At 53.1% G+C, this 57,671-nt stretch carries 53 protein-coding genes (2 of these 53 running past the window's edge); 23 read left to right on the top strand and 30 right to left on the bottom strand.

Going from position 1 to position 57,671, the window contains the following annotated elements; genetic code table 11:
* The 5 genes from LF95_RS19380 to LF95_RS19360 all read right to left on the bottom strand — a co-directional run.
* A protein-coding gene (locus LF95_RS19380) for a TRAP transporter substrate-binding protein (RefSeq protein ID WP_073956842.1) crosses the window boundary here: on the bottom strand, positions 1-553 show its 5' portion. 431 nt of this gene lie to the left of the window's left edge; the window shows 553 of its 984 coding nt (coding positions 1-553); its start codon is at positions 551-553; its stop codon lies off the left edge, out of view.
* A gap of 19 nt (positions 554-572) precedes the next feature.
* Positions 573-1,913, bottom strand: coding sequence for a TRAP transporter large permease (locus LF95_RS19375; RefSeq protein ID WP_073956841.1), 1,341 nt, complete (start codon positions 1,911-1,913; stop codon positions 573-575).
* A 28-nt stretch (positions 1,914-1,941) separates the two neighbouring features.
* Positions 1,942-2,457 carry a TRAP transporter small permease subunit gene (locus tag LF95_RS19370; protein WP_083607826.1) on the bottom strand — a complete coding sequence of 172 codons (516 nt, stop codon included), beginning with the start codon at positions 2,455-2,457 and terminating at the stop codon, positions 1,942-1,944.
* Positions 2,454-3,191, bottom strand: a complete 738-nt coding sequence (locus tag LF95_RS19365; RefSeq protein WP_073956840.1) for an HpcH/HpaI aldolase family protein — start codon at positions 3,189-3,191, stop codon at positions 2,454-2,456. Before LF95_RS19365 ends, LF95_RS19370 begins: the two co-directional genes overlap by 4 nt.
* An 87-nt stretch (positions 3,192-3,278) precedes the next feature.
* Positions 3,279-4,100, bottom strand: coding sequence for a carbon-nitrogen hydrolase family protein (locus LF95_RS19360; protein WP_073956839.1), 822 nt, complete (start codon positions 4,098-4,100; stop codon positions 3,279-3,281).
* Positions 4,101-4,228: 128 nt separating this feature from the next.
* Here LF95_RS19360 and LF95_RS19355 point away from each other — a divergent pair, with 128 nt between their 5' ends.
* A complete protein-coding gene (locus tag LF95_RS19355; protein ID WP_073956838.1) occupies positions 4,229-4,906 on the top strand; it encodes a GntR family transcriptional regulator in 678 nt (225 codons plus the stop codon).
* Positions 4,907-5,350: 444 nt separating this feature from the next.
* On the opposite strand, the gene rbsK is transcribed toward LF95_RS19355, so the two are convergent.
* The 7 genes from rbsK to deoC form a co-directional block, all read right to left on the bottom strand.
* Positions 5,351-6,277 carry a ribokinase gene (gene rbsK / locus LF95_RS19345; RefSeq protein ID WP_073956836.1) on the bottom strand — a complete coding sequence of 309 codons (927 nt, stop codon included), beginning with the start codon at positions 6,275-6,277 and terminating at the stop codon, positions 5,351-5,353.
* A 15-nt stretch (positions 6,278-6,292) separates the two neighbouring features.
* A complete protein-coding gene (locus LF95_RS19340; RefSeq protein WP_073956835.1) occupies positions 6,293-7,378 on the bottom strand; it encodes an aldose 1-epimerase family protein in 1,086 nt (361 codons plus the stop codon).
* Positions 7,379-7,391: 13 nt separating this feature from the next.
* Positions 7,392-8,384 carry an ABC transporter permease gene (locus LF95_RS19335; protein ID WP_073956954.1) on the bottom strand — a complete coding sequence of 331 codons (993 nt, stop codon included), beginning with the start codon at positions 8,382-8,384 and terminating at the stop codon, positions 7,392-7,394.
* A gap of 10 nt (positions 8,385-8,394) precedes the next feature.
* Complete coding sequence (locus LF95_RS19330) at positions 8,395-9,372, bottom strand: ABC transporter permease (RefSeq protein WP_073956834.1); 978 nt, start codon at positions 9,370-9,372, stop codon at positions 8,395-8,397.
* An 11-nt stretch (positions 9,373-9,383) separates the two neighbouring features.
* Complete coding sequence (locus tag LF95_RS19325) at positions 9,384-10,886, bottom strand: sugar ABC transporter ATP-binding protein (protein ID WP_073956833.1); 1,503 nt, start codon at positions 10,884-10,886, stop codon at positions 9,384-9,386.
* An 86-nt stretch (positions 10,887-10,972) separates the two neighbouring features.
* The gene (locus LF95_RS19320; RefSeq protein WP_073956953.1) at positions 10,973-12,019 is read right to left on the bottom strand and encodes an autoinducer 2 ABC transporter substrate-binding protein; all 1,047 of its coding nucleotides are present in this window, start codon (positions 12,017-12,019) and stop codon (positions 10,973-10,975) included.
* A gap of 143 nt (positions 12,020-12,162) precedes the next feature.
* Positions 12,163-12,831, bottom strand: a complete 669-nt coding sequence (deoC, locus tag LF95_RS19315) for a deoxyribose-phosphate aldolase (protein WP_073956832.1) — start codon at positions 12,829-12,831, stop codon at positions 12,163-12,165.
* Positions 12,832-13,115: 284 nt separating this feature from the next.
* Between deoC and LF95_RS19310 the strand changes: the two genes are divergently transcribed.
* From LF95_RS19310 to LF95_RS19295, 5 genes are all read left to right on the top strand, one after another.
* Positions 13,116-13,874 carry a DeoR/GlpR family DNA-binding transcription regulator gene (locus LF95_RS19310; RefSeq protein ID WP_073956831.1) on the top strand — a complete coding sequence of 253 codons (759 nt, stop codon included), beginning with the start codon at positions 13,116-13,118 and terminating at the stop codon, positions 13,872-13,874.
* A gap of 187 nt (positions 13,875-14,061) precedes the next feature.
* Positions 14,062-14,664 carry a hypothetical protein gene (locus LF95_RS19305; RefSeq protein ID WP_073956830.1) on the top strand — a complete coding sequence of 201 codons (603 nt, stop codon included), beginning with the start codon at positions 14,062-14,064 and terminating at the stop codon, positions 14,662-14,664.
* A gap of 522 nt (positions 14,665-15,186) precedes the next feature.
* Complete coding sequence (locus LF95_RS22865; RefSeq protein WP_143182112.1) at positions 15,187-15,519, top strand: hypothetical protein; 333 nt, start codon at positions 15,187-15,189, stop codon at positions 15,517-15,519.
* 50 nt (positions 15,520-15,569) lie between these two features.
* The gene (locus tag LF95_RS19300) at positions 15,570-16,844 is read left to right on the top strand and encodes an aromatic ring-hydroxylating oxygenase subunit alpha (protein WP_073956829.1); all 1,275 of its coding nucleotides are present in this window, start codon (positions 15,570-15,572) and stop codon (positions 16,842-16,844) included.
* A gap of 44 nt (positions 16,845-16,888) precedes the next feature.
* Entirely contained in the window at positions 16,889-17,977 is a 1,089-nt protein-coding gene (locus tag LF95_RS19295) for an FAD-binding oxidoreductase (protein ID WP_073956828.1), read from the top strand.
* Positions 17,978-17,991: 14 nt separating this feature from the next.
* Here the strand turns inward: LF95_RS19295 and LF95_RS19290 are convergent, their stop codons facing one another.
* The gene (locus LF95_RS19290) at positions 17,992-19,047 is read right to left on the bottom strand and encodes a GlxA family transcriptional regulator (protein WP_083607825.1); all 1,056 of its coding nucleotides are present in this window, start codon (positions 19,045-19,047) and stop codon (positions 17,992-17,994) included.
* A gap of 257 nt (positions 19,048-19,304) precedes the next feature.
* Between LF95_RS19290 and purU the strand changes: the two genes are divergently transcribed.
* Both purU and LF95_RS19280 read left to right on the top strand, forming a co-directional pair.
* On the top strand, positions 19,305-20,162 hold the full coding sequence (purU, locus tag LF95_RS19285; RefSeq protein WP_073956827.1) for a formyltetrahydrofolate deformylase: 858 nt from the start codon (positions 19,305-19,307) through the stop codon (positions 20,160-20,162).
* A gap of 56 nt (positions 20,163-20,218) precedes the next feature.
* Positions 20,219-22,780 (top strand): GcvT family protein, encoded by a 2,562-nt coding sequence (locus LF95_RS19280; RefSeq protein WP_073956826.1) that lies wholly within the window; start codon positions 20,219-20,221, stop codon positions 22,778-22,780.
* A 59-nt stretch (positions 22,781-22,839) separates the two neighbouring features.
* Here LF95_RS19280 and LF95_RS19275 read toward each other — a convergent pair whose 3' ends face one another.
* Genes LF95_RS19275 through LF95_RS19260 form a run of 4 tightly spaced genes read right to left on the bottom strand, consistent with a single transcriptional unit; the run spans position 22,840 to position 27,964 of the window.
* Positions 22,840-23,388: a sarcosine oxidase subunit gamma gene (locus LF95_RS19275; RefSeq protein WP_073956825.1), complete on the bottom strand. Its 549-nt coding sequence runs from the start codon at positions 23,386-23,388 to the stop codon at positions 22,840-22,842.
* Between the two features lie 15 nt (positions 23,389-23,403).
* The gene (locus tag LF95_RS19270; RefSeq protein WP_073956824.1) at positions 23,404-26,397 is read right to left on the bottom strand and encodes a sarcosine oxidase subunit alpha; all 2,994 of its coding nucleotides are present in this window, start codon (positions 26,395-26,397) and stop codon (positions 23,404-23,406) included.
* The gene (locus tag LF95_RS19265; RefSeq protein ID WP_073956823.1) at positions 26,394-26,699 is read right to left on the bottom strand and encodes a sarcosine oxidase subunit delta; all 306 of its coding nucleotides are present in this window, start codon (positions 26,697-26,699) and stop codon (positions 26,394-26,396) included. Before LF95_RS19265 ends, LF95_RS19270 begins: the two co-directional genes overlap by 4 nt.
* 11 nt (positions 26,700-26,710) lie before the next feature.
* Positions 26,711-27,964: a sarcosine oxidase subunit beta family protein gene (locus LF95_RS19260; protein WP_073956951.1), complete on the bottom strand. Its 1,254-nt coding sequence runs from the start codon at positions 27,962-27,964 to the stop codon at positions 26,711-26,713.
* Between the two features lie 380 nt (positions 27,965-28,344).
* Between LF95_RS19260 and LF95_RS19255 the strand changes: the two genes are divergently transcribed.
* From LF95_RS19255 to LF95_RS19215, 9 genes are all read left to right on the top strand, one after another.
* Positions 28,345-29,895: an ABC transporter substrate-binding protein gene (locus LF95_RS19255; protein ID WP_073956822.1), complete on the top strand. Its 1,551-nt coding sequence runs from the start codon at positions 28,345-28,347 to the stop codon at positions 29,893-29,895.
* 105 nt (positions 29,896-30,000) lie between these two features.
* A complete protein-coding gene (locus LF95_RS19250) occupies positions 30,001-30,945 on the top strand; it encodes an ABC transporter permease (protein WP_073956821.1) in 945 nt (314 codons plus the stop codon).
* Positions 30,942-31,757 carry an ABC transporter permease gene (locus LF95_RS19245; RefSeq protein WP_073956820.1) on the top strand — a complete coding sequence of 272 codons (816 nt, stop codon included), beginning with the start codon at positions 30,942-30,944 and terminating at the stop codon, positions 31,755-31,757. The genes LF95_RS19250 and LF95_RS19245 overlap by 4 nt, the downstream gene beginning before the upstream one ends.
* Positions 31,757-33,424: a dipeptide ABC transporter ATP-binding protein gene (locus LF95_RS19240; protein ID WP_073956819.1), complete on the top strand. Its 1,668-nt coding sequence runs from the start codon at positions 31,757-31,759 to the stop codon at positions 33,422-33,424. Before LF95_RS19245 ends, LF95_RS19240 begins: the two co-directional genes overlap by 1 nt.
* A complete protein-coding gene (locus LF95_RS19235) occupies positions 33,421-34,959 on the top strand; it encodes a serine hydrolase domain-containing protein (protein WP_073956818.1) in 1,539 nt (512 codons plus the stop codon). Before LF95_RS19240 ends, LF95_RS19235 begins: the two co-directional genes overlap by 4 nt.
* Complete coding sequence (locus LF95_RS19230) at positions 34,956-35,768, top strand: creatininase family protein (protein ID WP_073956817.1); 813 nt, start codon at positions 34,956-34,958, stop codon at positions 35,766-35,768. Before LF95_RS19235 ends, LF95_RS19230 begins: the two co-directional genes overlap by 4 nt.
* The gene (locus LF95_RS19225) at positions 35,765-36,466 is read left to right on the top strand and encodes an RraA family protein (RefSeq protein ID WP_073956816.1); all 702 of its coding nucleotides are present in this window, start codon (positions 35,765-35,767) and stop codon (positions 36,464-36,466) included. Before LF95_RS19230 ends, LF95_RS19225 begins: the two co-directional genes overlap by 4 nt.
* Positions 36,463-37,359, top strand: coding sequence for an N-formylglutamate amidohydrolase (locus LF95_RS19220; RefSeq protein WP_073956815.1), 897 nt, complete (start codon positions 36,463-36,465; stop codon positions 37,357-37,359). The genes LF95_RS19225 and LF95_RS19220 overlap by 4 nt, the downstream gene beginning before the upstream one ends.
* Positions 37,359-38,174 carry an alpha/beta hydrolase family protein gene (locus LF95_RS19215; RefSeq protein WP_073956814.1) on the top strand — a complete coding sequence of 272 codons (816 nt, stop codon included), beginning with the start codon at positions 37,359-37,361 and terminating at the stop codon, positions 38,172-38,174. The genes LF95_RS19220 and LF95_RS19215 overlap by 1 nt, the downstream gene beginning before the upstream one ends.
* 4 nt (positions 38,175-38,178) lie before the next feature.
* Here LF95_RS19215 and LF95_RS19210 read toward each other — a convergent pair whose 3' ends face one another.
* The 9 genes from LF95_RS19210 to LF95_RS19170 all read right to left on the bottom strand — a co-directional run bounded on the left by LF95_RS19210 (position 38,179) and on the right by LF95_RS19170 (position 49,115).
* On the bottom strand, positions 38,179-39,081 hold the full coding sequence (locus LF95_RS19210; RefSeq protein WP_073956813.1) for a GntR family transcriptional regulator: 903 nt from the start codon (positions 39,079-39,081) through the stop codon (positions 38,179-38,181).
* A 129-nt stretch (positions 39,082-39,210) separates the two neighbouring features.
* Positions 39,211-40,512, bottom strand: a complete 1,302-nt coding sequence (locus tag LF95_RS19205) for a mechanosensitive ion channel family protein (protein WP_073956812.1) — start codon at positions 40,510-40,512, stop codon at positions 39,211-39,213.
* A 191-nt stretch (positions 40,513-40,703) separates the two neighbouring features.
* Positions 40,704-42,089 (bottom strand): M20 family metallopeptidase, encoded by a 1,386-nt coding sequence (locus LF95_RS19200; RefSeq protein ID WP_073956811.1) that lies wholly within the window; start codon positions 42,087-42,089, stop codon positions 40,704-40,706.
* An 18-nt stretch (positions 42,090-42,107) separates the two neighbouring features.
* Positions 42,108-43,679, bottom strand: a complete 1,572-nt coding sequence (locus LF95_RS19195) for a gamma-glutamyltransferase family protein (protein ID WP_073956810.1) — start codon at positions 43,677-43,679, stop codon at positions 42,108-42,110.
* A gap of 83 nt (positions 43,680-43,762) precedes the next feature.
* Positions 43,763-44,722: an ABC transporter ATP-binding protein gene (locus tag LF95_RS19190; protein WP_073956809.1), complete on the bottom strand. Its 960-nt coding sequence runs from the start codon at positions 44,720-44,722 to the stop codon at positions 43,763-43,765.
* The gene (locus tag LF95_RS19185) at positions 44,719-45,726 is read right to left on the bottom strand and encodes an ABC transporter ATP-binding protein (protein ID WP_073956808.1); all 1,008 of its coding nucleotides are present in this window, start codon (positions 45,724-45,726) and stop codon (positions 44,719-44,721) included. The genes LF95_RS19190 and LF95_RS19185 overlap by 4 nt, the downstream gene beginning before the upstream one ends.
* 15 nt (positions 45,727-45,741) lie before the next feature.
* Positions 45,742-46,641, bottom strand: a complete 900-nt coding sequence (locus tag LF95_RS19180) for an ABC transporter permease (RefSeq protein WP_073956807.1) — start codon at positions 46,639-46,641, stop codon at positions 45,742-45,744.
* Positions 46,642-46,644: 3 nt separating this feature from the next.
* Positions 46,645-47,562, bottom strand: a complete 918-nt coding sequence (locus LF95_RS19175) for an ABC transporter permease (protein WP_073956806.1) — start codon at positions 47,560-47,562, stop codon at positions 46,645-46,647.
* A gap of 32 nt (positions 47,563-47,594) precedes the next feature.
* Complete coding sequence (locus tag LF95_RS19170; RefSeq protein ID WP_073956805.1) at positions 47,595-49,115, bottom strand: ABC transporter substrate-binding protein; 1,521 nt, start codon at positions 49,113-49,115, stop codon at positions 47,595-47,597.
* Between the two features lie 166 nt (positions 49,116-49,281).
* Here LF95_RS19170 and LF95_RS19165 point away from each other — a divergent pair, with 166 nt between their 5' ends.
* The 3 genes from LF95_RS19165 (at position 49,282) to LF95_RS19155 (ending at position 51,133) form a co-directional block, all read left to right on the top strand.
* Positions 49,282-50,061: an IclR family transcriptional regulator gene (locus LF95_RS19165; protein WP_073956804.1), complete on the top strand. Its 780-nt coding sequence runs from the start codon at positions 49,282-49,284 to the stop codon at positions 50,059-50,061.
* Positions 50,062-50,152: 91 nt separating this feature from the next.
* Positions 50,153-50,386 carry a hypothetical protein gene (locus LF95_RS19160; protein ID WP_143182111.1) on the top strand — a complete coding sequence of 78 codons (234 nt, stop codon included), beginning with the start codon at positions 50,153-50,155 and terminating at the stop codon, positions 50,384-50,386.
* A 6-nt stretch (positions 50,387-50,392) separates the two neighbouring features.
* Entirely contained in the window at positions 50,393-51,133 is a 741-nt protein-coding gene (locus LF95_RS19155; protein ID WP_073956802.1) for a hypothetical protein, read from the top strand.
* Positions 51,134-51,145: 12 nt separating this feature from the next.
* Here LF95_RS19155 and LF95_RS19150 read toward each other — a convergent pair whose 3' ends face one another.
* Both LF95_RS19150 and LF95_RS19145 read right to left on the bottom strand, forming a co-directional pair.
* Positions 51,146-51,559 (bottom strand): DUF3830 family protein, encoded by a 414-nt coding sequence (locus tag LF95_RS19150; protein WP_073956801.1) that lies wholly within the window; start codon positions 51,557-51,559, stop codon positions 51,146-51,148.
* A 52-nt stretch (positions 51,560-51,611) separates the two neighbouring features.
* Complete coding sequence (locus LF95_RS19145; RefSeq protein ID WP_143182110.1) at positions 51,612-52,061, bottom strand: hypothetical protein; 450 nt, start codon at positions 52,059-52,061, stop codon at positions 51,612-51,614.
* Positions 52,062-52,741: 680 nt separating this feature from the next.
* Between LF95_RS19145 and LF95_RS19140 the strand changes: the two genes are divergently transcribed.
* Together LF95_RS19140 and LF95_RS19135 are read left to right on the top strand one after the other, a co-directional pair.
* On the top strand, positions 52,742-53,875 hold the full coding sequence (locus LF95_RS19140) for a type III PLP-dependent enzyme (RefSeq protein ID WP_073956799.1): 1,134 nt from the start codon (positions 52,742-52,744) through the stop codon (positions 53,873-53,875).
* 11 nt (positions 53,876-53,886) lie between these two features.
* Positions 53,887-54,393, top strand: a complete 507-nt coding sequence (locus tag LF95_RS19135; RefSeq protein ID WP_073956798.1) for a GNAT family N-acetyltransferase — start codon at positions 53,887-53,889, stop codon at positions 54,391-54,393.
* A 106-nt stretch (positions 54,394-54,499) separates the two neighbouring features.
* Here the strand turns inward: LF95_RS19135 and LF95_RS19130 are convergent, their stop codons facing one another.
* Entirely contained in the window at positions 54,500-56,086 is a 1,587-nt protein-coding gene (locus LF95_RS19130; protein WP_083607823.1) for a YbaY family lipoprotein, read from the bottom strand.
* A 187-nt stretch (positions 56,087-56,273) separates the two neighbouring features.
* Positions 56,274-57,161, bottom strand: a complete 888-nt coding sequence (locus tag LF95_RS19125) for an SMP-30/gluconolactonase/LRE family protein (RefSeq protein WP_073956797.1) — start codon at positions 57,159-57,161, stop codon at positions 56,274-56,276.
* Positions 57,162-57,480: 319 nt separating this feature from the next.
* Here LF95_RS19125 and LF95_RS19120 point away from each other — a divergent pair, with 319 nt between their 5' ends.
* On the top strand, positions 57,481-57,671 hold the start of the coding sequence (locus tag LF95_RS19120) for an ABC transporter ATP-binding protein (RefSeq protein WP_083607822.1). Its footprint extends 586 nt past the window's final position; the window shows 191 of its 777 coding nt (coding positions 1-191); it begins with the start codon at positions 57,481-57,483; the stop codon falls past the right edge of the window.

The raw sequence follows: 57,671 nt of genomic DNA, 5'->3' as shown, positions 1-57,671 counted from the left end.
AGGGCGACGCACCCAGCGCATCAAGGACGCGCGTCCCCGTGGCATCGTAGGTGCGAATACGCAGATTTTTCAGGTCCGCCTTGGATTTGATCTCCTTTTCCGCCCAAATGCCTGATGGATCAATCCAGCCTGCATGAATCAGCTTTTGATCATATTTTTCAAAAACCTGCTCGTAATAAGGCCGCGCGATAGTCCAGAGCTTCCGAACATCATCGAAATCCTTGGCAACAAACGGCAACGAACTTAGCAAGAAAATCGGGTCAACACCGGCAAGCGTCCCGCTTACTGTTGTCGCAATCGGCAACGCTCCATCGGCAACTGCAAACAGGTGGTCTTTTTCACGGAACCCCAAAGATGCGCCAGAATGAATGGTAATTTCAATTTTACCCCCCGAGAGTTCCTTAAGCCGATCGGCAAAAAAAACATCGGTTTTGGTATTGATCGAATTAGGGCCGTATTCAGTGGACTGGTCCCAGTTATACTCGGCGGCCTGTGCCGTTCCGAAGCATAAAGGTACAAGGGCAACTGCCGCAACCAGCATGGATTTAAACATTTTAGAAGCCTCCATTTTTTTAATTGAAGAGTGTATTTGGCAAGTACATGACAATTTCCGGGACGAAGTAGAAAACAGCCACACACAGACACATCAGCATGCAAAACGGCAGGGCATAAAGCGCCATGCGCGAAATCGGCACACCAGAAATTGAGTGGATAATCATAAGGTTAAAGCCAACTGGCGGCGTAATCTGCCCCACCTCGACCATGATGACGAGGTAAATACCAAACCAGATCGGGTCGATGCCAAGCCCCTGAACAATCGAGAACAGGATCGGCAAGGTCATGACAATGATGGAAACACCATCCAGAATCATGCCCAGGAATAAAAAGAAGACAGATGTCAGCAGAATAAATTCACCTGCCGACATGTCTGATCCAACAATGAAATTGGCCAGTTCGGACGGGATGTGCAGATAACCCAGCGCCGTTGAAATCAGAGATGCCGCAATCACAACCGTAAAAATCATGATACTGGTGTGAAGAGTGCTCATCAGCGAGGATTGAAAAACCTCCCAGGACAAAGCACCGGTTACAGCCGTCAGCACCAGCACACAGACCATCCCGATACCGGCCGCTTCTGATGGTGTTGCAAGCCCGGTATAAATCGAACCCAACACCAGACCGACAATCAGCATGATCGGTGCCAGATCCTGGAAACTGTTCCATAGCGTATAGCGTTCATCGCTGTGCGCTGTGGTAACAACTTCGCGGTATTGCGGTGATGCAGGGGCATTTTGATCGCCAGAGATCAGGCAGCGAATGCCAACATAAGCCGAAAATACCAAGGCTATAAAAACACCCGGCAAAATCCCCGCGGCAAACAGACGGTCAATCGGCACCTCGGCCAACACGCCATAAACAATCATGACAATAGAAGGCGGAATTAAAAGACCCAGGCTGCCAGACCCGGCAAGCGACCCCAAAACCAGACTTTCGCGATAATTTTTGTTGGCGAGCTCGGTAATGGTAATGCGGCCTACAGTCGCGGTTGTCGCCGCACTCGACCCGCAAATGGCCGAAAACAACGTACAGCCAAATACGTTTGAGTGGATTAATCCCCCCGGCAGCCGCCCGACGATAGGCGCGAGCCCCCGAAAAATGCGCATTGAAATATCGGTTTTAAGGATAAGTTCCCCAATCCAGATAAACAACGGAATGGCAGATAATTCCCACGAACCAGCACTGCGCAGAATGATCGAGCCAAAAATATTCATGACCCGGTCAAGCGGCATATCGCCCAAAAACATCAACGATCCTGCCGCAACCAGAATAAGGCCGACATAAATCCAGATACCTGACGCAAGAACCAGCAAGATGGCGGCAAGTATAACCGCAGCAGATGTTAACGGGTCCAATTTAACCTCACCTGAAGCATTGGCTTTTTTAAGCCTTTAGTGATTTTTCAGCATGGCGCAGCACATTGATCGCCAAACGCAGAATATAAAAGCCAAGGCCGATAATAATCAGCGATTGCGGTATCCACAGCGGGGTTTCGGCAAAACTGGAACTGGTAATGCCGAACCGCAAATTCCGGGTAAAAATGTTATAAAGCGCACCAAACAACAGCAAACACGCGGCCATTGCCGCCAGGTTGGCGAACGCATCAGCGATTTCGCGGCCACGAGGGCCAAGAACATTTTTCAGAATGTTCACACGAATAAGCCGGTCCTCGGTGTGACTTGCGGCAAGGGCGAGAAAAATCATCGCCCCCAACGCATACCCAACAAATTCTTCCAACACGAAAGTCGAGGTGTCAAAAAAAGCCCTAAGCACAATTTCGACAATTATATGAACCAACATATAAACAATCAGTGCTGCGGAAACCCAGGACAGCCAACGCCCGACCCGGGTCATTGCACCATCAATACGCCCCATAAAAGACGTGCGCTTTTCGGTCATTTTTTCGCTATCTCGTTCATATCGTTCATTGCCGTTTTCAAGCCGTGGAAAAGGGCACCATGCTCCATGATCAGAACGGAATAAGCAGCACCATTTTCATGGGCGAATGCCTTTTCCTCGGGGCTCCATGCAGGCAATGCCCAAACCTTGCCACTGGCCTTTGCCGCAGCGGCAACTTTTGCGAGATCTTCAAAATCGCCCGGCTTTCGTGCATAAGCCCCGCGGTCCCGACGCAGTGACAAGTCAGACGGTCCGACAAAAACGCCGTCAACTGTAGGCAAGGACAAAATGCCTTCGATTTCTTCAATCGCACCATGATCTTCAATCATGGGATAGCACCGGGTTTTACTATCCTGCGTGGCCACCCATTCGTCGGTAAAACCGGTGTAAGAGGACGTCCGCCCCCCGGCAAAACTGCGATCACCCAGCGGAGGGAACTTAGCAAAAGCACAAATTTCCTCTGCATGGGCCTTGCTGAGAATGTGCGGGATAACAACGGCATCTGCGCCAAAATCAAGCGCCTGCTGGATCGGCCCGCGTTCTGGCCCCAATACCTTGGCAAGCACTTCAAAACCAATGGCTTTCAAAAACGGAATCAAACGTTCAAGGTCCTGCAAATCGAACGAACCATGTTCAATATCAAGAATAACAAACTCATACCCGGCGAGACGGGCCATTTCGGCGGCCGCGAAACTGGGCGAGGACATCCAGAAACCGTATTTGGAAACGTTCATTACAGGACCTTTATCTATCGTATCGTGGTGACGTGAGAGGGTTTGAAAAACGTAACCGGACATCCGATGAGGATGCACCGGTGGGGATTACGCTGTTTTCAAATCATAAATGTCGGCGCGGCGGTTGCTTAAGGATGGCAATTCCTCGCGGGTTTTGGTCTGCATCGAGAAATCAAGATCCGCGATGGTATAGCCAACCTTATCGGCCATGCGGGTCAGAACGTTGCCCCACGGATCGATAATGATGCTGCGACCATTGCACGCCCCTGCCGGCGGATAAGGACCAAACTGCCCCGGTGCTATGACAAAACACTGGTTTTCAATGGCACGGGCGCGCAACAACACATCCCAATGATCGCGCCCGGTATAAAGGGCAAACGCTGCGGGCACGAACAGGATTTTTGCGCCCGCCAGGGCCTGCAAACGAAACAGTTCCGGGAAGCGAACATCGTAACAAACCGACAAGCCCGCCTTATGACCATCAATGTCACCCAGCACCACTTCCTGGCCCGGCATTACGGTATCTGACTCGCGATAGGTGATGCGCCCAGGCAGGTCCACATCATAAAGATGCAGCTTGTTATATTGCGCAACCACTTTGCCGTCGCGGCCAAACAGGAAGCTGCGATTATTACAGCGAGCAGCATCCTCGGTCTGAATACGGATCGATCCCAGCAGGATATTGATGCCCAATTCGGCCGCCAATGCCGAAAAACGCTGGGTGGTTGGGCCATTTTCAGGCTCGGCTGCTGCCAGGGCACCTTCTTTCGGGCCTTGGTAATCGGTGTATTCGGGCAAAGCCACCAAGTCAGCCTTATCTGCCGCCGCCTCGCGCACCAGCTTTTCAGCCGTCATGAGGTTCTGTTCTTTATTGTCCTGGGAATTCAATTGGCAGATCGCAACACGCATTCTAGGTCCTTTCGACAAACTTTATTCACCGTGTATACATGACATGTACATAAAAAATATTTCGTTGTCTACCCTGTCTGTGTGGTGTAATCCTGCCGAGGGACAAAATTGAAGCCGAACGAGGAAAAATGACGCAAGCTGCCCGCAAAACAAAAAACACGGATGATGGTCCCAAAAGACCAGCCAAGGAACTTGTCTATGACTATGTTCGGGCAAGGATTTTAAATGGCGAATGGCGCGGCGGTGATTTTATCGAAGAAAAAATCGTTTCCGAAGCTGTGGGTGTATCGCGGACCCCGGTCCGCGAGGCTCTGCACCGCCTGCAAGGCGACCATTATATCAGTCTGACGCCAAGGCGTGGTGCGGTTGTACGGCAAATCACGGCACAGGAACTTATTGAAGTTTATGAAAGTCGACGCCTGATTGAAGCGCATGCCATGCAGCGAATTTGCCAGGAAAAGCTACCAATTCCGGGTATTTTGCACGAATTATATGATAAAATGTGCGTCACCAGCAAAAGCCAGGATTTCGTCCAGCGTGCGGAATATGATCAGGAATTTCACCGCAACATCGTGGCGACGATCAACAATGCGGTTCTTGTTGAATTGTACGGGTCCCTGCAAGTCCGCCAGCAACGTGTCGCCATTGCAGCAATGCGCGTTCAACCTGCACGGGCTGAAATCATTGATCAGGAACACAAAGACCTGATTATAGCGCTGGAAAATTTTGACGAAGCAGCTGCCATCAACATTATTACGCGCCATTTACGGCCGGTCCTTGATGTCGTCTCCCGCCTGCCGGTTTAAACCAATTCATTCCCGGCAAAAATACTGTTCTGCAACAATATTGCATCAACCCCCATCTCTATTCGGCATCAGCCCTTCAAAAGAACCCCGATCGTTCCCACGTTATTACATACGATCACTGTTAATATGATGCCGCCATGAGGAAACAGCATGCAGGTTCCTATCGCCGTAATTGTCAGTATATTTGCGTTTATGAGTCCAAATATTGCCCTTTCGGATCAAAATTCAGGTCTTCCCGGTATTGAAACAGGGCAGATCGAACATGGCGGCGGATGCCGAAAAAGTTCGCCTCCAAATCAGTGCTGTCACATGGATAACAGCACAGGCGTCGTTCACTGCCATTGATATTCGCTTTTGCGCCAGGAAGATGGGTCTCTATTGACCACAAACAGTACGGGCCCCGACACTGTCGAGGCCCGTTACCATTAAATCAGGATGTTGAAATCAAAGCGAGCCGCAGAATTTTTCAAATTCTTCGACAGTCGCATAGGATTTTTGGGTGCCGGGACGTGTAATGCTGTCCGCTGCATACCGCACGGCCATGTCGAGGGCGACCTTAACATTGCGGGTTTCAACATAATAACGGGCAAAGCTGCCGATAAAGGCATCACCCGCACCGGTCGTATCCACCGGTTTGACCGAAACCGGATCCACATGAACGGCGTCGTTATCGCCATCAATCAAAAGCGCGCCGTCACCCCCCAGGGTCACAATCACGGTTTTAACACCACGCGCGATAAGGCTTCTCGCGGCGGCTTCGGCATCATCAAGCGAATTGACCGGCATGCCGGAAATGGTGGCAAGTTCTGTCTGGTTCGGAACCAGGAAAGTTGCCTTTTCGATCTTGGTGCTATCGAGATCCGCCGGTGCCGGTGCAGGATTCACAAGCGTTTCAATGCCATGCTCCGCGCCAAAGGCAACGGTGTGGTAAACCGTTTCGAGCGGCACCTCAAGCTGCATCAAAATCAGGTCGCATTCCTTAAGGGCATCGGCGGCGCGGTCCACATCAGCCGGTGAAAGCTGAGCATTTGCACCCTTGACGATCAAAATGCAGTTTTCGCCTGACGGTTCGACGAAAATCGGGGCAACACCACTGGATGCGCCCGGAACCCGTTCGACAAACCGTGTATCAATGCCCGATGTTTCAAAATTGCGGATGGTATTATCAGCGAAAATATCGTCGCCAACTTTGGTCACCATCATCACATCCGCCCCCAGGCGCGCTGCTGCAATGGCCTGATTGGCCCCCTTGCCGCCGCAGCCCATTTCAAAACGCGGGGCTTCAATGGTTTCGCCGGGCAACGGCATGCGATCCGTATAGGTAATCAGATCAACCATGTTGCTTCCGACAATGGCAATTTTGCCTGCCATGTTTATTCTCCTGATTTACAGCGAACGGATCGCCTGTTCGGCCGTGTCACTTTCGGCCCGCGTCATATAGCCCAAACGCACCGAAAAACCGCGACTTTCACCGGATTTAAGTGAAATCACATTACCTTTGGCTTTTTCGGCATTAAATCCTTCGGGCTCGCAGGTCGATGGCAGGGCAAAGGCACACACCTTCTGGTCCTGATTTGCCATCACCCAGCGTACCGTTTTGGGGAAATCCCCGGTATTATAGGCAATATGGAAGGCATCACCCTCCACACGGCGCATCATATAGGCCGTATTGCCATCCGCATCGGTTTTGGCGTTGCGAATGTAAAACACCTGTTCGGGGTCATAACGGTGCGGTTCGCTCATGGTTTCCATCGCGGCAGGGTTTGCCGCCAGGGTTTCCAGGAACGCATCGTAATCCGGGTTGCGCGGCACATGGGCCGGGACTTCAGTACGGACAATGGTATCTTCCGGCGTGAAACCCGCCGGTTGAACAATGCGCCCGCCTTCGCAAAAGGCGAAATTGACGTGGCACATATACATCAAATCCATCGCTGCACCCGACAGGTTTTCAACATTCATCTGAATATCAAAAACCGTGGAATTGGGGCGCAAAACCACCCGGGGCCGGGCAATATAATGGGCACCAAAGCCCATCACATATTCGCGGGTGCCGGTAAGGGCCATAAAGGCCCCTTCTTCGTCACTACCAAATTCAATGGCAGCACTGTCCATCGGCGCACAGGGCATTTCGCCATGCAGCGGGTGGCTGTCCATCGGGCCGGGGCACCCATTGGTCAGCAAGCCCGAATGGAAGGCAAAACAGCCATAGGTGCCAACAATAACATCGGCCGGGCGCGGCATGCTGAACATGTTTTGCATGGTCAAATCAACGCCATCAAACACTGCATCCCAGATCATCTGCCCCATATAGGGCAGAATCACCAGATGGCCGCGTTCGTTTTTCAGGCGTACCGCCTCGATCCCGCTTTCATAGCGAAACAGGCTGGCCGATAGGCCATCATGTGATGCGATCACATGTTCGGCTTCGCCAAAATAGGCCTTGCGCAGGTTAACCTTGGTCGGCGCACTCATGAGTTCACCTCGTTTAACGTGTGCGATTTTTATAGGCGTTAAGCGCAATCACCAGCAACAGGAAAACGCCCCAGATAAAATCGATCAGGTGGTTGGAAAAACGCAGGATCTGAAAACCGCTGGACAGCAGCATCAGCGCTGCAACCGCGATGGACACACCCAGCACCGTTCCACGACCACCCGCCGGATTGGTCCCGCCCAGAACGGCAATCAACACCGCCTGCAACAAATAGGATGTTCCATAATCCGATTTTGCCGCGTTGGTCCGCCCCGACAGGATGATCCCGGCAATCGACGCCATAACCCCTGTCAGCATATAGCTCATCAGGACCATTTTTTCCCGTTTCAAACCGGCAAACAAAGCAGCCTTCGGGTTGGTGCCGATCAACATCAGATTGATGCCAAATGTGGTCCGGCGCAGCATAAAGGCAACCAGGCAGGCCAGCACGATAAACAGAACAAACGGCGTTGCCAGACCCAGAATTTTACCATTGCCGATAAAGGCCCAGGCATTGGGGAAACCGACAATCGCCGGGCCACCCGTCATGACAATGGCGAGACCGGTAAAAATTTGTCCGGTACCGAGGGTTGCCAGAATGGGCGTAATTTTGAGTTTGGTAATCAAAAGCCCGTTTAGCGCCCCGGCGACAAGGCCGGTGCCAAGGGCGATCACCCCGCCCATCAGGACAATGCCAAAGCCGGTATCGGCAACACCGGCATCGGTGGCGAATTTTTTGAACATCACCCCGGCAAAAATGCCCGACAGGTTGGCAATGCCGATCACCGACAGGTCAATGCCGCCTGTCAGCATCGCAATCATCATTGCAATCGAGAGAAGGCCCAGTTCGGGGAAGGTATAGGTGATGGATTCAAAGTTGTAATAGCGCAGAAATTTGTCCGGGCTAAGGGCGGTCATGACAACAAAGATCAGGATCGTCATCATGATCAACTGAACGATATTATTGTCTTTGTTCAGGAGGTTGCGGAAGTCCATTGCACGTTTCATATCGGCCTCCTCACGCATTCGCACGGCGGTCGCGCCATGCCGTAATGGCGGTGGCGATAACAATAATGACACCGACAACAACGCGCTGCCATGTCGTGTCGATTTTCATGATGATCAGGCTGTTTTTCACCATTACCAGCATAAACACACCCAGCATGGTTCCCAAAACCGACCCGCGCCCGCCAAAGATGGAGGCACCGCCCAGCACCACAGCTGCGATCACGTCAAGCTCCAGCCCGACAAAATCGCGCGGGTTGGCAAGCCAGATCATGCCACTGTGCAACAGCCCGGCAAAACCGGCCAATGCCCCGGCAACGCAATAAATAAAGAAGGTGATTTTGCGAATGTTAAAACCAACACGGCTTGCCGCTTCCTGATCCCCGCCCAGGGCATAAACCCCACGGCCGATCATGGTATAACGCAACACCAGATGCAGCGCGATCGCCAACCCGACATAAACAAGAATCATCGCCGTCAGGCCATAGGTCGTGCCATCGGGCTTGACCATATTGATGATGTCGGATTTGCCAAAATCGATCAGGGCATCAGGCATTTTGTTAATGTTGATCATGCTGGTGCCAACAACACCGAGCAGGAACCCGCGCACCATGCTGCCCGTGCCCAACGTCACGATCAGCGGGATCATGCGGAATTTATAAACAAAAAACGCATTCAGGCAGCCAAACAGTGCGCCCATTGTTGCCGCAGCAACAAACGGAAGAACAACACCGTCATAATTGAAATACAGCATGCCCTTGATGGTCAAATACATCGCGGCAACGGCAAATGCCGGGAATGACACATCAATCCCGCCCGAAATCATCACCAGCAGAACGCCAAGCGCCATGATGCCGATAATCACGTTACTGCGCAGAAGACTGAACATGTTGTCCAGGCTCCAGAAGGCAGGATTGACCAGCCCGATCAGGATCATGGCAAGCACAAGAATGCCCGCGATGACCACCTCTGATTTTTGAAACCAGGCCATCGAGTTTTTCCTTACGTTAAGTTCTTGAGCTTGTCACTGATCTGGTCTTCGGAGGTATCGACAGACGCCATTTCCTCGACAAAGGCCCCACGGTGCATCAGGACAATACGGTTACAATTATGGACCAGTTCCGGCACGTCATCGGAAATCATCAGCACGGCCAGCCCTTCCTTTTGGGCCAGTTCGCGAATGATACGGTGAATTTCGGCCTTTGAGCCCACATCCACCCCGACAGTCGGACCGTTCAGGATCAGGAATTTGGCATTGGTCAGAAGCCAGCGGGCAATCACAACACGCTGCTGGTTACCGCCCGAAAGCTCCTTGACCAGCTTTTTGCCGGTCGGGGTTGCGATCTGCATATCGCGGATCATGTTTTCAACCCATTCTTCGGCTTTATTCTGATCAATCAACAGGCCCGGCGCCAGCTTTTCATAGCTGGTTGACAGCATGTTGCGGTCAATACCCTGGGTTAAAAACAGCCCTTCGCTCAGGCGGTCTTCCGGGACATAGGCCACCCCGGCCCTGATCGCATCCTGCGGCGTATCGAGCGTGGTTTCCTGACCATTGATCGAAATGCTTCCGGCATAGCCCGGCATCATGCCAAACAAGGCAAGGGCCAGTTCCGTCCGCCCGGAGCCCAAAAGCCCCGACACACCCACAATTTCGCCCGGCTTGATCGACAGGTTAATTTTGTCCAGGTCACTGCCCGATGACAGATCTTTGGTTTCAACGCGCGGCGGCATCACGCCGTATTTTTCGCGGTTCCAGATATAGGGTTCGGAAACAATATCCGATCCGGTCATATGACGGGTAATCAGGGCCTCGTCAAATTCGCTGGTCGGGCCATCAGCAACCTTCTGACCATTCCGGATCACGGTAATATGTTCGCTGATTTCCAGCATTTCGCGCATTTTGTGACTGACAAACAAAATGGCAATCCCGCGCGACTGGATATCCTTGACGATGCGAAAAAGTGTTTCAATTTCCTTGCCGGTAAGCGCGGTTGTCGGCTCGTCCATGATGATCAGACGGGCATCAGACATCAACGCACGGGCAATCGCCACCAGCTGCTTGCCAGCAGTCGAAAGCTTTTCAACATCCTTATCCAGGTCCAGATCAACCCCAAGGCGATTGACCGCTTCCTTGGCAATTTCACGAACTTTATGCCAATTCAGAATTTGGCGCTGTTCGCGTAGCTGCACATTCATGGCAAGATTTTCGGCCACGGTCAGGTTTCCAAACAGGGAAAAGTCCTGATAGATCACCTGCACCCCATGCTCGATGGAGGCCATCGGCGAGAGATTCTCAACCTTGTTGCCATCAATATGAACCTCGCCGGCATCTGGCTGATAAACACCAGACATCACCTTGATCAGGGTAGATTTACCCGAACCGTTTTCGCCGGCCAGGCAGTGGATTTCGCCTTTTCGGATCGTCAGAGATAGATCGTTAAGCGCAACAACGCCGGCAAATTCCTTGCGGACGTTTCGCAATTCAATAAAATTTTCAGACATGACAAGCCCGTCAACGTGAAACAAAGGGCCCGATTTCAAAATAAAATGAAGGCGCCCGCAAAGGACGCCTTCATCACCTGATGAAATCAGAAGTTATACTTGTCCATGTTTTCCTTGGTCACACCGACCCAGCCCTGGCCATAAACCAGGTTGACATTGCTGCCTTCCGGGGTGCTGAGATCGGTATAACCCGGCAGGCCAAGGTCCAGACCAGCCTTGATCTGATCACCCTTGCCGTCCAGTGCCATCACAGCCAGCATGTTCATGGCATAACCCGCAACAGCCGGGTCCCAGAACTGGATGTAATCAATGTCACCCTTGGCCAAATACTCACCTGCAACCGACACCAGACCGGTACCGGCAAAATGCAGCTTACCCTGCAAACCGCGTTCCGCGATCAGACGGCCAGCACCGGCTGATGTCGGCATCGGGCCACCAACAATACCCGCAAGATCCGGGTAGGTGGTCAGGGTTTCTTTAAGCTTGGTGTAATCGGTGTTGGCATCGTCATAGGTTTCAAGACGTTTGGTCGCCAGTTCCATTTCCGGGAAATGCTCTTTCTGGTACGCAATCGCACCATCAATCCATTCATTCTGGGATTTGGAGGTCAGGCTGCCGACGGTGGCAACATATTTGCCTTTGCCGCCCATCGCCTTGCCCAGAACCTGCATCAGATTTGCACCATAAGCCTTGTTATCAAAGGCTTCGAGGATGTAATCGGCATTTTTCAGGTTCGAGGCTTCGTGTGCGATCACAACGATCCCACGGTCACGGGCCTTTTTCAGGACCGGTTCAACGGCTTCAACCGAGAACGGCACGATGTTAATCGCATCAACGCCCTGTGCAATCAGGTTTTCAACCAACTGTACCTGGGCGGCGGCGTCTGCAGCACTCGGCCCGACCATCCAGGTGTCATGACCGGTATCTTCGCCAAACTGCTTAACACCTTCGCGCATGCGGTCAAACCAGGCGATGCCATCAACCTTGACCACGGTGGCAATGGAATATTCCTTGCCTGTCGCTTCGGATGTGAATTTCTGGATAATATCCGGCGTTTTAACCGCTTCGTCCGCATGAGCGGCACCTGCAAGCAGGGACCCAGCGACAACAAGCGATGATAAAAGCTTGTTCATTGTTACCTCCAAGTTGTAATCATTTTTATGGCTGGCAGTTTTCTGCGTCTTATTGGCATGAAAGCCGAAGCATTTCACGCATTCCTTGACAAAAGACAGGAAAATAATTTTCCGGCAGGCACCTGGCCCAACCAGCCCCTGTCTTACTGACCAATGATACGAATGCTTGCACTGGCCCCGATACGCGAAGCCCCTGCTGCAATCATTTTAAAAGCATCTTCAGTCGTGCGCACACCACCCGATGCCTTGACCCCGATATCCGGGCCAACGGTTTTACGCATCAGGGCAACATCTTCGGCGGTTGCACCACCACCGGCAAACCCGGTAGAGGTTTTAACAAAATCAGCCCCTGCCTGTTTGGAAAGTTCACAGGCCAGCACCTTCTGTTCATCGGTCAGCAGGGCTGCTTCAATGATCACCTTCAGAATGGCATCGCCGCAGGCTTCTTTCACAGCTGCGATATCAGCGCGGACGGCGTCGGTATCACCGCTTTTCAAAAGGCCCAGCGCAATCACCATATCAACTTCGTTCGCACCCTGCTCAACAACCCAGCGGGTTTCGGCAACCTTGGCAGCAACCGGGTCTGCACCGAACGGGAAACAAACAACAGAACACGCCCGAACACCGGAATCACCTAGTTCGCGGACAGCCAGGGGAATAAAAATCGGGTTGACGCAAACGGACATGAACGAATGCTTACGTGCTTCGGCACACAGTGAAACAATCTGATCCGGGGTGGCATCGGCAGCCAACAGGGTATGGTCAATATAAGATGCAAGATCACTTGCAACGAGCGGACGCTGTTCAGTCATAATGGAGCATTTCCCTTGACGGCAAAAACTTGGATAACGCCGTTTTGTTAAGTTTATAACATTTGTTGATATGATCCTGTCATCGCGCTACCATCTGGTCAAGCCAAAATCGGGTTTTGGCGGATGCAGAACAAATTATACGCGCAAAAGTCGTAATTGACCCTGACCGCCAAACGGATTAATTGCGATGGATCTTGGTAATGTCACTTCACACGCCGTCGCAGCACGCCATATAGGCGCATATTTAATAGCCCGGCAATATTACGGCCAATGATGGAGTCTGGATGTCGAGCAAATCACAGGACAGGATTGAAACGCTGACCCGAAGCCTTGAGGTCAGCAATGTCATACGACTTAAAGATGCCGCCGATCTGCTTGGTGTGTCTGAAATGACCGTTCGCCGGGATGTCGCCGCGCATAATGATCTATTCAGCTATATGGGCGGGTATATAACCCTGAAATCCCCGGCTGCAGGCGGGCTTGGTTATATTCTGGATCGTGAACGCGGTGCCCACACCGACCTTAAACGTGCTGCCTGTCTGGTCGCCGCCCGCCATGTAAAACCGGGCGATACGCTTTTCCTGGATTGCGGTACAACCATCCCCTATCTGGCAAGTGCCCTGCCTGAAAATCAGGACATCACCGCGATCTGTTATTCGATTAACGTGGCGGAAATTCTGTGTAAAAAGCCCGGCTTGCGCGTCATCATGCTGGGCGGGATGTATCATGCGTCGTCCGCCTCCTTTGCGGACAGTCAAAGTGTTCAGGCCATTTTGAAGCTTAATATCAATACCGCCTTCATGTCGGCGGGTGGCGTTAATACCAGCCGGGGGGTCAGTTGCTCCAACCCCCATGAAGTGGATATCAAACAGGCGGTTCTCGAAACGGCCGCCCGCAAAATTCTGGTTGTTGATTCCACAAAATTCAATGTCATCAAGCCCATGCTTTTTGCCAAGCTGGACCAGTTTGACATGATCTGTACCGATCCCAAATGTGCCCCCGAACTGATCAGCAACAGCGGATTATCTATCGCTACTGAATAAAGCCTGCACTGAATAGCGGCGGTTTGTCAGCATGCTATTCTGATCCATTCGCAAAGTTCACTTTAGCGTCTTCAGAGGCCGCAAATACCAAACCTGTCATTTGTGACACCCCAAAATGTTCACGATTTGTCTTGCATTGTAGCTGTCGCGACTCTAAGATTCTTTAGGGATTTTCAGAGGAACGCAGATGCAAAACCCTTTTCTTGACCGGCTTCAGGCCGCAGCCCAGCGCAGCACCCGCCCCCGTTTTGCCAGCGCCCTGGTTCTGGTTATTTTGGCCCATACCAAGGCGAATGGAAAAGTTGATGCCAGCCGCGCGGAATTGGCTGCCGCTGTTGATCGAAGTCATGCCTATCCGGCACGAAATAAGGCCCGGGCCGAACGGCTGGGGCAAAAGCAGCAGGAGCTTGATAAATTTCTCCTCACCCTGGACAAGAAACATGCCAATGGTGGCCTTACCTATGGCGAACTAAAACAGGCGCGCGAACGGGCAATAGACGCATTTTTGAAAGATGTACGATCCCCAACACTGGCGAATGTCTCGCGCGTGATTAACGAGTTCATTCGCGCCGGCTTGATCTCGGCGCAATATATTGATGCTCAGGGTAATTATTACGATGTTCCCGCCAAGGGACGCATTGCCGAATATCGGCTGACACCCCCTGCATCAGGATCTTTGTTGAAATTACAAGACACTGCATCTCAAAACAAATCCGATATCTGGCAATCGTTGGAAAAACACAAAATCAGGGATAAGCAGCATTCTGCTTTTCAGCTTGATCTATTATGAGTTCATTCTGCCGAACCAGGCATGCAGCAATGACACTACGTTGAAATACCACATATGTTGAATTGCGTATTCTTAGGGTGTCACACACGACACTATAAATCGAGATGGCATGATTAAGGACAGGCACTGGAAATCACGCCCCCCACCCTCAACATACAAAGAACCGTCGAACTCCCGAACTGCGCCCCCTAACTAGCCCTCACGGAGGGTAAAACAACACACTTCACGACACCAGGATACCCGTCAAGATTGCGCAATATTTCGCCATAACAACACAGAAATTTCATTTTGGTCCGGATTTCGAAGTAATATTTCCGCATTATACGAGTTCCAAATTACGGCTAGAGCCATTATGAAGCGCCGTTTTTCGACTTTTCAATACAAGCGTCGCATTTCTACTGGCCTTTTGACTTAAGATTTCTGCCAAACACAGTTCAATCCGCCATAGATTTTCTATTCGCTGTTAAAATCCGTAGCGAAGCAAGAGCAGGAAACCTGCCGCAATACAGAGGGAGACTTTGGGTGCAACTGACAACCCGTAATACAGTCAACCTGGCAAGCAGGGTTTATGAGCTGTTTTTGAAATTTGCCTCGAATACAGGCGTGCTCTTTGATCAGCGCGACAAAGGCTGGGGCGTTTCCCGCCCGACTTTTTCAGTTGTATCAGGTTTGAAAACGCATCCACTATATATCAAAGAGATCTGCCTTCCTGGCATCGGGCAAGGATGCCAGCCAACAGCTAACGATAGCGCCATGCAAAGCCAAAACGGGACCTCCGCCACAGCTTTATGCAGGTATATCACCGCCGTGCCCCAATCGCGTTCAGACAAATCGGCATCACATTACCGATACTGAGCCCTCAGGACATATTGGATAAGGCCCCCGAACAGCCAGGGTAGGTGCACATGCGTTCCACATCTGAAATTCAATCTCTCGTCAATCGCCGCCAGAAGAACAAAAGCCTGGAAGCGCCGTTTTATAATGCTGCCGAGATTCTTGATCTGGATATCGACGTTATTTTTGGCAAACACTGGATTTTCGTCGCAGTTGACCCCGAGCTACCCGAGCCCGGCGACTGCGTCACCGTTGAAATTGGTAATGCTTCGATCCTGATCTTGCGTGGCGACGATATGGAACTGCGCGCCTTTCACAATGTCTGCCGCCATCGTGGTGCCCGGTTGATTGACGAACGTGCGACCACCATCGGCAATATCGTCTGTCGTTATCACGGCTGGAGCTATAACGAGGATGGCGAGCTGATCCTGGCAGAACATATGGGGTCAGGGTTCGATAAAAGCTGTCATGGCCTGAAAACGGTGCATGTCCGCTCAATCGCCGGACTTATTTTCATCTGCCTGGCAAAAGACGCCCCTGAAGATATCGAAGACCTTGCGCGCACGATGGAACCCTATATTGCGCCGCATGACATCGCCCATTGCAAGGTTGCCCATTCCTCCGAACTGATAGAGGAAGGCAACTGGAAACTGACGATGGAAAATAACCGGGAATGTTACCATTGCGAGGGCAATCACCCACAATTGACCGTTCCGCTTTCTGAATTCGGGTTTGGCTTCTCGCCTGATGAACTTGACGAGCGCCGTTCCGGCGACGTCAAAAAATACCTTGAATCCGTCGCGCGCGATCATCAACGCTGGGAAAGCTGCGGCCTGCCATCGGCAGAGGAAGACCACCTTGCCAATGTGACGGGTTTTCGCACCATGCGCCTTCCGCTCAGCTGGGAGGGGGAATCACATACCCTTGACACCAAGGTTGCGTCAAAAAAACTGCTGGGCTCCTTTACCGATGCCAAATTGGGCGGGCTGAGCTTCTGGACGCATCCCAATTCCTGGCATCACTTCATGAGCGATCACATCGTGACATTCTCTGTCCTGCCCCTCGCACCAAACCGGACATTGGTGCGCACAACCTGGCTGGTTCACAAGGATGCCATCGAAAACCAGGATTACACCCTGGATAACCTGACTCAGGTTTGGACGATGACCAACCTTCAGGATGCAATGCTTGTGCGCCTTGCCCAGCTTGGCAGTGAGCAGCCGGCCTATGAGCCTGGTCCCTATTCCACATTCACCGAACCGCATGTCGAGGCATTCTGTGACTGGTACATCAAGCGGTTGCAAAACCATTTTGCCGAAACCAAAGCTGAACTGGCTGCCGAGTAAGCGGGCCACACCGCCTGATAGCGGAAAAAAGGGACAATGCCCAAATGGCTGACGAGAAACTGACCGAGGTAACCCGCGTACCCTTGTGGGACCCTGAACAGGATGACGTGCTGGTATGTCGTCAGGTGCGTCAGGAAACCCACGATGTAAAGACATTTGTCTTTTCTGGCCGGGAACCCCGCGCCTTTCGGTTCTATCCCGGTCAATATATGACATTTGACCTACCAGTCGAAGGCATGGTCACGCGCTGCTATACCATTTCCGCCTCCGCCGCCCGACCCTATCGTGTTGAAATCACCGTCAAGCGCGTCCCCGGCGGCCCCGGGTCCAACTGGCTGCATGATTACATGGTACCCGGCAAAGAGGTAAATGTATCAGGCCCGGGCGGCGAATTTACCGCTGACGCAACAGGCGAGGACAAACTCCTGTTCCTGTCGGCAGGCAGCGGCATCACCCCCATGATGTCGATGACACGAACAGCCTGTGATCTATCGGAACCCTCCGATCTGCATTTTGTTCATGCGGCCCGTTCGCCTGCCGATATTATTTTCCGCGACGAACTTGCCCTGCTTGCCACACAAAACCCGTCGCTTAAACTCGCCTTTACCTGTGAAACCGCCTCTGCCAATCATAGCTGGAGTGGTTACACGGGGCGCCTCAGTCTCCAGATGTTGTCCCTGATGTCGCCGGACTTTCTGGAACGCAAAATATTCTGCTGCGGCCCGGCCCTGTTTATGGAAGGGGTGCGGAACATGCTGCAGCAGGCGGGCTTCAATATGGAAAAATATTACGAAGAAAGTTTTGATTTTGGAGCCGAAACCGCAGGTGATCTTGAAGAATACGCCTCTGTCGCCCCTGAAATCAGCGACCAGACTTTCCGTGTGAGTTTCCCCAAAACCGGCCATGTTGTGGAATGCGGCCCGGGAATGACGGTTCTGTCCGCAGCGCGCGAGGCAGGACTTTTACCCGTATCTTCCTGTCAACGCGGCATCTGCGGAACCTGTAAATCGAAACTGATTTCCGGTCAGGTTGATATGCAACACGGTGGTGGCATTCGACAGCGCGAAATTGACCAGGGCAAGATCCTGATCTGCTGTTCAACCCCTCTTTCTGATATTGAAGTCGAAATCTGACCCTATCGACGAAATCACGTTAATTCGGCCTCTTCAACCACCGTCGGGCGGCGCAAGGCTTGAGGCGTACAACCGTAGCGACGGCGAAACATACGGCTTAAATGCGAGGAATCACAAAACCCGCAATCTACAGCCACCTGCGCCACCGATTTTTGACTGCGTTCAATCAAATGCCGGGCCAGATCCAGACGAATATTCAAAAATGCAACCTGCGGAGAGGTATCCAGACTCAAGCGGAAATGGCGTTCAATCTGCCGTTTGCTATTGCCCATGCGCCGGGCAATTTCCTGCACCGATAAAGGTGTATCGATATGCTGCTGCATAATCAAAAGCGCACGCTGCACGATAGGGTCACGGGTTTTTAAATCGAGTGGAATTCCCGGCTGCGGATTTTCCGCCTGCAAAGCATCGTCAATAATCATGATATGCAGGCTTTTGTTGGCTTGGGCCCGCCCGACATGCTTGTCGACCAAATAAGCCGCCAAATGCGCCGAACTTGCACCGCCCGAACAGGTCAATCTGTCACGATCAACCACAAAGATCTGATCTGCAACAGGGTCAAGCCCCTCGAACTGCTCCATAAAATCAGAATGGTGAAACCAACTGACACAGCATCGATACCCATCGAGCAAACCGGCCTGATGCAGCAAAAACGCACCGGTACAAATGCCAACCAGGGGAACCCCCGCTTCTGCAGCTTCATGCAAAAAGCGATGATAAACCGGGTTAAGATGCGGTGTTTCGTCCATCAGTCCGCCCACGACAACGATATAATGAAACCGTTCCGGCCTTCCCAGGCGTTCTTTGGGCTGCACGGTAATACCGCTACTTGACGTCACCGGGTCCATTGTATCGGAAAGAACGGTCCATTTACATAATATGGGGCGGCTCCGGTCCCCTTCATCTGCGGCAAGGCGCAGAACATCAACAAAGTTGGCAAAGGCACACAGGGTAAAACGGTTTGCCAGAATAAAGCCAACCGACAGGCGCGGCGCTTCCGTTTTCGGCTTGATCAGCCGACCATCAGAAGACCTGACATCCTTGACCGGCAAGTCACTATGCGCGCCCATATCTCCCCGATCTTTAAAAGGTTTCTATAATTGTCGTAGCGATAATCCCGGATTGACGCAAACATTCTATTTTCTGGCGCAAAAAAACGCCAGATTATTTCACAGCATTCGCGCGCCCTCTTTACCTGAAGATGCCGGCAGGATTGCCCCGCGATATCCCGGCATTTTGGTTACGGGTTTTGCCGATGACAGCTTTCGACCGGAGAAAACGCCCAGACACGTCCATCAGACATTTGAAATGGAACGGAACAGATCCAGTGAGCGACACTTCATACATTCTGCGCATCGCCTGTGACGACCGGCCTGGTATTGTGGCGGCAGTAACGTCGGCCCTGGCATCGCGCAATGCCAATATCATTGAATCCAACCAGTTTCTGGATCGCCCGACGAACCAGTTTTTTCTGCGCATTGCCGTCAGCACCCCTGCCGATCTGGATAAATCCCAGGTCGAACTGATGTTAAGCCCGGCAGTTGACCGCTTTAACATGAAGCTAAAGGTCCAGGACCTGTCGCGTCGGCCAAGAATCATCATCATGGTTTCAAAATTTGACCATGCGATGCTTCATCTTCTGTATCAAATCAAGGTGGGCTGGCTGGAAGCGGACGTGGCCGCCATCGTATCCAACCATGAAACGGCCCGTAAAATCGCCGAACAGGAAGGCATTCCCTTCCATTACATGCCGGTTAACAGGGAAAACAAGGTTGAACAGGAAGCTGCCCTTTCCGACCTGATAACGGAAACAAATGCCGAACTGGTGGTTCTTGCCCGCTACATGCAGGTTCTGACCAACGAATTTTCCAATAAATTCTTTGGCATGATCATCAATATCCACCATTCGTTCCTGCCATCCTTCAAGGGGGCAAAGCCCTATCACCAGGCGCATGAACGCGGTGTGAAACTGATTGGGGCAACCGCCCATTATGTGACACCGGACCTTGATGAGGGGCCGATCATTGAACAGGAAACCGAACGGGTCAGCCACGCCATGTCGGCCGAGGATTTTGTCGCAACCGGCCGGGATATCGAGGCGCGTGTTCTGGCCCGCGGGATCAAATATCACCTCGAAGGTCGTGTCATGCTTAACAATACACGCACCGTCGTTTTCACCTGTTAATTCGCCGGAAAAGATCGAAAAACGGATCACAAGCACAATCAAAAGGACCCGAAAACATGGCCGCATTTCCAGAGAAGGCAAAAGTTGTCATCGTTGGCCTCGGCGGCATCGTAGGCGCCTCGGTGGTGCATCATATGATTGAAAATGGCTGGGACGATATTGTCGGCATCGACAAATCCGGCATCCCGACCGACATTGGCTCGACGGCACATGCCTCGGATTTCTGCTTTGCCACCAGCCATGACCTGCTGTCCTGCTGGACGACCATGTATTCGATGAATTTCTATGAAAAGATGGGGCATTATGCCCGCATCGGCGGCCTGGAAGTGGCCCGCGTTGGCGATGATGAACGCATGGCGGAACTCAAACGCCGGGTTGATTCCGGCAAGGCCTTTGGCACCAATGTCAAAATCATCAATGCCGCCGAAGCCAAGGAAAAATTCCCGCTGCTTGAAGAAGACATGATCCAGGGTGCGATGTGGGACCCCGATGCAGGCCTTGTCACCCCGCGGTCGCAAACCGTGGCGGGCAAACTGGTCGATCAGGCGATTGCCACAGGCAAGCTGCAGGCATTTGGCAATACATCGGCGCTGGAACTAACCAGCGAGAATGGCCGCATCACCGGTGTACGTACCGAACGCGGCACCATCATGGCCGATTATGTGGTTGTTTGTGCAGGGCTTTGGGGCCGTCTGATTGCCGAACTGGCCGGTGAAGACCTGCCGGTTATGCCGGTGGACCATCCGCTAACCTTTTTCGGACCGTATAACGCATTTGAAGGTACGGGTGTTGAAATCGGCATGCCGCTTTTGCGGGATCAGGGCAATTCGGCCTATATGCGCGATACCGGCGACCCCAAAAGCACCGAAGGCGGCCAGATCGAATGGGGTTATTATTACGAGGAAAATCCCCGCCTGGTGCATCCGCGCGAACTACTTGAAAAACACCAGGCGCGTCTTTCGCCCTCCCAGCGCGATCTGGAGCTTGAGGACGTGATCGAGCCGCTGGAACGGGCAATGGAACTGACCCCGATCCTGACTGAACTGGGCTTTAACGAAAGCCATTCCTTTAATGGCCTGTTGCAGACATCGATTGATGGCGGTCCATCTATAGGGGAAAGCCGCAAACTGCGCGGTTTGTGGTATGCGGTCGGCATCTGGATCAAGGACGGGCCGGGTATGGGTAAACTGCTGGCAGACTGGATGACACATGACCGCACCCATATTGATCATCACGCCATTGACTACAGCCGTTTCAACGATTTCCAGCTGAGTGAACAATATATTTATGACCGGTGCTGGGAAACCGCAAAAAAAATTTACAATCCACCGATCCACCCGCGCGAACCCTTTGCCAATGCACGCGGTATTCGCCGTTCGCCGTTTTACGAACGCGAAGTCGAACTGGGTGGCTATTTCATGGAACTGGGCGGCTGGGAACGTGCGCATGGTTACGCCGCCAACGAACATCTGCTGGAAAAATACGCCGATCAGGTTCCCGTGCGTGAAAACGAATGGGACACCCGCCATTTCTGGCGCGTATCCAACGCCGAACAGCTGGAAATGAGTGCGGATTGCGGCATCATCAACCTGTCGCATTTCCACATGACCGACATTGAAGGCCCCGATCACGTCGCCCTGATGGAATGGCTGTGTGTTGCCAAGGTTGGTGGGGATAACAATATCGGCAAGGGTATTTATACCCATATGCTCGATGATGAAGGCAATGTCCGGGCCGACTTTACCGTGTTCCGCATGGAAGACCGCTGCCGCCTGGTTAACGGGGCCGATGCCGGCCCGCGCGATTTGATCTATATGCGCCGCGTTGCCGAGGATAAGGGCTTTGACGTGACCATCACCGATGTCACCGAAAAATACACGACTGTCGGCATCTGGGGCCCGAATGCACGTGAAAACCTGCAAAATGTGGTCGACAACCCCGATGCGCTGAGCCTGGAAAACTTCCCGTTTGCCGCCATTCGCCAAATCAAAATTGCCGGTAAAACCGTTACCGCATTTCGCATTTCCTATGTTGGGGAACAAGGCTGGGAACTTCATATGCGTTATGAAGACGGACTGGATGTCTGGGATGCGCTGCGTTCAACCGGTGTTATTGCGGTTGGCGTTGAAACCTATGCCAATTCGCGCCGCCTGGAAAAATCGCTGCGTTTGCAAAACGCCGATCTGATCACGCAATACAACCTTTATGAAGCCAATCTGGCCCGTCCCAAGGTCAAGGAAGCGGATTTCCGTGGCAAGGCCAAGCATGCCGAATATCGCGAACGCGACCATCAGCCGGCCATGCTGTGCACCCTTATTATGACCGATAATGTCGATAATCAGGGCGTTGCTCGTTACCCGTTGGGCTCGCTTCCGGTCATGGACCCGGAAACAGGTGAAACCCTGATCGACGAGTTGGGCCGCCGATCCTATACCACATCCATTGCCTATGGCCCCAGCATTGGCAAAAACATTGCGCTGGCTTATCTGCCACACGCCTATTGCCAGGAAGGCCGCAAACTCAATATTTCGTATTTTGACGAAATCTATCCGGTTGAAGTCGCTGGTATTGGCTACAAACCGCTTTATGACGCGGAAAACACAAAACCACGCAGTTAGCCACAGCAACAATATACAAACAAACGGGGCGGCCTGTTCGGTCCGCCCCATTTGCTCTTTCACGGGTTAAATTCCTGCGCCCCTATTTCCAGTAAACCGATTAAGTGCGGGGCAAAAGACCGCCACACATCCAGCCGAAAACGATGTTCGCCGTCCCGCCACAACACAATTGAAATACCTTCAAAAACAGTTCGGCATCCCTCTCCCGGCGCAATTTTATCCAGGTCGCGCGGGCAACCGATTGTCAGAAGGTCGCTCGCCGCTGGTCCCTCGATCAAAACCGTTATTTCACGGGCGGAAATATCGGTTAAACTATGAGGTGTGGTCGCATAAATCGTGGCACAAGCATCCATAATATCTGTGGCTTCGACCGCTCTTGCCTGCAAACACCATTCATCCGGGCCAAGACAAATGATTTCGCGACTTGCATTTTGCGCACGCGCACCAATGCGCGTTGGCATTTCCAACCCAATCGCCACCGACATGGCCGCCAGCCCTGCCTGACGCAAACGTAGCGAAAACCGGCCCATCGGGCCCATCAAACCAACCGAAACGGCCTTGCCTGTTACAAGCGGACCCGGCGTGAAGGCATGTGTCAATACTGTCATCCTGTCGTCTCCGCGTTAAAGTTTCAGCCGTGCGCCTTCGGGGTCGTAAAACACGGTCCCGGTGACTTCCGCCGCGATCACGCCTTCGGGCATGGGGATGTAAATGGTATCGCCCAACTTGTCATGCCCGCCTTCAACCAGGGCAAAGGCAATCGGGCGGCCCGCAGCATCACTGTGATAGGAAGACGTCACATGACCGACCATTTTCATCGGAATGGGCTGATTGGGATCCAGCACAATTTGCGCGCCTTCTTCCAGTTTGGTTTTTCCATCACGGCTCAAAAGGCCGACAAGCTGTTTGCGCCCTTTTGCCACCAGGTCAGGGCGTTCCAGCCCGCGTTTGCCGACAAAATCGGGTTTTGATTTGCCAATCGCCCAGGAAATACCGGCATCATAGGGTGTTACCGTGCCGTCCGTATCCTGGCCAACAATGATATACCCCTTTTCGGCGCGCAAAACGTGCATGGTTTCGGTGCCATAGGGGCAAATATCGTATTGCTGGCCTGCTTCCCACAGGATCTCCCACAATTCACGCCCATGCGCCGCCGGCACGTTCACTTCAAATCCCAACTCGCCGGTAAAGCTGACGCGAAACAGACGTGCGGGTAAGCCAGCGACCTTGCATTCGGCAATCGACATATGCGGGAAGGCGTCAGCGGAAATATCAAGCCCCTCCACCAGCGGTTCCAGCAATTTTCGGGCATTTGGCCCGTTCAGGGCGATGGTCGCCCATTGCTCCGTCGTCGAGGTCAGCCAAACATCAAGGTCCGGCCATTCGGTTTGCAAGTAATCTTCCATCATGTTCAGCACACGGGCAGCCCCGCCCGTTGTGGTGGTGACATGGAAGCGATCCTCGCTCAGGCGGCCAATAACGCCGTCATCGCGAATAAAACCGTCATCCCCCAGCAACAGACCATATCGGGTGCGGCCCGGTGCCAGTTTGGTCCAGGGGTTGGTATACATGCGGTTCATAAATTCCACTGCATCCGGCCCGACAACTTCGATCTTGCCCAGCGTGGAGGCATCAAACATGCCAAGGCTGGCCCGTGTTGCCCGGCACTCCCGCGAAACGGCGGCATCCATATCCTCGCCATCCTTGGGGAAATACCACGCCCGTCTCCACATGCTGACAGGCTCAAACACCGCGCCATTTTCCTCCGCCCAGCTATCAATCGGTGTTTTGCGGGTTACATCAAAATGATCCCCCTTATGATAGCCGACAAACGCCCCGAAAGTTGTGGGGGTATAAGGCGGGCGGAAGGTCGTCAAACCAACCTTGGGTTGCGGTTTGCCAAGGGCATCGGCGGCAATGTTCAACCCGTTGATATTGGACATTTTGCCTTGGTCGGTCGCCATACCGTTGGTGGTATAGCGTTTGACATGCTCGATCGAGTGCATGCCTTCTCGAACCGCCAGGCGCAAATCCTTGGCCGTCACATCGTTCTGATAATCGACAAAGGCGCGGGCCTTGCCCGGATTAAGGTCGGTCGGCAATTCCTTGTGGCTTACCCCGGTACCTGGGCGATCCGATGCCACATCATAAGTTGCGGCAACCGCATCCCGGCCCAAATGACGGGCGACAAGTGCGCCCATTTCCGCACCATCATTCATGGCGGCACCAATGCCCCACAACCCGCGCCCTGCCCCGGCAATTTCACAATCTTCGGTTTTGCGATCCGGCAGGAAGGTCTGTTTTTCGTCATCCCAGGCCAGCGACCCTTTGGTATGGGAAAACAGATGCAGCGACGGCGTCCAGCCCCCCGACATCAGCAAACAGTCACATGCCAGTGTTTCGGGCGCACCGACCTTGCCATTGGAAACCGGGTTCACACGCACCGATTTGACCCGCAAGCGGCCTTCGGTACGGGTTGCCGTATAACCGGCGAGAACACGAATGGAGCGCGATTTCGCCCCTTCCAGCAGGGCGGCATCCGGGTTGGCGCGGGTATCGACAATCGCCTGAATTTTCGTTCCCGCATCGGCCAGGTCAAAGGCGGCATACCAGGCACTGTCATGGCTGGTCACGATAACGGCCGTATCGCCCACCCGCACGCCATAGCGGTTCAGGTATGTTTGGGCGGACCCGGCCAGCATCACACCGGGGCGGTCATTGCCATCAAAAACCAGCGGTTTTTCCAGCGCACCCTGTGCCAGAATGACCTGTCCTGCCCGCACACGCCACAGGCGTTCGCGCGGCATATTGGCGGCTGGTGCCGGTAAATGATCCGTCAGCTTTTCACACAGGGCGACCATATTCTGGTGATAATAGCCAATCGCCGTTGTCCGGGTCATCACCCGTGCGCCCAGCGATGTCAGCTCTGCCACTGCCTTTTCAACCCAGTCCCAGGCCGGGGTTCCATCAAGCACCGCCTGCGGTTCGCTTAGCAGCGTTCCCCCTGCCTCGGTGTTTTCATCCACCAGTGTTACCCGCAACCCGGCCCGCGCCGATGCCAGGGCGGATGCCAAACCGGCAGGCCCGGCCCCGATCACCAGCACATCGGTATGCAGATAGCGCGATGCGTAGTGATCCGGGTCATTTTCGGTCGGCGAAACGCCAAGCCCCGCCGCCGCCCGGATGAAAGGTTCATAGACCTTGTCCCAGAAGGATTTCGGCCACATAAAGGTTTTGTAATAAAACCCGGCCGAAAACAGCATATAGGCCCGGTCATTGACCGCCCCAACATCGAATTCAAGGCTGGGATATCGGTTCTGGCTGGTGGCTTCCAGCCCGTGCCAGATTTCCTGCACGGTCGCACGGGTATTGGGCTCGAACCGGCCGGGGCCACGCCGCGTGCCCATCAGGGCATTGGGTTCTTCCGACCCGGCAGAAACCGGACCCCGCGGACGGTGATATTTAAACGACCGGCCCATCAAATGAATGCCATTCGCCAGCAGGGCCGATGCAACGGTATCGCCCTTAACACCGGTAATTCTTTTACCGTCGAAACTGAATTCAACCGGGCTTTGGTGGTCAATCCGGCCTCGTCCGGGAACGCGAAAGCTGCTCATTCCGATTTCTCCAGCAGATCGGATAATTCAGGGCGGGTTTCGCCAACTTTATAGGTAATCAGGAAACGGTCGCTTACGGTGTCACGCACCGCATTGAAAAACAGCCCGCAGCCATGTACATGACGCCAGCGTTCATAATGCGGCCCTTTGACATTGCTGCGGATAAACAGGAAATCGCGCCATTCTTCATCGCTTATCTGTTTGTTGGCCACATCGGGCCGCGCAACATGCGCCTGCCCGGCATAGGTAAATTCAAGCTCCGGCAGGGTCTGCTGGCAATAGGGGCAGTGGATCAGCAACATCTGCGCTCTCCTTAATGGGCAACGGCGGCAGCTGCGGCTTCGTCGATCAGACGGCCGGTGGCGAAACGCTCAAGGGTGAAAGGCGCATTGATGGCATGGGGTTCGTCCTTTGCCACCGTCCAGGCCAGCATATGGGCCGCACCCGGCGTTGCCTTGAAACCGCCCGTACCCCAGCCGCAATTCACATACAGGCCCGGCACCGGGGTTTTACCCAGAATGGCCGAACGGTCCGGCGTCACATCAACAATCCCGCCCCATTTGCGCAACATGCGCATGCGGTTGAAAATCGGGAAAATTTCGCAAATCGCCGCCACCGTATGCTCAATCAGCGGCAAACCGCCTCGTTGCGAATAGCTGGTATACTGGTCCGTGCCAGAGCCAATTACCAACTCGCCCTTGTCCGACTGGCTGATATAGGCGTGAACCGTGTTGGACATGACAACACAGGGGAAAATCGGTTTGACCGGCTCGGATACCAGGGCCTGCAACGGATAGCTTTCCAGCGGCATGCGCACCCCGGCGCTGTCCATCACGACCGAGGTATGACCGGCGGCCGAAACCGCGACCTTTTTTGCGCCAATAAAACCGCGCGCGGTTTCAACACCCGTCACCCGGCCATCCGGGCCACGGCGAATGGCCGTGACCGGGCAGTTTTGAATAATATCCACCCCGCGCATCGATGCCCCACGGGCATAGCCCCAGGCCACCGCATCATGGCGGGCCGTCCCGGCCCGGCGTTGCAGGGCAGCCCCCATCACCGGGAAACGGGCGGATGCCGAAATATCCAGCGGCGGACAATATTCCTTGGCCTCCTGTGGGGTTAACCAGGTATTGTCCACCCCGTTCAAGCGGTTGGCATGGATGTGGCGTTTGAAACTTTGAACATCATGCACATTATGCGCCAGCATCAAAACGCCACGATTGGAATACATGACGTTGTAGTTCAGCTCCTGGCTAAGACCGCCCCACAAATCCACGGCATGGTCGTATAAACGCGCGCTTTCATCATACAGGTAATTGGACCGGATGATGGTGGTATTCCGCCCGGTATTACCGCCGCCCAGCCAGCCCTTGTCGATCACGGCAACATTGGTAATGCCGTGTTCCTTGGCCAGATAATAGGCCGCCCCCAGGCCATGCCCGCCGGCACCAACGATGATCACATCGTATTCCGCCTTGGGCTGGCTATCGGGCCATTGCGGTTCCCAGTTTTTATGCCCGGTCAGCGCATTTTTCAGAAGCGATAACGCAGAAAAATGGGTCATGAGAAGCCAGTCCCCGAAATTTTTATGATGATTGACTTTATCAACTGCGAACATCCGCGAACTGAAGATTTGCGACAGTTTTGTAGTACGTTTACGCAGGACAACAGTTTCTTTGTCCCAGCCTAAGGCACAACAAAGCTGCAGTGGAAAGTCTATGAAAAATCCAAAAAAAATTATCAAACAAACCACACCTGCTCGCGGTCTGCACGCAATCTTCCTGCCACTATCCAGGCAGGTGCATGTCTTGTGTCGCAATTTTAACCTCGCATATCGGCAAAATTACGTGCGATCTGATTTTTCGTTTGACCTGTATGATGTTTTAATATTGTATTATGGTCAATCTAAATACAATAATCAGAACATATCAGCGGAGAGGCCTCATGAAAAAAACTACGTTTTGGTTCCAAGCGACACTTGCGGGAGCCGTCCTGTTCGGGGCGTCCTCGCTTAATGCCCAAACACTCAACGTTCAGATTTCAGCCGATTTACGCAGTTCTGAACCAGGTGTGAACCGTGATTCCCTATCAGATTCTGTTATGATGAATGTCGGTGAAGGGTTGGTTGCATTTGGTGAGGGGGGCGACATCAAACCAATGCTGGCCAAAAGCTGGGACGTTTCGGACAACGGCACCACTTACACATTTCACCTGCGTGATGATGTTGTTTTTCATAATGGCGCACCTCTTACGGCCGCCATTGTCAAACAAAGCCTGGATACGCTGCGTACCACACCAGCCTTCAACTGCGCCTCATTTTTTGATGGTTCGCGCGGGGCGGCGATTGAAAAAATTGATGCACCGGATACTCAAACAGTCGTCATTTCCCTGAGCCAACCCGACGCGATGTTTTTAAAATATACCGCGCAGTCGCAATGCGGCGGTATGGCAATCATGCATCCCGACAGTTTCTCAAAAGACGGCACATGGGATCACCCCATCGGCACCGGCCCCTTTGTTTTTGACAAATGGACACGTGGCGAACGGATTCATCTGACCAAATTCAAAGACTATAACCCGGTCGGAGAGAAAGTTGATGGCTATGCCGGGCGTAAAGAAGTTTTGGTTGATGATGTCAACTTGATCGTAACACCCGATAAATCCACCGCCGTTGCGGCCCTGCGCAGTGGTGATCTTGATATTTTGCCCTATTTGCCGCCCAGCGAAGCCAAGAACCTTATGGACGACCCAGCCTTTAAGGTCGTGGCCGAACCGCATGGCGGAATGATCACACTGTTGATGCAAACCACTGACCCGGTTCTGTCTTCGCGTGAAATGCGCCTGGCAATTGCCAAATCGCTTGATATTTCGCAAATCGTGGATGCGGCAACAAATGGCCTTGGCACGCCCAATGCGTCGCTTGTGGCAACGCGTTCCATTTATCATGATGCGATACAGGACAAACGGATCGATTATGCCCCGCAAGATGTCCCGGACCTTTTGAAAGCGGCAGGATATAAGGGTCAGGAAATCGTCATTCAAACCAACCGGCGCAATCCCATCAACGAAAATGTTGCCATCATCTCGCAGGCAATGTTGCAGATGAACGGCATCAACGCCCGGATTGAAGTTCTCGAATGGGCCACCCAGCTTGACCGTTTTCGCAATGGTAAATATCAGCTTTCCGCCTTTAATTATTCCAACCGGGCCGATCCGGCCCTGGCCTATAGCGCCGTAACAGCATCCAAAAAAGATCGTGGCAGTGCAATTTGGGATGATCCAAAAGCCATCGCCCTACTAAACGACGTACTGCAAACCCCCGATGGACCCGAACGTCAGGCCCTGTTTGATCAGTTGCACGAACTGTTCTTGCATGATGTGCCGATGCTCATGCTGGCGAACGGCATCGATGTTTCTGTTACCGCTGCCAATATCGAGGGCTATCGCACCTGGAACGGCTTCACACGCCTATGGGGTGTCGGGGTTAAAAAATAATCCGCAATACAAACCTCACAAGAAAAAACAACAGCTTTACGCGGTACTGGTTTTCTCGAAACCAGCCCCCGCGTAAAACGCAAAACACGCAAACAGGGGCGCACAATGCTCAGATTCATGGTTGCACGTTTGCTTACAGCCATACCGACGCTCATTTTGGTTTCAATTACCGTTTTCGCCTTGATCCGACTGATTCCGGGCGATCCGGTCACACTCATGCTGGGCGACAACGCAGACCAACAGGTTTACGAAACCATGCGCCGTCATCTCGGGCTGGATCAATCCATTCCCACCCAGATGTTTCTGTGGTTTCAGGCCCTGTTACATGGCGACTTGGGGCATTCCATCACCACCGGGGAACCGGTCATGCAACTTGTGCTGCATCGCTTCTTCATTTCCGCACAACTTGTGCTGATTGCCGTGGCAATCTCGGCAATTATCGCCGTCCCTTTGGGTATGGTTGCTGCCTGGCGCCAAAGCAGCGGCTTTGACCTGGGCGTTGTGATTACGGCAACAATGCTGATGTCGATCCCCACCTTTTGGGGTGGTTTAATGTTGCTGTTGTTTTTTGGTCTTAAACTCGGTTGGCTCCCGGTGATCGGATATGTCTCCATCGCCCATAATTTTTGGAGCGGGCTGATCTATCTGATCATGCCGGTTGCGTCCCTGGTGCTGCATGAAACCGGTATTCTGGTCCGTATGGCACGCGCATCAACCCTGGATGTTTTACGCCTTGATTACATTACTCATGCACGCGCCAAAGGCCTTTCAGACGCCGCTATCCTGACCCGGCACGTTGCCCGCAATGCGTTTGGCCCGACCTGGACCCTTCTGGGTCTTATTCTGGGTAATTTGCTAGGCGGTGTGGCTGTTATCGAAACCGTTTTTACAATCCCGGGCCTTGGGCGCCTGATTGTTGAATCTATTTTCGGTCGCGACTACCCGGTCTTGCAGGGCTGCCTGCTGTTTGTTGCGGTGACCTATGTGGTTGTCAATCTGATTATTGATCTGTGCTACCCCCTGTTCGATCCAAGGATAAAAGCCCAATGAGCTTGCGTAGAACAAACCAAATCCTGGGAAGCAGCCTGGTTGCCTTCTTCCTTGTTGTGGCTTTGTCAGGGTTGCTCTGGACACCGGAAAACCCGCTTGCCATTCATTTACAAGACAAACTTCTGCCTCCAGGGCCTGGCCACTGGCTGGGCACCGATGAATATGGCCGAGATGTTTTATCGCGCCTGATGGCGGCGGCGGGTACCAGCGTTTCGATTTCGACGTTGACGGTTTTATGCTCGGTCTTTTTCGGGCTGATCCTTGGCGCCCTGTCGGGATATTGCCGGGGCTGGGTGGACCGCACCGTTATGCTGTTCACCGACACGCTTCTTGCTTTTCCTTCCATGCTGCTCGCCCTTGCTTTGCTGTCCATCATGGGCACAAACATTTCCGGCGTTATCATCGCCCTGGGCTTGGCCTATTTACCGACGGTCACACGGGTTGTTCGGGGCTCGGTCATGTCGTTGCGCGAACAGGATTATATCGAAGCATCGCGTCTGATGGGGCACCCCGCCGGGTATACCTTGCTTGTCCATATTATTCCCAACTGCCTGGCACCGGTGATCGTGATCGCGACATCAATGTTTGGATCGGTCTTGCTGACCGAAAGTGCGCTGAGTTTTCTGGGGCTTGGCGTGCCACCACCCGCACCGACATGGGGCAATATGCTGGCTGGCGCACGGCCTTATATGGAACAGGCCGTATGGCTGGGGATCTTCCCGGGGCTGTGTATTTCGATGACTTTGCTGGGCATCAACCTGTTTGGCGACTATGTCCGCGACCGTTTTGACCCACGGATGAGGGGCCTGTGATGACTGACACCGAAATCTTGTTGAGTGTTCGCGCGCTCGACCTTGGGCTGGTCAGCCCCACTGATAACCGCATTGTAAAGGCCGCCAGCTTCGATCTGAAACCTGGCGAGGTTTTAGGCCTTGTCGGGGAATCCGGATCGGGCAAAACCATGCTTGGCCGCTCGCTTTTTGGGCTTCAGCCCGGTGTTGTGGTTCCCTATGGCGGAGACATCCTGTTTCAGGGGCGTTCGGTGCTGGACATGAAAGCCAAGGACCTGCGCCGCCTGCGCGGGGCCGAGATCGGTATGGTTTTTCAAGAACCCATGACGTCCCTGAACCCGTCAATGACAATTGGCCGACAGCTTAATGAACCGCTGCAAGAACATACCGACCTAAACGCAAAAGAACGCCGTACCCGTATTCTTGAAATTATGGAACGGGTGGGCATTCCTGCCCCGCAAGACCGGTTGGACGATTATCCCCACGAATTTTCCGGCGGTATGCGCCAACGGATTATGCTGGCATCGGCCATGTTGCTAAAGCCTGCACTGCTGATCGCGGATGAACCCACAACCGCACTCGATGCCCTTGTCCAGCGCAGCGTTTTGAAACTCATGCTGGAACTGACCAAAGAAGAAGGCACAGCATTAATTCTGATCAGCCATGATTTACCGATGGTGGCACATTATTGCGAACGCCTGCTTGTTATGCGCCAGGGAGAGATTGTTGAGTCCGGCCAAACAGCCGATATTTTAGCGACACCACAACACGAATATACCCGCAACCTGCTGCGTTCCATGCCAGAACGCGGACCCGTTCGTCTTTTCAATGATACCGACCAACCGATCCTCGAAACCCGTGATCTGGCAGTCGAATATAAATCCCGGTCGGGTTTGTTTGGTAAGGTCGACAAGAAAAAGGCGCTTCACGGCATTAACCTTACTGTGCGGCGCGGCGAAGTTGTTGCCATTGTTGGTGCTTCAGGCTCTGGCAAAACTACCCTTGGAAAGGCCATTGCCCATCAAATCAAAACCAGTGCGGGCGAAGTATTATTTCGCGGGCGGGTGGTTAAAAAAGGTAATGCCACATGGATGGATTATCGCCGAAATTGCCAAATGATCTTTCAGGATCCGTTTGGATCGCTTGATCCGCGCTTTACCATTCGGCGCACCCTGGCTGAAGCCCTGTATCACGAAAAAAATCTTCCCCGATCCCAACGGGAGGAGCGCATTTGCACTGCAATTGAAGAAGTCGGGTTAAAAACGGCCCATCTTGACCGCTTGCCCCATGAACTATCGGGTGGGCAACGCCAGCGCGTCGCCATTGCACGGGCCATCATCGGCCGGCCTGATTTCGTAATCGCGGATGAAGCCGTCTCGGCCCTTGATGTCACCGTGCGTGCGCAGGTGTTGGAGCTTTTAAGTAACCTGCAACATCGCTACGGCTTTTCCTGCCTTTTTATAAGCCACGACCTGGGTGTGGTGGAACAACTGGCGGACCGAGTAATTGTTATGCGCGATGGCAAAATTGCCGAAGAAGGGGCACGCAACCAGATATTTGATACCCCCAAAAGCGACTATACCCGCGCCCTGCTGTCGGCAATTCCCAAGCTGAACCGCACGGAAACCGGCGTTGTTTTAAGTTGGCGCTTTGGCGAACCCGATCTGACAACGGAGGCTGTGGGATGAGCCATAAAGACGGACTGATCCGCGCAACGCCTGAAAGTCACAAAACGGACCCTGCCATCATTTTAACCGTGCTTGACGAAATTGAACGCGCCGGCATTGAAATGCACAGCCTGCTGGTCTGGCATGATGGCGCATTGATCACCGAGGCCTATTGGGCACCTTACGGGCCGGACCGCTTGCATATGATGCATTCGGTCACCAAAAGTTTCACCTCTATGGCTGTAGGACTGGCCATAGAGGATGGCAAACTAAGCCTGACAGACCGGGTCATCGATTTTTTCCCGGAATTTAAAAAGTCGGCCGCCAGTGGCATCGAGGCCATGCAAATTCGTCATGTGCTTACCATGACCAGCGGTCACGCCTGTGGCATTTCCGGTGGATCATGGCGAAAACTCAAAACAAGCTGGGTCGAAGATTTCCTCAAACAACCCATTGTCTATGCTCCTGGCGAAATTTTTGTTTATGACAGCGCATGCAGCTATGTACTCTCGGCCATTGTTCAGCGTGTTTTAGGGCGAACCGTTCATGACTACCTTACGGATCGCGTCTTTACGCCCTTGCAAATGTCACCTGATATTCGCTGGGACCTAAGCCCTGAGGGGGTTAATAGTGGTGGCAACGGCCTGACCTGCCTGACGTCTGATTTGCTAAAACTGGGGATCTTGCATTTGCAACACGGCAAATGGAACGGGGATCAGGTTCTGCCTGAAAACTGGACCAAAGCCGCAACCGGCATGCAACTGCGTGATGTCTCGCTTGGGGTGTTAACCGGCGAGCATTATCTTGGTCCCGATGAAAGTGTTGGTGACGCAAGCCCGGAACGGCGCGAAGGATATGGCTATCAATGGTGGCGTGGGCCCCATGACAGCTACGCCGCGACGGGCCTGTTCGGCCAGGCCTGTATTGTACTGCCCAATGAACGGGCGGTCATCGCCTTCACTGCGGGCATGGACGACAATGACCGCCGCTTTCACGGCCTTATCCACGACGTACTGCGTCCTGCCCTGGGCACCTGGGACAAGCCCGATCTGCCAGGGAGGATCAATATGCTCGAACTTTGCCCGCCACCTGGCGAAAGCTGGTCGCATGCACCACAAAACTGGGCTGGAACCTATACAGCCGAACCCAACGATCAGGGCATCACTGCCCTTCGTCTGGAACAATCCGGTCGCGATATTGTCTTTGTTCTGAAAGACCATCGCGGGGCACACCGTATTCAGGCAGGACTGGGACACAGGGTTGAAAGTGTCACAACCATGAGCGGCGCACGCCTGCACCATGCCTATGAACCCGATGAAGGCTTTGCCGTAGCAGCATGGGCTGCATGGTCAGAAATGGATGACGAAGGTTGGCACATTCTAACATTTGACTGGGCCTTCATCGAAACCGCATTTCGCGATACGGTAGGCTGCAAACTGCGAAATGGTAAATTGCGGATGTTCCGGCAGGTGAATGTGAATTCGTCCATTCTGTCGCTGCCCGAAATAAAAGGGCACCTGACCCAAAACGCCCGTCAAAAAGAAACCGCATCATGACAAAGCACCGCATCGCAGACATGACGGCGACTGAATTTGCAGCGCGGGTGAAAGAACCGACGGTCATTCTGGTGCCACTTGGGTCACAAGAAGTACAAGGCCCCCATTGCCCGATGGGGGATTACCAATTGGCGGAACGCCTTGCCGTCATGGCAGCACAGGATGCAGGCCCTTGCGCGCTGGTTGCGCCGGGCCTCCCCTTTGGGTATGCCGATTTTTTCCGCGATGTTGCCGGTGGCATGCAATTGCGTCCCGAAACCTTCAAGGCGGTCCTGCGCGATATGCTCGACAGCCTGCTTGACCACGACCTTAATCGTCTTCTGATTTTTAACGGCCATACCACTAACGCCTCGCTGATCTCGCAAGTCGTGCGCGATATTCGCCGTGATCGAGGCATTATGGTGCCATCACTTGATATTTGGAAAACCATCCCGGACAGCCTGTTAACAACACTGTTTGGTGATGCAACCGTGCGCGGACATGGCGGCGAACCCATAAGTTCGGTCGCGCTGCATTTATACCCGGAACAATGCCGTCTCGACCTTAGAACAGCAAAAACACGCCGCAAAACCGCCCTTGGTTTCCCTGTGCGCGGTGTGTCTGGCGTCACGTTTGACGGCATTTCTCTTAATCTGCCGCTAAACGCCAAAGAGGTTGATGAAAACGGATTGCTTTCCGGTTCAGCCGCTTTGGCATCATCGCAGCATGGCGAAAAACTCGCTCAGCATATCACGAACATAACAGCCGACCTGATCCGTTGTTTGCTGCGTGCTGATCCCAAAAATCCGTTTATACCGGAGGTATCATGAACCGCTATCGTATTGATCCTTTACCGGCACCGCTTGATCCGGCTTTGCGGGCAAAGCTGGAGCAGGTTGAAACAGCTACCCTTGGTCATGTACGACTAACCGGATTTGCCAATCGGACCATTCAGGCGCTTGATAGCAAACAAACGGTGCGGGTCGGTGTCGCTGTCACCCTGGCCCTGCCGCCCATGTGCTCTACACTGATGCACTACGCGGTTAGCAAAATCCGCCCTGGCGACATGCTGGTCGTGGACCGGTTGGGCGACGACCGCCACGCCTGCCTTGGCGGGGCGGTGGCGCGTGCGGCAAAACAGGCAGGTGCTGTTGGTGTTGTCATCGACGGCCCCGTCACCGACATCAACGAAATTCTCGATGAAGGCTTGCCGGTTTGGTGCCGTGGGGCATCGTCTTTAACAACAAGAAGACTGAATTTGGGTGGCACCTTCAATCGTCCCATCGCATGTGGCAATGCGCCTGTATTACCGGGGGATATTGTTCTGGCCGACGCATCCGGCGTCGTTTTTCTGCCTGCCGATGAAGCAGAAAACGAAGCCGATGCCGGCATTGCCCGCCAGGGCCGTGTCGCCCGCACCATGGAACGCCTGCAAAACGGCGAACGTCTGGGCGACATTACCGGCGTTGTTAAACAGATCGATGACGCCATCGGTGCAAACGCGGATACAGAGACAAAAACATCATGACATCCCCCGAATTCACCCTTCCCTTGCTGCCTGTCCCGCAAGATATTCCCGGTGTTTTAAGCATTGACGCGCCCAAAGCCCCGCTGGTGCCACTGGTTTTTGACAGCCCACATAGCGGTCTTGACCTTCCTGCCGATTTTCATCCTGCGGTCGACGTGGATGCGGTGCGCGTTTCAGCCGACACCCATGTTGATGATTTATTTGCCGCCGCACCTGATTATGGCGCCCCCCTGCTACGTGCCCTGTTCCCGCGCAGCTTCCTTGATGTGAACAGGTCCCTGTCTGACATGGATGTCAGCATGGTTGACGGGGACTGGCCCTATCCCACACGTTCCAGCAACACCGCCAAACGCGGCATGGGCCTTATTTGGCGCAAGGCATGGGACGACACCGCCATGTATGACCGCCCGCTGACCATTGCCCAGGCCCGCGACCGCATCCTTACCTATTGGCTTCCTTATCACAGTGCGCTTCGTCGGTTACTGGATGCCGCATACGGCCAGTTTCGCACCGTCTATCATGTCAACTGTCATTCCATGACCAATATCGGCCATACCATGTCGTCCGACGGAAAAGGGGCTTCACGCCCTGATATTTGCATTGGCGATCTTTATGGGCGTTCCGCAGGAACCGAATTTACCAACCTGTTATGCGAGATTCTGCGCGGTGAAGGCTTTGTCGTTGAAATGAACAAGCCCTTCCGGGGGGCCGAACTGACAGAGGCCTATGCCAACCCGGCAATTGGCCGCCATGCGGTGCAATTCGAAATCAATCGCCGCATGTATATGGACGAAACCACCCGCGAAAAAACGGCTGACTTCCCGGCATTCAAAGCCGCAATGACCCGGCTGAGCGAAAAATTGGCGGCCTATGCAAAGGACAAAGCAAACTGATGGCAAAACTGAATTTTTACCGCCTTGACCGCAGTGCCATGTTTTCGTTGCAAAGCGACCCGCGGTTTTCCTACTGCACCTATGTGCCGAAAAACTATGATCCGGCAGGCGAGAAAACATATCCGCTGGTCGTTCTGATTCACGGCAGCATGCGCAACGCCTATGAATTGCGCGATCAGTTTGTCGATTTCGCCGAAGCCCAACAATGCGCATTACTAGCACCGCTCTTTCCCTGCGGGATCGAAAGCCTGGACGATTTCAACAATTACAAGCATCTCCGTTATGGCGATGTTGCCTATGACACTGTTCTTCTCGACATGATCGACGAAGTATCCGGCATTTTTCGCCTTCACAGCAAAAAGTTTATGATGCACGGGTTTTCTGGTGGGGGCCAATTTGCCCATCGTTTTTTGTTACGTCACCCCGAGCGTTTATCGGCCATTTCAATCGCCGCACCAGGCACCGTTACCCTTGCCGATAACAATACCCCCTGGTGGGTTGGCACCGCAGATATGGAACACCAATTAGGCGCGCCCCTGCGGCCCGAAATTATGCAAAATATTGCCGTGCAGCTTGTGATTGGCGCGAATGATACATCACCCGAGGGTACAATGGTTGGTGAAAAATCAACATTTTGGATGGAAGGCATAAATGATTCTGGCCATACCAGAATGGAACGCCTTAAAAGTCTCGCCCAAAATCTGTCTGATATTGGCGTTGGTGTCGAAACGGAAATTGTGCCGAATGCAGGCCACGAAGGCGATAAAATCCAGCCGCCAGTAAAAGATTTTTTTACCCGGTTTCTCAATGGTTAAAACACTAATCTGACTTTTCATCAATTGAGGTCCGGCTGAGATGGCGATAGAGGATGTCAACCGCACCTTCTTTGTCGCCCTTCTCAAGGGCATCTAAAATAGCCAGATGATCTCGGGCCGATTTTTTTATCCGTTCTTCGGTCAAACGGGTAAATTCAACAAACTCCGTCATACGGCGCAAATTATTCTGTCGCGCAATACTTTCGCTCAAAAAACGGTTATTAGCCCACGATACAACTGTCGAATGGAAATTGGCGTTCGCCTCGAACCAGGCACTACCGGAAGTTTCCGCCAATGGGCGTTGCAAAATCGCAGTTTGTGCGCTGCGCAAGTCTTGCAATTGCGACATCACAGGCTCAAAGCTGCTCTCACGAATGGCACCACACTCAATAATAATCCGATAAGCATAGCTCTCGTTTATGGCTTCGTGACGATCCAGGGTTTCGGCAAACCGCCAACCATGCCCGGTTCGGCGTTCCGCCAAACCTGAATTGGCAAAACGCATCATGACACGCCGCACAACGCCGCGTGATCTACCAAATTGTTCTGCCAGTTCAGCTTCGGAAACTTCAACGCCAATATGCCCGCTGGCACGCGCAATCATGATCTTTTCGTACAAATCCTCCAACTCTGATCGCGGCAACCAGGCGTCGATATCAAATTGTTCGGATGCGATGCCGGCAAAACGAAAACCCACATTCGGAATTTTTGAAAATACGCCAAAGTGCTCCAGTATCTGCAAAACGCTTCTTACTGGTGAACGCGATGTCCCCAGTTCGTTGGCGAGCTTTATTTCCGATACATGTTCACCCGGTTCCCAGTGACCATTTTGGGCCAAATGGAGAACCTTCCTCGCCAGCTCTGCCTGTAGGTCGCTTAAAGATTTTTGAAGAACGTCACCCGGCAAACCTGGCCTCCTTTAATTCCGCAAGATCAGTTTCATCAGGCATTCTACAAAAAATATATTGATGATCCGAAAATTTATGCCCCAAAACCACAAAATAAACCGGACCTGACGAAAACAGGCAAACACACATCAACCATTTGCCGCCTCGGGCGGTTCTGGGATGCGATGTCTTGTATCGCCACCCTGGGCCGCCATCATGCGCATGTCATAGCCATTGGGGGTTTGGTGAATGCGCAGGCCAAATTCCGGCAAAATCGCAAAAACATGGTCAAATATATCAGCCTGTATGGCCTCGTATTCCAGCCATTTGACGGTATTGGTAAAAGCGTAAATCTCGATTGGCACACCCTCGGGGCCAGCTTGTAACTGACGCACCATCAATGTCATATCCTGTCGGATGTCATGGTGATTGCGCAAATAAGCCGTCAAATAGGCCCGCAAAGTACCCAAATTGGTCAGGCGACGCCCATTCACCAACGAGGATAAATCCACATTGCGGCTATGATTGAATTGTTCGATCTCGGTGATTTTGTCGTCCAGATACGGGGCCAGCAGTTGGCCGCGATACAGGCGTTTCAAATCGCTTTCCGTTAAAAAACGCACACTTGTCGCATCAAGGTTAAAGCTGCGCTTGATCCGGCGTCCACCAGATTCACTCATGCCCCGCCAGTTTTTAAAGGAATCGGAAATAAGGGCATAGGTCGGAATGGTGGTAATTGTATTGTCCCAGTTACGGACCTTAACAGTGGTCAGGCCAATATCGGTCACATCGCCGTCCGCCCCATATTTGGGCATTTCCAGCCAGTCCCCCACCGACAACATCGTATTTGCCGAAAGCTGGATACCAGCGACAAGCCCCAAAATCGGGTCCTTGAAAACCAGCATTAAAACTGCCGTCATCGCACCCAGACCACTTAACAGAATCACCGGAGATTGCCCGATCAAAATCGAAACACTCAACAATCCTGCCAGGATCGAAGCCGCAAGTTTTACCCCCTGAAAAATACCCCGGATGGGCAAATTGCGCGCTGTAACGTTAAATCGCAGCCCGTCCAGAGCCGTATCAAGCAGGGAATACAGCGACATCAACGCAAAAAAGATAATCCATAATTCCGATACGGTATAAAGCAGCTCAATGGGAACGGTCCCATCGGCAAGCCACAGACCGGCCTGGACATGCACAATAATTCCTTGTGCAACAAGGGCGACACGCCCAAACAGCCCATGCCCCACCATCACCTTTTGCCAGTGATGCTGATGACTGCCGCCAATCCCTTCAAGGGAGGGCAACACCCAGCGATGCAGCGTGATATGAATAAGCACTGAAATGCCAAAAATCAGCACAAGAACAATCAAAATGGCAAGCGGATCGGCAAATTCATCCAAGGATGGATAAAGCCCCAACAACCATTGCACCAATTGTTCCTGCATTTTCTTCTCCACATAACACAATCAGGGATGAACCTAATTGAAACAGGCACAACAAAGCAATGCACAGGATCACGCTGTTGCTGCCATTTTGCGACGGAGATACAAATCCCATAGCACAAAAAATCATGCAATCACGCTCGGAATCAAAAAAGGGCGCGCCAACTGCACGCCCTTTCCTTGTTGGTACTGTTTTATTCTACACCCTCGCCAATATCCCAAAACAAACCCGCCATGATTTGCAAGGCTTCACGACTTAGGCTTTTTAAGACATGCTCATTGGGGGCATGCTGGGAACAACCGGCATAGGAATGCGGTATCCAGACGGTTGGCATGCCCAGAATATAGGCGAATGTTTCATTGGGCAGCGACCCGCCAAGATTGGGCAGCACGGCAGGCGATTTGCCTGTTGTCCGCATCAGGGAATCCCGTGCGCGCAGCACCCAGGCATGATCAGGATCAAGCCGTGTGGCCCGGAAAAAACCCTTCTCGGCCGGGGTGATCACGACATCGGTAAAACCGTGCTTATCAAGATGACGGCGCAAGGCGGGCAAAATATCGTCCGGGTCCGTGCCAACAACATAACGCAACTGGCAATGCGCAATCGCGGCCGGGGCAATCGCATTGACCGGCTTTTCCGGGTTGCCACTTTTCATTGCCAAAATCGCAAAACTGTTCCAGCCATAAACCTTTTCCGCCAGGCTGAGGCTTTCTTCCCCCCAGTCCGCATCAATTTTCGGGCCAGTAGCACTTTGCGTGATGGCGCAATCTTCCAGGGCCGTGCGCACCGGAGCGGTCAAACTATCCGGCCGCCATTCAGGCACCTGGATCTGCCCCCTTGCATCGGTAATCGTTGCCAGGGCATGAGCCAGCACAACACCGGGATCCTTCAGCAACCCGCCCCAATTGCCGGAATGGTGCCCGCCTTCGCGATAATTCAGCGACAATGAAAAGTTGATCGCCCCGCGCGACCCCATAAACAGGGTCGGGCGTTCCGCACTCAGGCGCGGGCCATCCGATGCAATCAGCACATCGGCGGCAAACAGGTCGCGATTTTGCTCAAACAACTGTGCCAGCCCCGGCGAACCTGTTTCCTCGCCGGTTTCGATAATCACCTTGCAATTAAAGCCAAGCTTGCCCCGTTCGGCGATCACCGCGCGCAAGGCGGCCAGATTAATGCAATGCTGGCCTTTGTTATCGGCTGTGCCACGGCCATAAATGCGGTCATCTTCCACAACAACCTTGAAAGGCTCCAGGCCTTCGCGCCATTCCCCTTCCTGAGCCAGGATAACGTCGCCATGCCCATAGGTCAGGATGGTTGGCAAACCGTCGCCTTCATGGCGTTCGGCAAACAAAAACGGGCCAAATCCGGTGGACGGATTTTCCATCACACGGGTGGTAAATTCCATGTCGCGCAACATCGGAATCATTTTTTCGTCGATATAGCGTTGCAGTTCTGCTGCCCGCTCGGGATTTTGGCTTTCGCTGGGAATTTCAACAAGTCCCGTCAGTTCGCGCAAAAAATCCCCCTCGTCGAAATACCGGGTGATGCGCTCAATAACCTGTTCACGGCTAGACATTACAGATACGTCCTTTCTTTATGCTTTTTCCGCAACCGCATCGCCCCAGGGCGACATGATTTCCGTTGCCCCACTATTGATATTTCCGTCCCGCGCAACCCCGGCCGGACAGGCAAAGGCATAGGGAAAGGGCATACGACGCGTGGTTTTGGTTGGATATTCTTTCTGCAAAGCGGCCAAAACATCTTCGGGCAAACTCTGATCGGCAATCACCGTATCGCCGCCGCTGCTATCGATCCGCTGCTGGTGCATGGCCTCTTCCAGGCTCATGCCAAAATCCGTCATAAACGAGGTTAGCTGCAAAACCGCAGGCAAAATCTTGCGTCCGCCCGATGCGCCAATGGCAAAGCGCCGCCCTTCAATCTCGCCCAGGGCCGGACAAACATTCATCAGGCATCGCTTGGATGGCGCAAGGGAATTGGGCTTATCCTTTTCCGGATCAAACCAGAGAATACCGTTATTCATCAAAAGCCCGCTTTGCGGTAAAACCACCTTCGATCCAAAAATCGATAACAAAGTCTGGGTGACAGCCACCATGTTGCCCTCGCGATCCACCACACTGAAATGCGTGGTGCAGGTTGGGGCGCGGTCATCATTGATATCGCCCATCTCGGTCAGGCGACGGGCATAGGTTTTGCGCAGTGCTGCGGCATAGGCAACATAGGCATCCGGCCCCGGGCGCTGCCCGGCAAAGGCACTTTCACCCAAAAGCGTCAGGCATTCCGCCAGGTTTTCCCCGGCGGTAAATTGCGGCGGCATAAAAACCTTGCCCTGTCGGTAATCAACCTTTAGCGGGCATTGAATTTCGGCCCGATAGTTGCGCAGGTCATCCATACTCAAACAACCACCCGCATCTTTGATATCGGCAATCATTTCATGGGCAAGGTCGCCTTCATAAAATTCACGCGCCCCCTTTTCGCCCAAACGGCGCAATGTCCCCGCCAATATCGAAAGATCAATGCGCTTGTCAGACAGGGCCGTCCATCCGGCAATCGTCGGCCACTGCCCGTCCTCCAAAAATGTTTTCGCCGCTGTCGGATTCTTGGCCAAATCACGCGTGCTCGCCGCAATGATCAATGCGGCATACCAGTCCACATGCAGGCCTTCGTCGGCCAGTTGTGCCGCAGGGGACAGCAAATCGCGCCATGAAAGTTTACCAAATTTCTCATGCGCGGCTTCCATGCCGGCAACCGTTCCCGGAACGGCAATCGAGGTTGCACCTATCTGGTTCCGGTCATCCTTCACATGCGGCCAGGGAAATAAATCACCGGCACGGCCATTACCAGAAAGCGGATAATCAGCCGGGTTCAACCCCGACGGAGACCGCATGCCAAAATAAACGGTATAAGCACGGTTTTCCTTAGCACGATAAATCATCATCGCACCACCGCCCGCCGGGCCACTCATCCAGGGTTCAACCGCCCCCATCGCAAAAGAGGTGGCCACAGCCGCATCCACCGCATCGCCCCCATTGGCAAGGATCGCGGCCCCAACCGCAGCACCCTTTTTATGCTGGGCAGCAACAATGCCGCCATTGGCCGATTTGGTGGCAGGTTTACGAATAATCTGGGAATTGGAAAAACTGTCCATAGAAATACTTCTTTGACAAAAGCCGGTCATGCCACATCACCTGCCACCATCTGGGTTAGAACCCCGGATGGTGGCAGGCACTGTCAGGCATCGGCATAAAGATGACATTCAACACGGCGATGGTCTTCTTGCTTGCAGGGCGGCGCGACAGACTTGCAAATATCCATCACCTTCGCGCAACGCGGATGAAAATGGCAGCCAGACGGCGGATCAATCGGGTTCGGGTAAACCGCCCCCAAATGGGTTTCTGGCACCCCAAGGGATGGATCTGGTGTTAAAACGGATTCCAGCAAAGCCGACGTATAGGGATGGCGTGGTTCGGCAAATAGCGGGGCTGCCGCCGATTCCTCGACCACCCGGCCCAGATACATCACCGCAACCCGCGTCGCCAGATGCTCAATCACCGCAAGATTATGGCTGATAAACAAATAGGTCAGGCCCAATTCATCGCGCAAATCGACCAGCAAATTCAGAATTTGCGACTGCACAGACACATCCAGAGCCGATGTCGGTTCGTCACAAATCACGATTTCCGGCTTCATGATCAGCGCACGCGCAATCGCCACACGCTGGCGCTGCCCCCCCGAAAGCTGGTTGGGAAAGCTGCGCAAAACGCGCTTGGGCAAACCGACATAATCCAGAATATCGGTTGTCTTTTTATCCCATTCCCGCGCATCGCCAATTTTATGAACCCGCAAAGGCAGCGAAATAATATCGCCAATGGTTTTGCGCGGATTAAGCGACGAATAAGGGTCCTGAAAAATCGGCTGAATACGCCGCGCCAGATAGGACCGATCCTGCGTGTTGATATTTTTACCATCAACCAGAACCTCGCCATCAGTTGGCTTTTCAAGACCCAATAAAATACGCGCCAGCGTACTTTTACCACAGCCTGATTCCCCAACCAGACCCAGCACTTCACCCTTATTCAGGCTAAGGTCCACTTCATTCACCGCCTTGAGCGGCTTGCGTTTGCCAAACATCCCCTGTTTGATCGAAAAAACCTTGGAGACATTTTTCAGTTCAAGAACGGGCGATGTCATAGGCGGCCCTCACGTTGAATAGTATTCGCTGCCGGTTGTCCGCCTTCATGAATACACCGATACATATGGCCGCTTTCGCTCACACGCCGGGGAATATCCTGTGCGCAGGCATCCATTGCCACATCACATCGGCCCCGAAACGCGCAGCCCTGTGTTTCGCCAATCAAAGACGGCACAATACCGGGAATGGACCCCAAATGTTCACCGGGTTTGGTTTTGCCCGGCACGGGAATGCAGCGCAACAAACCACGGGTATAAGGATGCTGGGGCGCGTTAAACACATCCTCGGATTTGCCTGCTTCAACCACCTCGCCCGCATACATGATGGCAACCTTGTCCGCCACGCGGGCCACAACGCCCAAATCATGGGTTATCAGGATCATCGCCATATTCATTTCGCGCTGAAGGTCCACTAGCAGGCGTAAAATTTGCGCCTGAATCGTCACATCAAGGGCCGTTGTCGGTTCGTCCGCAATGATCAGTTCAGGTTCGCACATCAGGGCCATTGCGATCATCACACGCTGGCGCAAGCCGCCCGATAATTGATGCGGATATTGCCCAAGGCGGCTGGCCGCTGCGGTGATACCCACCTTTTCAAGCAGCTCCACCGCACGGGCTTGCGCTGCCTTTTTGCCAACCTTGCGATGCAGCAACAAGGCCTCGGCCAACTGGTCGCCAATGGTGTAAGCCGGGTTGAGCGACGTCATCGGTTCCTGAAAGATCATCGAAATCCGGTCACCGCGCAAACTGCGCATCTGGCGATTTTTGGCCTTCGACAGATCAATACCGGAAAATTCAAGTTTCTGTGCCCGGCATTGCGCCATTTTCGGCAAAAGCCCCATAATCGCCAGCGATGTCAGGGATTTGCCACTGCCCGATTCCCCAACGATACACAGGGTTTCACCACGTTTAAGATCAAAGTCAATGCCGCGCACGGCATGCAAAACGCCACCCGCCAGCGGAATATCAACCTTGAGATCCTGTACAGAGAGAATAGTGCTCATGGTTTCTCTCCTTTCCTAATTGCGGTTTTCAGGTGCCGACACATCGCGCAGGCCATCGCCCAGCAAATTGATCGCCAGCACCAGAACAAACAGGGCAATACCGGGAATGGTGATCAGCCACGGTTCAAACAGCAGCATCTTTTTCCCTTCGGCAACCATCAGCCCCCAGGACGGGGTTGGCGGCTGAACCCCCAGCCCCAGAAACGACAATGCCGCTTCAAGCAAAATGGCGTGGGCCATTTCCAGGGTCACAACCACAATCAGATTGTTCACAATATTGGGCATGATCTCGCTAAAGATGATGCGTCGGGTGGAACAGCCAATCGCGCGTGCGGCATTGACATATTCCATCGACCGCAATTGCTGGGTCGAGGATCGCATCACCACGGCAAAACGGTCCCACAGCAAAAAGCCCAGAACCAGAATAACCACCTCAAGCGAGCCGCCAAACACCGCGACAATCGCCAGCGCCACCAGAACGACTGGCATCGCCAAACGCACATTGATCACGAATGTAACAATATTATCAATCTTGCCGCCAAAATAACCCGCAGCAACACCCATACATGTGCCAATCAACCCCGAAATAAGGGCGGCAAAACCGCCAATCAGCAGCGAAATGCGCGCGCCATATAACAGACGCGAAAGGTAATCCCGCCCCAGATGGTCCGTCCCCAGCGGATGATCCCAGGTTCCCTTGTCATACCAAACAGGCGGCTGCATGCGGGCCATCAGGCTTTGGGCATAGGGATCATGCGGTGCCAACATCGGGGCCAGCAGGGCAACAATGCAGATTGCGACCAAAACCACGCCGCCAAACATCAGCCCGCGATGGCCGAAAATACGGCCGCGCAAAACCTGGCCGGGGGTCGGGCCGCTAAGTGCAGCTTCAACAGTTTCAATTGTTTTTGCCATGTGTCAGCCCACCCTCATGCGCGGATCAAGCCACGCATTCAACAAGTCGGAAAGGAAGGTAAATACGATATAAAACAGCGAAAAAATCAGGATCAGGGCCTGCACGGTCGGCAGGTCATTCCGCCCAATGGATTCCCACGCCAGATAGCCCGCCCCGTGCAGGGCGAAAATCGACTCAACAACAATCGACCCGCCCAGCATGAAGCCCATTTGCACGGCCGAAAGGCTGACCACCGGGATGATCGCATTGCGCAGGGCATGCTTGAACATGACCCGCATTTCCCCGGCCCCCTTGGCACGGGCGGTACGCACATAATCGGCACTTAGAACATCGAGCATCCCTGCCCGCGTCAGACGCATAATGGCAGGCATGGCGTAATAGCCCAGCACCACGGTAGGCATGATAAAATTTTCCCAGCTTTTGGTCCCCGACGGAGGCAGAAGCTGAAATTTGATGCTGAAAATAACAACCAGAACCAAGCCAAACCAGAAACTTGGCATGGCCTGGCCCATGACCGAGATGAACAAAGCCACCCGGTCAACAAGGCTGTTGGGACGGACGGCGGCAGCAACACCCAAAGGCACAGCCGTCAGCAAAGCAAAGGAAATGCCGCAAATCCCCAGCGTCATCGTGATCGACAAGCGGTCCCCGATAAGCTGTGCGACAGGCAACTGGAAGTAGTAGCTCTCGCCAAAATCGCCACGCAGCGCCTTGAACAGCCAATCAGCATATTGCACGATCAGGGGCCGGTCAAAGCCGTAATAAGCCCGAATGGCGGCAATATCTACATCCGTTGCCCCCTCACCGGCAATCGCGGATGCCGGATCGCCTGACAGATGCAACAAGGTGAAACTCAGCATCGAGACGGCAAGGGCGACCAGCAAGGCCAGCCCCAGCCTTTTAAGTGTAAAAACCAACACCGTCCGTTACCCCATTTCTGGTTCTCGAAAGATTATTTCCAGCTCATCTGGAAGAACCGCGGAATAGCATCCGTGGTTGGCGTAAATTCGAGATCCTTGGTAAAGACATAGTTGGAGTTGTAAGAAAACAGCGGCGCCCAATAGGCCTCGTTGGCAATCTTTTGCAGGGCTTTTTTGTAATATTCCTTGCGCTTTTCCGGGTCGATCGACGAGTCAGCAACATCAAGCCATTCCTTGATCTGCTCGTCATGCGCGGTATCAAGCGAACCAAGTTTGAAAAACTCGCTGGTGATCGCCGAAACATCGTTAATCGAATAGGAACCCCAAGTCTGGAACGACATCGGCACACCCTGCGACATGCGGATCTCGCGCAAGGCAGAATATTGCAGAAACTTGAAGTTGGTATTGATGCCGACAGCATTCAGATACCCCATGATGGCTTCGCCATATTCCCGGTCACGATAGGCATAGAAATCAACGCTGAACCCGTCAGGATATCCCGCTTCGGCCAACAACTCCTTCGCCTTCTCTGGGTCATAGGGATATTTGGTGACATCATCGGTGCAGCCAAACTGCGACGGGAAGCAGGCGGCATTCACGACTTTGGACTTGCCTTTCAGCATGACCTTCACCAGCGCTTCGCGGTCAATGGCATAGTTAATCGCCTGACGAACCTTCAGTTTCGTCATCGGATTATCTTTACCGGTCCGTCCGGCGGCATCCATGTCAAGATAACCGATGCGCATGGTGCTTTCATTGGCAACGGTAAACTGGTCCATTGCCTCAAGGCTTTCTGCCTGATCAGCGGGCACCTGCCAGATCCAGTCCAATCCGCCACTAAAAAGTTCGGCCGCCTGGGTATTGATGTCGGGAATGGTGCGAATATCAAGATGGCCGATTTTCGCCTGCCCCTTGGGGCTGTCCTTGAAATAGCCATCGAATTTTTCCAGCACGAAATGCTTGCCCGGATCAACCGAAACAACCTTGTACGGGCCGGTCCCCACCGGGTTTTGGCCCATGCCGCTGGGACCAACCTTGGCATAATATTCATGCGGATAAATCGGAACCGGACCGGAAAGATATTCAAATGCCGCCGGGAAAGGGGCCTTCAAATGCAGACGGACCTTATAAGGGCCAAGTTTTTCGGCACTTTTCATCCAGTTCACATTGCGCTGGGTTTTTACCCCGTGTGACGGGTCTGCCACCCAGTTCACGGTATAAACCACATCATCGGCAGTAAAATCGGCACCGTTATGGAACTTCACACCCTGGCGCAGGGTGAAATCAATGGTCACATCGTCAACCCATTTCCAGTCGGTCGCAAGGTTACCCTTGTATTCGCCGGTTTCCGGGTCGCGATACAGCAGGCTGTCCCAGACAGTACGCTGCATGATCACACCCTCACGGGCCGAATTGAAATAGCCGTCGATATTTTCAAGCTCTTTGGTAAAGGCGATATTCAGGGTGTCGTCAGATTTACCAGCCAGAGCAGGCGTTGCCGCAGCCAGCATGGTCAGGGCGAAGAGACTCGCCCCCGTAAGAACCGTCTTCATGATGCCTCCATGACATTTTCTGATTTTAGCCACGACGTTGTTCGCCGTGATATTTTGTATTATATTATGATACAGTATACTGTATATCAATTAACGATAAGTGGCATTGATTGACCTGTCAACAAGCCAGAACAATCCAGACGACAAAAACGGGAAACATTCAAAAATGACCGGATCGGAAAAACCGCGCCAAAACACGCTCTATGTCTCGTCTTTGGCAAAGGGATTGCGCATTCTCGAAGTGTTTTCGGAAGAAAAACTTGAACTTGGCCTGTCGGAGATCGCGCGTGAAACCGGGCTGGATAAAAGTGCGGCCCAACGTCTGGTCAACACACTGCATCAATTGGGATATCTCGATAAAAACGCCGAAACCCGGCGCTATCGTCCGGCCCTGAAATATCTTGATATGGCCTATGCCTATTTGTGGTCGGACAATCTGGTCCAGCTTGCCATGCCCCGCCTGATCGAACTTAGCCGCCAGCTTCAGCAAACCATCAATCTCGCCCGCCCCATTGACCAGCACATCATGTATGTCGTCCGTCTTCCGGGCTACCGGACAAGCTATGGCGCATCCATCATCGGGCGGCGCGTTCCCGCTCTGATCGCCTCGTCAGGGCGCGTTATGCTAAGTCGCCAGGATGAAGGCACCATTCGCAAATGCGTCAATGAATGGCCGCTCAAACAATATACCGGCACCACAACCCTGGACCGCCAGGAAATTCTCGATAGCATTCTGCGCGCACGGGAAAACGGTTATTGCATGAGCGAACGCCAGGTCCTGCCTGACGAAATAAATGTTGCCGCCCCAATTTGCACAAATGACGGCAAACCTGTTGCCGCCATTCACTGTTCCCTGCCGGTCATTCGCTGGACCCAGGAAAAGGCCGAACAGGAAATCGTCCCCCATATCGTTGAAACCGCCCGCTCGATTTCTCCACCTCGATAAAGCGGGAAAATTCAGTATGAAAAACACCCCCCAAAAATGATTCTGTTTGTGATATGTTCTTATCCGTTGCATGCTGGAAACTTAACCTGCAATGAACGATGACACATCTTATCGGGAAAGGACGAACTGGATTATGCTCAATCTCATAAGACGACTGTTTCTCGATAGCGATCAGCTTGCATTGATTGAAAAGCTTAATAAAACACCCGGTCGCGTACGCGTGGTTGGTCGCGGCACTGTTGTTGCCAATCAGGACATGCTGATTGAAAGCGCGCGATATAAACAAGCCATCAAAGATGCAACCCAGCTTGTTGCAGGCAGGTAGTAACCCTTGGGTATCCTCTTAACGATCCCCATTCTCGTTGCCGGTTTCTGGTTCTGCCATCTCCACCCACCCTTGCGTTATAAGATGCACCGGGCGGAGAACCAGTATTTGTACTTGCGTTCTGCGCAATATGGGCTCTGCCTGTTCTTTGCATCCTCCATCTTTCTAACAATCTTGAGCAATCTTGATTTTGTTAGCAAGGCACTTAATTCCTGGACGATTGGCTATGAACTGTTACATATCGCGATACCAGCGCGGACCTATCTCGAATACAACACCGCCCTGTTTATATTGCTGTGCCCTTTTGCACTTGCCTATCTCTTCCCCCGTGTGTTGCCCTTGCTCACAGGATCCACAGAGGCCTACAAAACCTCTGTTATTCAGAAAATTCTCAAAGACAGCCCATTAGACAGCTTCCTGTTTGATGCACTGATCAACGAAACCCAGATCATGCTCTCCATGAGCGACAAGAAGGTTTATGTTGGCTTTGTGCTGAATATGGGTGAACCCAATGAGCATAATGGCATGGACCAGGAGATCCTTTTACAGCCTGTTCTGAGTGGCTATCGCAACAGCAACCTGAAAGTAATTTTTACGACTGATTACAATTTGGCGCAGTCAAACGATCAGTCCAGAAAGCTTGGGATCGTCCTGAAACAGGACAATATCGTCAGCGCGACAAAATTTGATAATGACCTGTTTAACGATATTGCCGACACACCTGTAAAAGACGAAATATCACACTAAAGCGATTTACTTTCACGCCCGTTCAAACCGGATATCCTGCGCCCCTTCCCACAACGTCATTTTGCCCAGCTTCACCACATCATCGAGATTGCTGGTGATGGTGATAAAGTGATTACCGGCAAGCTGGCCGACCTTTGAGGCGAAATGCACACCGCCATAGGCCAGCAGGATTTCGGTTTCGCTGATCCCGCCAGGATAAAGGATGATCTGGCCGGGGGCGGGATAGCTGGTGTGGTTTTCATAATCGACACCGAACTGGTAATCGCCCAACGGCATCCATACCCCCTCGCCACTCCAGCGCACATGAACCACCTTGCTGATAAAAGGCAGGCGTTCCATAAAGGCCGCACAGGTTTTTGGTGCGGCTTCGGTTTCCAGTTTGGCATCAAATACAAACGGACCGGCGGTGATCTTCAGTTTGGTCATATTTTGTCTTTCAAAAGCGCATCATCTCGTCACTCATATTCGGCGCAAGGCATCAGGGCCGGGCAACTGCGGCTGTACTGCAATCCGTTCCAGCTCTGGCGTAACTCAACCATCCCAGTTGCCAGCCGGTTTTATCGGACACAGGATAATGTTCATAACAAACACCGGGATCTGTCGATTTGGGCGGCGGATAGGGGGTTGGCGTATAGGCAGGCCCAGGCATACTAACCGGCAAATCCTGACGAAACAAAACCGGTTTGCTTTTTCCTGACGGATCACTCAGGCATCGCATATAGGTGCCGCTATCCCCCGTCATGTCGATTACGATTTGTCCGTCCCTGTTTGTTCCGGCTGCCACCACACGGGCGGGCGGCGACGGATCGGCATTCAAACACCCGGCAACCTGATTATAAATCAGCGGTAACCTATCGGACCAGTCATTGGCCATTGCCGGACGGTTGGGCATGACCAATGTCGGCGGCAACCGGTCGGGACTTTCCATCACATCAGGCGGCCCGGCCAGTTGGCACCCTGCAACACCAAGCCCCATCACAGCTACAAGCGTAATTCGGACTCTGAAAAATTTTCTGCCTTCACACATAAAATCGCACCTTGGTTTGGCCGTCAAAAACCTGTCAGAACAGATAAGCCATGACGCGTGGCAATAATGTGACCCGTTTCAAATAGCTTTGCAACATAGGGTTGCCGTGCAGCAGTCGCGAAAAAAACGGCCTGTTTTCCGTTAGTTGGGAAAATGAAAATCACGCCAGAAACCAAGGGGATATCTGGGGGTTTTGGGTCATGACAAAAAACATTTTAGCTGAGGAAAAAAACCGCTTGCGCCAAATAAAAAACAGGCGTAAATCCCGGCTTGCCCAAAGTCGCACGTGCCTGTGGTGGTCCTGCCAAGGAACCCTGTAGGACTTACTTAAAGCAACGACGGTGTAGGGCTTTTTTGGTCTCCAGCGGTTGTCCAAATACCGCAGACACTAAAGAGGCACACCATCATTGCCCGCCGTGCGGAATGGCATCTTCCCATTCTTATATCGAGGCAAAATTCGCGAACCGGATCATCCGTGTTCACGTCTGGCATACCGATAGACCGCATTCTGCGCCTCCACCGCGTCAGGATGCATCAGGTGTCGCTATGTCGATTTTATAGTGGAATGGGAGAACGCCCCCATGGCAACGCAGCGTATTATTGATTTCCTCGCCCAGAACCGACCGGAAGGTCCGTGCCTTGTTGTTGACCTTGACGTAGTTCAGCGCAACTACGAAACCTTTACCCGTGCCCTGCCGGATTCCCGCATTTTCTATGCGGTGAAGGCAAACCCGGCACCGGAAGTTCTGAGCCTTCTGGCCGACCTCGGCAGCAATTTCGATACCGCATCCGTGCCGGAAATCGAAATGGCAATGGCCGCTGGCGCCACCCCGGAACGCATTTCCTTTGGCAACACCATCAAAAAAGAACGCGATATCGCCCGTGCCTATGCACTGGGTGTGCGCCTGTTCGCCGTTGATTGCGTCGAAGAAGTTGAAAAAATTGCCCGTGTTGCCCCGGCTTCGCGCGTTTTCTGCCGCATCCTGACCGACGGTGCCGGTGCCGAATGGCCGCTGTCGCGCAAATTTGGCTGCGCACCGACCATGGCGCTTGACGTATTGCAGCATGCCCATCACCTGGGCCTGGATGCCTATGGCGTTTCCTTCCATGTAGGCTCCCAGCAGTGCAACCTGGATGCTTGGAACACCGCCCTTGCCGAAGCTTCGATGATTTTCCGCACCCTGGCGGAAAAAGGCATTATGCTGCGTATGGTTAATATGGGCGGTGGTTTCCCGACCCGTTACCTGCGCGACGTTCCGGCAACCGAAGCCTATGGCGCGGCTATCATTGATGCCCTGCACAGCCATTTTGGCAACCACATGCCCGAAACCATTATCGAACCGGGCCGTGGCATGGTAGGGGATGCGGGCGTGATCAAAGCCGAAGTCGTGCTGATTGCGCGCAAACATGACGATGATCCGGTGCGCTGGGTTTACCTCGACATTGGCAAATTCGGCGGCCTGGCCGAAACGATGGACGAAGCCATTCGTTACCCCATCACCACGATCCATGATGGCGGCGATGTGGCCCCGTGTGTTCTAGCCGGTCCGACCTGCGATTCGGCCGACGTGCTTTACGAAAAGAAACCCTACGATCTGCCGATTGCATTGACCATCGGTGACGAGGTTCTGATCGAGGCAACCGGTGCCTATACCACGACTTATGCGTCGGTGGCGTTTAACGGCTTTTCGCCGCTCGCTGCCTATATCATCTAGGCATCACGTCAATGATCGTGATCGATCGCGAAGGTGCTTACTCCCACATCGAACGGGAAAAGCTGCTGGATCGCGTGATGGGACCGGACCGATTTAAAAAATCGTCCGAATTGATCCGTGCGGGCCGTTTACCGGCAGACGGACTGGCCTTTGTTGCCCATGATGGCAAACACATGATCGGGACTGTCCGATTGTGGAATGTCGACGCGGGCAATGGCGGTTCCGCCCTGATGCTGGGCCCGCTTGCGGTAGAAAAGTCCTATAATGGTTCCGGTGTCGGGGCGGGCTTGATGTACGCTGCCATCAATGCTGCCTATGATACCGGCCATCGGGCCATTCTACTGGTGGGGGATCCTCAATATTATGCCCGGTTCGGCTTTACCGCCGCACCGGCTGCGGGCCTGGCGATGCCCGGTTATTTTGACCGGCACCGCTTTCTGGGGCTTAACCTTGGTGAAGATGTTCTGGCCGGGACCAGTGGCGTTCTGCGCCCGACCGGACGTTACCAAACCCATTAAGCCCCCACAAAACGGCACTGCCATTCCACAAACGACAAAGCCCCGTCATATGCGACGGGGCTTTGTCTGTATTAATCAGATGCCATCAAATTGCATCTTTCAAACCCTAGCTTTCGCAGGCATTGCGCGAAAGCCAGCCAATGAAAACACCGTTTTTCATCAGTTTTTTATGCTGATAACAGTCATCAGCCGGATACGCTCCAGCAGCCGGGGTGAACATCACATCACGTTCGCCGGGTAACACATTGGTTGGTCCTTCAACCGCCTCGACATGAATGTCCCCCAAACCGGTTGACGGGGCCAGGCAGTCATACCGCCCGCCATTAATGTTAACAGTGCGAACACCCACCATGCCGTGATTCATCGGCCAGGCTTTCAACACCGACGGCAGATCCCCCACCGCGCGGGCCAAACATGCCTTGATGGCCGGCATCAAATCATCAAAATAGCGGGTCCACTCACTGTTTCCGCTTTGCATCAATGATTTAACCGTTACCGTCGGGAAATCACCCGGGGCCAGCGCCAACCCGGCAATTTCGGCCGAAACAGTACAGCCGGTTTCTTTGCCATCGGCCAGCGTTTTCCAGGTGGCGTTTTTGCCTTTACCCTGCATTTCATAATCGTCATTGGCGTATAAAAAGCCCGATGCCGAACGTTTTGCGGGCAGGAAAATAGGCTCCCGTCCCAAAAACTCGATCCGAACCTGGTCTTTATCGTTATCAAAAGTCGCATAAAACCGGGACTGGTTATCGCACACAAAGGTCTGTCGCCCTTCCGGTTCGGACATAGCCGTCGCCGCAAGCTCGGTTTTAAGACGGGTCAGCACCAGTTTCGTCTGGGTCTGGGCGCTGCTGATTTCGTGCTTATCCGGCGCGCTGATCTGGCCGTTAATTCGCTTTTCACCGGTTTTATATTTCCCCTTGGCAAAATCCAGCACCAGGCGGTAATCAATGCCGCCCGAATTTGCAGCAGCCTTCTTGCCCGCCACGCCAAAAACATCGCGGGTTGCCTTTTCATCAAATCGCAGCAAAGCCCCCTTGCTGAAATAAAACGAAATATCCGAGGTCCCATAATCACCCAGATCACGGCTCTGACGGATCAAAACCGGGGTGCCATCCTCCTGTAAAAATGCGTCAAAACTGCCGGCACCATCATTCTTGGCATGACTGCCGACAATACGGCGATATTGTGCCAGGTTTTGATCAATTTTCGCCACCCGCTTATCAGTTACCGATTTCTCTTTTTTATGCTTGGCATCCAACGGCGTCTGCTGGGGCAAACGAACCACCTCGATGCTAACAGCATCGGGGTTGCCTGCGGTCAAGACAGAGTAGGACACCTCATTACGAAACAGTTTTGTCCCTTTGCCATCGGAAATAACCGCCTCCAGCGCATAGCGATGCGCAGCATCAATTTCATTCGATTGATAGGGTAACTCAAATGCCATTGGCGGCGCGCCGGCCGGCCGCGACACAGCCGCAACCTCGCTTGCCGGGGCATCAGCGCGCGATACATCAAGCAACCTGACCGTCATCATCCAGGACGGTTCGGTTGCCACCTTTTCCCGATAGGAAACTGTTCCAACAATTGTTTCTGTATGTGGCATTGAAAACGCACAGGCGGCAACCGATGACAGGGCCGCCAGCACCATAACAACGCGCACCTTCCCCCAGCGAAAAGGTGAGATCTTCATTTTTTTCCTCGGATTTGCTCGTTCTTTTAGACCCGCCCCTCATGGTGATCGCAAAAGAGCAGAAAACCAAGGCCAAAAAAGCGAAATTTCATAACTTTTCTAAAACATTACAAAAATGCCACGAACCGGGCCCCGCCCCCGTTTGCCCCGTCGCCGCATACGAAAATATCTAACTTAACCCTTCAATCTATCCGGCAAATCGGTGGCACGGTGCCCCGACAAAGCCCGTTTCAATGGCAAGAACCGCCCCTTCAAGCGGGCGGCTCCCATCCGTATCATCCGCAGCCGATGTAATATACAATGTTGTCATATCCGGACCGCCAAAAACACAACTGGTCGGGTTGGTCACAGGCAGGTCGATGATACGGTCCACCGCCCCTTTTGGGTTAAAACGAATAATGCAGGACCCGCCATACCGCGCATTCCAGATAAATCCGTCACAATCCATCGCCGATCCATCCATGCCACCCCGCCCTTCAACCGAACAAAACAGTTGCGGGTTGCTGGGTGTCCCGCTCGTCATGTCGAAATCATAAACATCCATGCGGTTGGCGAGCGTATCACCAAAATACATTTTAGTGCCATCATGCGACCATAACATCGTATTGGAAATGCCGATATTGTCGCCAAAACGGGTGATGGTGCCATCCGCGTCAACGCGGTTCAACGTGCCGCTATGTTCGATAATTTCAACAGCTTCACCGTTCGGGCCGATATTGTTTTGCATGGTGCCCAGCCAGAAACGCCCCGCCGGGTCCACCCGCGCCTCGTTTGAGCGGTTTTGCGCATGATCCCCATCCGGTGCAACGAACGGTGTGACTTTGCCCGTTTCCGGGTCAAAAAAAGCCAGTTCATTGTGCAAAGCAACCAGAAAACCGCCCTGTTGACGGGGGACAATGGCCGAAATCAGACTGTCAAACGTCCATTTCTGAAAATCGTTTTGCGCGGGTTTCCAGGCAAACGCCGCTTTGCCAATGATATCAACCCAATAAAGGGTTTGGGTGGGCTGGTCCCAAAACGGCCCTTCACCAAGCTGGCAGCGCAAATCGGGCAATGGCGTTTGAATATCGGTCATGACGTTCCCCTGACTGTTCATTTTATGCTGGCACAGTATCGCCATTAACCTATGGCAACACGCCGACCTTGCAAGGTTACAGACCGGCACAATTTCATTAAATTCATTGCTAGCGCGCAGCTGCAAAGATGAAAAGCCATAAAATAAGATAAACCGGTTTTTCCCGATGCACCACACAACCACCACCGCCGCATTCTGCAATCGCAACTCGGTTGCATTTGCGTTGGGTTATTGATAAGCATTCTCACAAATTTACGAACAGATGGTATCGCGACCCTTTTGGCGGGTCGGGTACTGCCCCAAGCGGATTTATGATGCAATGTTTGACTTAAAGGATGTTGGCTTTCGCACCGAAGGCAAAACAGCCAAGTCCCTGTTATCGGCCATTACGGTTTCGTTTCCGACGCGTGCCTTTTCGGCGATTGTCGGGCATAACGGCTCGGGGAAAAGCACACTGCTTAAAATTCTGGCCCGCAAATATCGCCAGTTTGAAGGTGACATTCGCATGGG

The organism is Thalassospira sp. TSL5-1 (genome assembly GCF_001907695.1).
Lineage (GTDB): Bacteria > Pseudomonadota > Alphaproteobacteria > Rhodospirillales > Thalassospiraceae > Thalassospira.
The sequence above is the reverse complement of the archived record's forward strand: the minus strand, read 5'-3'. Positions and strand labels throughout refer to the sequence as shown.

What these genes read in the sequence shown, in the direction of transcription:
- LF95_RS19340 (WP_073956835.1), bottom strand. Translation starts at nt 7,378, where the DNA reads ATGAGTGCGCCGACCAAGGTTAACCTGCGCAAGGCCTATTTTGGCGAA.
- LF95_RS19125 (WP_073956797.1), bottom strand. Translation starts at nt 57,161, where the DNA reads ATGACCGATATTCAAACGCCATTGCCCGATTTGCGCTGCCAGCTTGGT.
- LF95_RS19270 (WP_073956824.1), bottom strand. Translation starts at nt 26,397, where the DNA reads ATGAGCAGCTTTCGCGTTCCCGGACGAGGCCGGATTGACCACCAAAGC.
- LF95_RS19250 (WP_073956821.1), top strand. Translation starts at nt 30,001, where the DNA reads ATGCTCAGATTCATGGTTGCACGTTTGCTTACAGCCATACCGACGCTC.
- LF95_RS19150 (WP_073956801.1), bottom strand. Translation starts at nt 51,559, where the DNA reads ATGACCAAACTGAAGATCACCGCCGGTCCGTTTGTATTTGATGCCAAA.
- LF95_RS19245 (WP_073956820.1), top strand. Translation starts at nt 30,942, where the DNA reads ATGAGCTTGCGTAGAACAAACCAAATCCTGGGAAGCAGCCTGGTTGCC.
- LF95_RS19365 (WP_073956840.1), bottom strand. Translation starts at nt 3,191, where the DNA reads ATGAACGTTTCCAAATACGGTTTCTGGATGTCCTCGCCCAGTTTCGCG.
- LF95_RS19135 (WP_073956798.1), top strand. Translation starts at nt 53,887, where the DNA reads ATGATCGTGATCGATCGCGAAGGTGCTTACTCCCACATCGAACGGGAA.
- rbsK (WP_073956836.1), bottom strand. Translation starts at nt 6,277, where the DNA reads ATGGCAGGCAAAATTGCCATTGTCGGAAGCAACATGGTTGATCTGATT.
- LF95_RS19200 (WP_073956811.1), bottom strand. Translation starts at nt 42,089, where the DNA reads ATGTCTAGCCGTGAACAGGTTATTGAGCGCATCACCCGGTATTTCGAC.
- LF95_RS19215 (WP_073956814.1), top strand. Translation starts at nt 37,359, where the DNA reads ATGGCAAAACTGAATTTTTACCGCCTTGACCGCAGTGCCATGTTTTCG.
- LF95_RS19165 (WP_073956804.1), top strand. Translation starts at nt 49,282, where the DNA reads ATGACCGGATCGGAAAAACCGCGCCAAAACACGCTCTATGTCTCGTCT.
- LF95_RS19305 (WP_073956830.1), top strand. Translation starts at nt 14,062, where the DNA reads ATGCAAAACCCTTTTCTTGACCGGCTTCAGGCCGCAGCCCAGCGCAGC.
- LF95_RS19335 (WP_073956954.1), bottom strand. Translation starts at nt 8,384, where the DNA reads ATGAAACGTGCAATGGACTTCCGCAACCTCCTGAACAAAGACAATAAT.
- LF95_RS19295 (WP_073956828.1), top strand. Translation starts at nt 16,889, where the DNA reads ATGGCTGACGAGAAACTGACCGAGGTAACCCGCGTACCCTTGTGGGAC.
- deoC (WP_073956832.1), bottom strand. Translation starts at nt 12,831, where the DNA reads ATGACTGAACAGCGTCCGCTCGTTGCAAGTGATCTTGCATCTTATATT.
- LF95_RS19275 (WP_073956825.1), bottom strand. Translation starts at nt 23,388, where the DNA reads ATGACAGTATTGACACATGCCTTCACGCCGGGTCCGCTTGTAACAGGC.
- LF95_RS19300 (WP_073956829.1), top strand. Translation starts at nt 15,570, where the DNA reads ATGCGTTCCACATCTGAAATTCAATCTCTCGTCAATCGCCGCCAGAAG.
- LF95_RS19260 (WP_073956951.1), bottom strand. Translation starts at nt 27,964, where the DNA reads ATGACCCATTTTTCTGCGTTATCGCTTCTGAAAAATGCGCTGACCGGG.
- LF95_RS19330 (WP_073956834.1), bottom strand. Translation starts at nt 9,372, where the DNA reads ATGGCCTGGTTTCAAAAATCAGAGGTGGTCATCGCGGGCATTCTTGTG.
- LF95_RS19225 (WP_073956816.1), top strand. Translation starts at nt 35,765, where the DNA reads ATGAACCGCTATCGTATTGATCCTTTACCGGCACCGCTTGATCCGGCT.
- LF95_RS19180 (WP_073956807.1), bottom strand. Translation starts at nt 46,641, where the DNA reads ATGGCAAAAACAATTGAAACTGTTGAAGCTGCACTTAGCGGCCCGACC.
- LF95_RS19230 (WP_073956817.1), top strand. Translation starts at nt 34,956, where the DNA reads ATGACAAAGCACCGCATCGCAGACATGACGGCGACTGAATTTGCAGCG.
- LF95_RS19320 (WP_073956953.1), bottom strand. Translation starts at nt 12,019, where the DNA reads ATGAACAAGCTTTTATCATCGCTTGTTGTCGCTGGGTCCCTGCTTGCA.
- LF95_RS19265 (WP_073956823.1), bottom strand. Translation starts at nt 26,699, where the DNA reads ATGTTGCTGATCCACTGCCCCTATTGCCAGCAGACCCTGCCGGAGCTT.
- LF95_RS19355 (WP_073956838.1), top strand. Translation starts at nt 4,229, where the DNA reads ATGACGCAAGCTGCCCGCAAAACAAAAAACACGGATGATGGTCCCAAA.
- LF95_RS19370 (WP_083607826.1), bottom strand. Translation starts at nt 2,457, where the DNA reads ATGACCGAAAAGCGCACGTCTTTTATGGGGCGTATTGATGGTGCAATG.
- LF95_RS19130 (WP_083607823.1), bottom strand. Translation starts at nt 56,086, where the DNA reads ATGAAGATCTCACCTTTTCGCTGGGGGAAGGTGCGCGTTGTTATGGTG.
- LF95_RS19255 (WP_073956822.1), top strand. Translation starts at nt 28,345, where the DNA reads ATGAAAAAAACTACGTTTTGGTTCCAAGCGACACTTGCGGGAGCCGTC.
- LF95_RS19160 (WP_143182111.1), top strand. Translation starts at nt 50,153, where the DNA reads ATGAACGATGACACATCTTATCGGGAAAGGACGAACTGGATTATGCTC.
- LF95_RS19280 (WP_073956826.1), top strand. Translation starts at nt 20,219, where the DNA reads ATGGCCGCATTTCCAGAGAAGGCAAAAGTTGTCATCGTTGGCCTCGGC.
- LF95_RS19185 (WP_073956808.1), bottom strand. Translation starts at nt 45,726, where the DNA reads ATGAGCACTATTCTCTCTGTACAGGATCTCAAGGTTGATATTCCGCTG.
- LF95_RS19145 (WP_143182110.1), bottom strand. Translation starts at nt 52,061, where the DNA reads ATGGAAAGTCCCGACCGGTTGCCGCCGACATTGGTCATGCCCAACCGT.
- LF95_RS19195 (WP_073956810.1), bottom strand. Translation starts at nt 43,679, where the DNA reads ATGGACAGTTTTTCCAATTCCCAGATTATTCGTAAACCTGCCACCAAA.
- LF95_RS19240 (WP_073956819.1), top strand. Translation starts at nt 31,757, where the DNA reads ATGACTGACACCGAAATCTTGTTGAGTGTTCGCGCGCTCGACCTTGGG.
- LF95_RS19235 (WP_073956818.1), top strand. Translation starts at nt 33,421, where the DNA reads ATGAGCCATAAAGACGGACTGATCCGCGCAACGCCTGAAAGTCACAAA.
- LF95_RS19140 (WP_073956799.1), top strand. Translation starts at nt 52,742, where the DNA reads ATGGCAACGCAGCGTATTATTGATTTCCTCGCCCAGAACCGACCGGAA.
- LF95_RS19190 (WP_073956809.1), bottom strand. Translation starts at nt 44,722, where the DNA reads ATGACATCGCCCGTTCTTGAACTGAAAAATGTCTCCAAGGTTTTTTCG.
- LF95_RS19220 (WP_073956815.1), top strand. Translation starts at nt 36,463, where the DNA reads ATGACATCCCCCGAATTCACCCTTCCCTTGCTGCCTGTCCCGCAAGAT.
- LF95_RS19170 (WP_073956805.1), bottom strand. Translation starts at nt 49,115, where the DNA reads ATGAAGACGGTTCTTACGGGGGCGAGTCTCTTCGCCCTGACCATGCTG.
- LF95_RS19205 (WP_073956812.1), bottom strand. Translation starts at nt 40,512, where the DNA reads ATGCAGGAACAATTGGTGCAATGGTTGTTGGGGCTTTATCCATCCTTG.
- LF95_RS19360 (WP_073956839.1), bottom strand. Translation starts at nt 4,100, where the DNA reads ATGCGTGTTGCGATCTGCCAATTGAATTCCCAGGACAATAAAGAACAG.
- LF95_RS19310 (WP_073956831.1), top strand. Translation starts at nt 13,116, where the DNA reads ATGTCGAGCAAATCACAGGACAGGATTGAAACGCTGACCCGAAGCCTT.
- LF95_RS19290 (WP_083607825.1), bottom strand. Translation starts at nt 19,047, where the DNA reads ATGGGCGCGCATAGTGACTTGCCGGTCAAGGATGTCAGGTCTTCTGAT.
- LF95_RS19325 (WP_073956833.1), bottom strand. Translation starts at nt 10,886, where the DNA reads ATGTCTGAAAATTTTATTGAATTGCGAAACGTCCGCAAGGAATTTGCC.